Source organism: Bifidobacterium imperatoris (assembly GCF_002860405.1).
GTDB lineage: Bacteria > Actinomycetota > Actinomycetes > Actinomycetales > Bifidobacteriaceae > Bifidobacterium > Bifidobacterium imperatoris.
Genome location: NZ_NMWV01000029.1, coordinates 1 through 57,671 on the forward strand (window position 1 = coordinate 1; position 57,671 = coordinate 57,671).

Below are 57,671 nucleotides of genomic sequence, written 5' to 3' on the forward strand. Positions count from 1 at the left end.
ATCCATCATCAGCCACACCTGGACCAGCAGCTCGCGCGACTGCTCCGAATACCGCTTCGGCCGCTCCGCGGGCGACATCGACGGCCTGCCGCGCCCGGCTTCCGTGAGTCTGCGTCTCGCGGTGCTCCTGCCGATTCCCAGCACGGAGCACATCTCATCGAGGATGCGTCCCTTGTCCTTCTTCGACGCCTTCATGTATTCATCCCTGAATCTCAGGGTGACCTGCCGCTTCGTCGCCATGCTGATCCTGTCTTCCATAAGACAAGCCAAACAGGACCGATACCGTTCGCGCTCATTCCCGATGAGGCACCACCACACCCTACGCGCTCAAAAAACGTGAGGCACGTCGAATGCGCGTTTCCCCCTCCCCCCCCCCTATACTTGAAAGCTGCACTTGAAATACGTAGTGAGCATCGGAGCTTGCTGCATATTTCCGATGATGGGAGGGAGATATTTCATGATGGCTGCTCGTATTGGGAAGCGTATTATCGGCGTAATTGATGCATTGCTGATAATCGTTGTGGCGGCAGTTTTCGCTATGCCAGTCCATGCAGCTGAAGTCGTGGAAAGCGCCGCGCCGACCGGGCGTGCGCTCGCGATGACTGGATCAAACATATTGAGCGTGGTAGTGGTGGTAGTGGTGCTGCTTGTGCTCGCCGCCGTATTGTTCGCGTTCTCTAAGCGCAAACAACCCCGACAGTAGTTAGGGGGGTATGGGGGCCGCATCTGTGCGTTCCTGTATTCGTCAATATTTCTGGACATAGTCACAAATTGTTCAGAAATGACGAATAGGTTGAGCATCATGAGCATGAATGAGCAACAGCCAGGGTGGCAGCCGCGCGGACAGCAACCGCAGTCAGGATATGAGAATCAGACGCTACGGAATTCTCAGTCGCAAGAACAGTCGCAAGAATCCGAACCGCAGCCGCAGTACTACGCGACACCTCAGGTGGTGCCGATGCCACCGGTGCCGATGGCTCCAGCTCCTCAATATCCATTCCAGCAACCGCAGTATCCGCAGTATGCGGCTGTGCAGGCTCAGCCGCAATACCAGCAGGCACCGCAGTCGCCATCGTATGCTGCACCATCTCAGCTAGGTGCACCGCAGCAGATGCAGGCTCAGCCGCAGCCGTATGTGGCACCGGTACCTACACCGGCATATGTGCACGCGCCTAATCAACCGGCTGCTTGGCCACCGCAGGCGCAGTATGCTGCGCCTCAGCCTCTGAGTCAGCCGAAGATACAGCCACAGCCATATGCATACGTTCCGCCGCAGCCTCCGGCCATAGCAATCAATCCGCGCCAATTGTGGAAAACCTGGCGCAGACGTGTAGTTAATCGTGCGATGGGACTTGCTTTTATTTACGAAGGCATGATGTACGTGGGCAGTATCGTAGCTGTTATCGCGCTCGGCGTCATCATGCCCAGCTGGTCAGATTCTACGAAAGGCGACGGTATCGTCAGCCTTGCTTCGCTGGTCTTCGCTATGGGATTCCTGCTGATTATGCGCAACCGTGATATTCTGACCCGCGAATTCTGGCTTGGCGGGCCTCATCGGGATACGTATGGCGAACCGAATCAGCTAGGGCGAATCAGCCAATACGGCGGCGGACGCATGCGAGCCCAGTGGTTTCTGATTTTCATTCTGCTGGGTCTTGGCGTGCAAAGTGTGGTCACATTGGCGCAAATGGGCGTTTCCATGTTTGGCGGCGACCTGGTTTCCCCCACCTCAGAAAGCCTGAACGAATCCTCCAACACCGTGACTATGTGGCTATACATCGGTTTGTTGGGGCCGATTTGTGAGGAGGTCATGTTCCGCGGTGTGCTGATGAAGGAACTCAAGCCGCTTGGTAAGAACTTCGCTATTGTGACGTCGGCGTTCGCTTTCGGTCTATTCCATGATGACTTCGTGCAAGGCACGTTCGCCTTTCTGTTCGGCTTGATTCTCGGTTTTGTGGCGATGGAATATTCGCTGGTATGGTCGATTGCGCTGCATATTTTCAATAACGCGATTCTTTCCGGCGTGATCGATACATGGTTCGCCGGCCAGCTCAACGATTCGCAATACGCGGTGTACACGATAGCGCTCACGGCGATTGGCGTAGTCGGTGCTGTAGTGGCGCTCGCGCTCTACGGTCATGGGCTCAAGCAGTATCGCATGCAGAATCGCAGCATTCCGGATACGTATGCCGGGTGGACTTCCCCAGTGTTTATCGCGTTTGTGGTGGTGAATCTTGTCCTGGCCACATTGCTGCTGGTCGAGGCGTTGGCTTCTTGATTGGTTGTCAGGTGGTTATCGGGAGCGAACCCGTTCGTATCATGCATGCTAATTATCGGCGGTAAGCCTCGCAAACCCTTGGAATTCTTGGGATTCGCGTGCGCAAACATCCGTGGTGGAGGGTATTGTGCTCTTTTAGGAGAGTATTCAAATCGTTCTCCGGCTCGGATGCGGGGATGTGTGTACGCGTAGTGGCGGAGAAGAGGGGATTCCGCCATGACAATAACCAAGAAAATAGTGGGTGTGCTGGCCGCAGCCGCGACCGTGCTCACCTTGGGCATGACGGCGCTGACCGCCAATGCCGCTGACGGTGTCGGCTCTGATGCCAATGCCGCTGCAAATGTGAAGCAATCGCTGCAATATTTGCAGCAGCTCAATGATCTGCGTGCGCGTACCGATCGCACTCCGCTGACGCCGCAGCAGATTATCGAGGCGCAAAATGCGGATAACAAAGCCAACATGAAAGATGGTGATGTTGCAGACAACACCGCTGATGGCTCCGCTGTGCCGGCGCTGAAGGTCAACAATGACCTGATGAAATGGGCTCAGACCCGAGCCAACGAATTAGCCGCTGCGGGTAATTTGGATGGTCACGCCAATATGTACAACGGTGCTCCGAGCTGGTATGCGCATGTTGCGAACACGGATTATAACCTGACACACTCTGCTAATTACAAGGGTGGTTACTTCTTCGGTCCTGAAAACCAGGCGTTGAGCTATCCAGATCGTAGCGATGCTCATAATCCAGTGACGTTGTGGTACAGCGAGCTGAGCGCTCAGCCGGGTAGTAGTCGCCAGGGCTATGGGCATTATCTGACCGAGGTGAGTCCACTCGCTGATATTGCCGGTTTTGGCGTGGCCAAAGTGCAGAGTGGCGCCTATGCAGGCGCTACCATTGCTGTGCTCGAGATTGGTAACAGCTATCAGGGCGAATCCGTAACCGGTAAGAACCAGACCGTTGATGAAGCATTGGCGGCGCTGGGCGGCGGCCAAGAGCCTACCCAGCCGAGCGGCGACGTAGCTATCAACGAGACCAACTTCCCTGATGAGCATGTGCGCCAGACGTTGAGCTCGTACTCCTATGATCCTAATCAAGATGGTGTTCTGAGCAAGGACGAGCTGAACAACATCAACTATCTGTATCTTGATACAGTCTCCTCCCTCAAGGGCCTCGAGTTACTGCCCAAACTGAGTGCACTGAATGTGTATGACGGTTCCTTTGACTCGTTTGATTTCGCATCATTCCCAGCATTGACAAGTCTGACGCTCGTTAACACTGGAGTCACGCAATTGTCGGTGCCGGCCACGCTTCAGCAGCTGTCTGTGGGCGGCGAACAATCGATTGATTTGGACTTGACTCAGGCAACTGGACTCACCTCGTTAAGCATCAGCGGCTGGGACAAGACAACATTGCCGAACCTCCCCAACCCGCAGAAGTTGGGTGATTTGTCGGTGCGCGAGGCGAAGAACCTGCAGTCTGCTGATTTGTCAAGCTACACGGGATTGACTTCCCTGGCGTTGTCTGGAGATACCAGTCTGAAGTCTCTGAAACTGAATGACAAGGCTGATCTGGTTCGACTGCTGCTGTACGGAGTGCCGGCAGACGTGAACCAGTTGGGCCTCGGCAAGTACACCAATTTGATTATTTTGGACTTGGGCGGCACCAATGTAAATGAATCCACATTGGCTTCGGTGAAGAGCAGCAAGCTTCAGCAGCTTGGTCTGGGCGGCACCAAGATTACGAGCTTGAGCAAGTTCACTGGAACTTCGCGCCTGGTGATTCTTGGTGGCAACGGTATTGTTGATAATCAAGCGAATGGTATTGTCTCCGGTTTGACAGGAAGCAATATTTCTGGTGTTGATTTGTCAGATAACGATATTCGCAATATCACCATTCCTGAAAACACCAAGTTTGATTCACTCAGCTTGAATGGCAATAAGCTGACATCGCTCAATATCCCGAGCTCGGTAGCTCCTCGTGAGACTGGGGATTATGCCTCTAGCTACATGTCTCTGTCGGGCAACCCGTTGCTGGCGGTGAACGCCAACGGCAACAACAAGGGCCTGTCTTTGACCGCTGTTGCAGGATACCAGGCATCCACGCAGCATCCAATCGTCGAGGGCATGGGTGGCGTTGAAGAAACGCCGCAGGCCATTGAGGCTGAGCCCTACACCGGCACTTACGATGAAGCCACCGGTAGCTTCGATTTGAAGAGCGTGGTTCCTTGGATCGATGCCTCTAAGATCAGCAACGTGGCAGGTGCCAAGCTTGACGGCACCAAGCTTACCGGTCTGACCGGTGAAGCGACGGTGACGTATTACTACGACATGAACTTGAAGCCGAAGAACAGCAACACTGGTGTTATCGATCACCTGAAAGCCACGTTGAAGCTGAGTCCAAAGTCCGCTCCAAAGGACACTGTTGCTCCGGTGCTTTCCGGCGTGAAGAAGGACGTGTCTTTGACGGCAGGCGACACTTTCGACCCGAAGTCCGGTGTAACTGCTGCTGATGATGTGGATGGTAACCTGACTTCCAGCATCGCCATCGATCTTGGCGGCTTGGTGCTGAACAACGGCAAGGTTGCCAACAGCGGCGTCTTCACGGTGACTTACACGGTCGCGGATAAGGCCGGTAATACCGCCACTGCAACTACCAAGGTGACGGTTAAGACCAATACCAAGGCATTGCAAGCAGCTGTTGATGCAGCAGCCAAGCTTGACCAGTACCAGTACACCACTGATACATGGGCTGCTTTTGCCGCGGCTCTTCAGTCAGCGCAGGATACGTTGGCCAATACTGCCGCTTCCCAGTCTGACTTGGATGCAGCCCAAGCCAAGTTGGCTCAAGCACAGGGCGCGCTGACGAAGGACACCACCGCTCCAGTCATTTCCGGTGCCGATAACACTGCAGTTGACTTTGGCGCAACCTTCGATCCGAAGGCCGGTGTGACTGCCACCGATGATGTTTCCGGCGATTTGACTGATTCCATTGTGGTGACCGGTGCAGTGAACACTACTGTGGCTGGCCAATACACGCTGACCTACACGGTTTCCGACAAGGCCGGCAATAAGGCTGAAGCCGAGCGCGTAATCACTGTGAGCGAGAAGCCAGACACCACCAAGCCAGTGTTCGCTGGCGTGGAAGATGCCTCCGTCAAGGTGGGCGGCACCTTCGATCCGAAGGCTGGCGTGACCGCATCTGATGACAAGGACGGTGACCTGACCGCCTCCATCGTGGTTACTGGCACTGTGGATACCAACACAGTTGGCGACTACACGCTGACTTATGCGGTTTCCGACAAGGCCGGCAATACCGCCACTGTGGTGCGTAAGGTTTCCGTGACCGCATCTGACACTGCTGCTTTGCAGAAGGCCGTGAATGCGGCTGCCGATTTGCAGGAATCTGATTACGCTGCAGACGGTTGGGCCGAGTTCGCTGCCGCTCGCAAGAATGCGCAAGACGTGCTGGCCAACAAGAACGCCACTCAGTCCCAAGTCGACAAGGCTACTGCGCGTTTGACCGCTGCGCAGAAGGCCTTGAAGAAGCTCGACAAGACCAAGCCGGTGATTAAGGGCGCCGACGATGTGACCATCGCCGTGGGCGACACTTTTGATCCGAAGGCTGGTGTGACCGCTTCCGATGATGTGGACGGTGATTTGACCGATGCCATCGTGGTTTCTGGTTCTGTCGATGTCACTAAGGATGGTGTGTACGAGCTGACCTACACCGTGTCTGACAAGTCCGGCAACAAGACCACGGTGACTCGCAAGATCACTGTCAAGCCGAGCGCTGACGCTTTGAAGCAGGCCGTGGAAGACGCTGGCAAGCTCAACGAGAACGACTACACCGCGGATTCGTGGAAGACTTTCGCTGATGCACTTGCCAAGGCCCAGGCCGTGTTGAAGAAGTCTGACGCTACTCAGGCCGAAATCAACGATGCTCTGAAAGCGCTGAACGATGCACAATCCAAGCTGGTCAAGGACGTCACCAAGCCTGAGTTCGCCGGTGTGGAAGACACTGAGGTTGCCTTCGGTGCGGCGTTCGATGCCAAGGCCGGCGTGACCGCTAAGGATGACGTTTCTGGCGATTTGACCGCCAAGATTGTCGTCACCGGTTCGGTGGATGTGAATAAGGCTGGTGTGTATGAGGTTACTTACACGGTTTCCGACAAGGCCGGCAATACCGCCACTGCTGTGCGTAAGGTGACCGTTAAGGCCGCTGATCGCACTGGTTTGGACGCCGCTATTGCCGCCGCTCAGATGCTTGACCAGTACCAGTACACGAAGGAATCGTGGGCTGCTCTGACCAAGGCGTTGGGCGAGGCCGCCAAGGTGAACGGTAACGCTCAGGCTACGCAGGCTGCCATTGATGCCGCGTCCAAGAAGCTTGCCGACGCCCAGGCTGCACTCGCGAAGGACGAGGCTAAGCCGCTCTTCTCCGGTGTGGATGATGTCACGCTGAACTACGGTGATAGCTTCGATGCCAAGGCTGGTGTGCTGGCTTGGGATGAAGTCTCTGGCAACTTGAGTGGTGCCGTCACCGTTGCTGGTGCCGTGGACACCAAGACGGCTGGTACTTACGAGCTGACCTATACGGTTGCGGATAAGGCGGGCAATACCGCCACGGTGATTCGTAAGGTCACGGTGAAGTCTGCCAAGGACGGCTTGCAGCAGGCGGTTGATTCTGCCAACAAGCTCAACAAGGGTGATTACACGGCCGATTCGTGGAAGCAGTTCGAGCAGGCTCGCGATAATGCTAGCAAGGTGTTGAGCGACCCGAACTCCACTGAACCGGAGCGCTTCGCAGCTCAGCAGCAGCTGGATGAGGCAATGGGCAGGCTTCAGAAGAAGACACCTTCTGGCAACAACACTGACAACAAGGGTGAACTGAGCAAGGGCGATTCCAAGAAGAATCAGTCCAAGAATCCGTTGACGGACACCGGTTCGTCTGTGGTGTACATCCTGTTGGCTGTGGCTGTGCTGGTGGCTGCTGCTGTAGTGCTGCTGGTTGCTCGTCGCCATCGTGAGTAGCGAGTGAGGTATTGAGGTCGCCTGCGATTTCAGCAGCGGTTTCAATCCGAACCAGGCGATAGTTGAAAGCCCGTTCCTGTTTTGTATGCAGGAGCGGGCTTTTCGCTATGCCATGCCGGTTAAAATGGCCTCTTATTTTAGTTGACTGTAGGTTTTTGAATATTGACTGTAGGGTTTTGAACACTGACTGTCGGATTTCTAACGTATTTCGTTCAAAAACCTACAGTCAGTGTGCAAAACCCTACAGTCGGTGTTGAAAATCCGACAGTCAAATGGGTGATGGCGGGCGGTGTGGCGTTCGCGGCATGGCTTATCGTTGGAATATGAGTGATTTTGAGCCGTTTTACGATGTGAACCGCACGTATGAGGACAATTACGCCAACGGTCCGTTTGGCGTGTTTGCCGATGTGCTGAAGAAGGACGAGACCCCATCAGGCTGTGTGGCTGGTAGCTCCCCCTATGAGGGAGAGGCGGAGAAGGATGACGTTGACTCTGGTCCCAGGGTGATGGAGGAAAGCGGTACCGACTCTGATTACGGAGAACCGGGTGAACATGGCGAGTCATTCCTAGGCCAGCCGGTAAATTTGGCATTCGGTATTCCGGCAGGCCCGTTGCTCAACAGTCGTTACACCACGGCTGCTTTCCGTATGGGCTTTGATTTGGCCACCTATAAAACCGTGCGCTCGCGTGCGTGGGGCTGCAACCCGTTCCCGAACGTGCTGGCTGTGCATCCCGCCTCCGCAGACGGTTCGCTGACCCCGGGCAGTGCCGAACTGGATGAGGGCGTGCTGGCCGATACCAATTATGAGCAGCCGATTTCCATCTCCAATAGTTTTGGCGTGCCTTCTCAGGAGCCGGATGTATGGCAGCCGGATATGCGTGCAGCCATTGCTGCCGCTGGGCCCGGTCAAGTGCTGGTGCCGAGTTTCCAAGGTTCACGCGTCGAGGGCATGAGCGAAGAGGACTACATCGCCGATCACGCCACCACGGCTCGTTTGGTCAAGGAGACCGGTGCGAAGTTGATGGTGATGAATACCAGCTGCCCGAACGAGGGACACAATCGTCTTTTGTGCCATAATCCATTGCTCGTTGGCCGTATTACCGAAGCCGTGAAGAATGAGATCGGTGATACGCCGCTAATGATTAAGTTGGCATTCATCCCGAGCGATGATGATCTTGAACTGATGGTGCGTTCCACCGTGGGCCGTGGCACGGTTCAGGGCTTCAGCACGATTAACACGATTTCCGCGAAGCTTGTGGACAAGGATGGTAATCAGGCGTTGCCCGGCGCTGGCCGTGATCGCTCCGGTGTATGCGGTAGTGCAATTCGCGGAGCTGGCCTTGAGATGGTACGTCGACTGGCTGCACTGCGCGAACGTTTGGGACTTGAGTTCGCGATTAATGGTGTGGGCGGCGTGGTTTCGCCTGCTGATTATCAAGCCTATAAGGTAGCCGGCGCGGATTCGGTGATGTCTGCTACTGGAGCCATGTGGGATGCCGAATTGGCTCGTAAGATTAAGGCGAGTCTATAAGTTTCTGCGAATTTGATTGTGCGACGCGCAATTCATGGTTTGCTCCGGCTGGAAGATCACTTCAGTCGGAGCAAACTCGTTTTTCAGGGGCTTACGGCGCGGCAGTTACGCTTCGGCGGCGGCTTTCATGGCTACGGCGCCCACGTAATAAACGGGCTTGTCGAAGTTCGGCTGGAACAGGAAGTCCACATTAGCCAACTGATCGATGGTGAAGCCAGCTTGAATCGCCATTGAAATCACATTGGCGGCGCCGGAAATATCGGCCTTGGAACAGAACTGGCCGCCTTTGACCTTGCGAGTCTCCGGATCCCAGGTCAGAATCGAGGTGACTGGGGTTGTGGTGAGCATGAAGTCCGGGCGGTAATCCTCAGTGAGCTCAGTCTCACGCACGGTAAGACCGCGGCGTTCGGCGCCGGTCCTGGTGAGGCCCGAGGCGGCCAGTGACAGGTCATAGAGCTGCACGGCGGAAGTGGCCTGAGTACCCATGTACTTCACAGTTGGCTTGTCGATATTGTGGCCCACGAGCAGACCTTGACGAACCGCATTGGTAGCCAGCGGAATGTAATCATGCTTGCCGGTCGGGTTATAGAACACGGTGGCGGAATCGCCGGCGGCATACACATCCGGCACAGAGGCCTGCATGTAATCATCAACGATGATGGCACCATTCGGCAGCATATTCACCTTGCCCTTGAGCAGGTCGGTGTTCGGCAGGAAGCCCACGGCCAGAATCGCCATTTCGGCGGTGTACTCACCCTTTTCAGTGACCACGGTCACGGTGTTGTCTGGATTATCGCGGAACTCCACAACTTTCTGGCCAAGCGCCAGCGTCACACCATGTGCCTCGAATGCGTCGGCCACCTGATCGGTGATGGACTTATCGAAATTGTTGGCCAGTGGGCGGTCTAGGCCGTCCACCAGCGTGGTCTTGACATCAGTCAAGCTGAACTGCTCGGCAATCTCGGCGCCGATGTAACCGGAGCCAATCACCACCGCGGACTTGGCAGTCTTCGCCTTCTCCTTGATGACAATGGCATGATTCCAGTTCTTGCACAGCAACACGTGCGGGCTATCGATGCCGGGAATCGGCGGAATTACTGGCCGAGAGCCGGTGGTCACGACGAGCTTATCGAAGGAGAGCGTCTCCTCAGGCGCGTCGGCACCACCTTCTAGCGAACGATATGTAAGCGTCTTGCCCACGGGGTCCACAGAAGTCACATCGGTGCGCATGTGCATGGTCGCGCCTGCCTGTGCCAAAGCCTCAGGGGAGGAATAGAACATCTTCTTCGGATCGGAAACATGGTCACCAACCCACAGTGCGATGCCGCAGGAAAGGAAGGAGAGCGTGCCATTGCGCTCAAAAACGTGAACGGTCCAATCCGGATGCTCGGCGAGAATGGAAGTGGCGGCGAACGTGCCGGCGTGCGTGCAGCCGATAACGGCGACGGTGGTCATAAATGCTCCTTTGCTTGTGGCCTAGGCGTCAATTGCCCTGCCTCGAATCGTAGCGTAGAGGGCTGGAGAACGTTGCGGCTGGCAGTGTGAGGTAGATTACATTTGCGCTATCTGATTGTGACTGCCGGTGCTTTTGAATTCCAACGTTCACCAAAGTTCTGCAAAGTTTGGCTTCAGGCGCATTTCACCGAGTGCGCACATGGGTTATGGCAAACTAGACACTAGCGTTTTTTGAACCGCATGACTGAAGCAAATGCATAGGAGAGTGGCGTGGCTGAGAATACGAATGATGTGCTGCATGTTGAGGGCGGCAAGCCGCTGAACGGCACCATCAAGGTGCGTGGCGCGAAGAACTTCGTGAGCAAGGCTATGGTGGCCGCGTTGCTTGCGCCGGGCAAGTCCGTGCTGAAGAACGTGCCGGAGATTCGCGACGTGCATGTGGTGTCCGACCTGCTGCGCCTGCACGGCGTGGATGTGGACGTGGACGGCGCCAAGGGCGTGGTGACTATTGACGCTTCCCATGTGCAGTTGGCTGACGTGGCGGATGTGGACACGTTGTCCGGTTCCTCTCGTATCCCGATTTTGTTCTCCGGCCCGCTCGTGCACCGCTTGGGTGAGGCGTTTATCCCTGCGCTCGGTGGTTGCGCGATTGGTGGTCGTCCGATTGACTTCCATCTGGAAACCTTGCGCAAGCTTGGCGCCACGGTGGACAAGGAGCACAAGGACGGCATCCACATCACCGCCCCCGACGGTCTGCATGGTGCGAAGATTCACCTGCCGTACCCGTCCGTGGGCGCCACTGAGCAAACGTTGTTGGCCGCTGTGCTCGCTGAGGGTAAGACCGAACTCTCTGGTGCTGCAATCGAACCTGAAATCATGGATTTGGTGGCCGTGCTGCAAAAGATGGGTGCAATCATTTCCGTGGATGTGGACCGCACGTTCCGCATCGAAGGCGTCAAGGAGCTCAAGGGCTTCACCCACACTTCGCTGACCGACCGCATCGAAGCCGCATCTTGGGCATCCGCTGCACTCGCCACGCATGGTGACATTTTCGTTAAGGGTGCGACCCAGCCGGAGATGATGACGTTCCTCAACGTGTTCCGCAAGGTCGGTGGCGAGTTCGACGTGACCGACAAGGGCATCCGCTTCTGGCATCCGGGTGGCGATTTGCACCCAGTGGCCATCGAAACCGATGTGCACCCTGGTTTCATGACCGATTGGCAGCAGCCGCTCGTGGTGGCCCTGACCCAGGCGAACGGCCTGTCGATTGTGCACGAGACGGTGTACGAGAACCGTTTCGGCTTCACCAAGCCGCTCGTGCAAATGGGTGCCACCATTCAGCTGTATCGTGAGTGCCTCGGCTCCTTGCCGTGCCGCTTCCAGCAGCGCAACTACAAGCACTCCGCCGTGATCTTCGGACCGACCCCATTGACCGGCCGCGACATCGACGTGCCGGATCTGCGCGGCGGCTTCAGTCATCTGATCGCTGCGTTGGCTGCCAAGGGCCCGTCCAATGTGCAGGGCATCAGCCTGATCGACCGCGGTTACGCTGACTTCCGTGGCAAGCTCGAAGCTCTCGGCGCTGACTTCGATTAATATAATGAACTGATTCGCAATGGCTCTCTTTGAAAGAAGAGAGCCATTTTTTAATCTGCAAATCGATTGGCGAGCCTTACAGAAACCAGCGCGCCGAGTCCCAGCAATCCAGCCGAAATCAGCAGCACTGCAGCTACAGACATATGATCGAATGCCCAGCCGTATGCCATCTGGCCAAGTGGTTGCGCGCACATACTGATGGCTGCCACCATCGCCATCACCTTGCCGGTCATCGCATCAGGCGTATTGAGTTGAATAGTAGGCAGCGCAATCAGATTCGAGAAACAGCTGGCGATCATCGTGCCGAATGTGAAACCAACCAGCACAATCAACTTTGCCCAAGCGGATACTGGCAACAGGAACACCAAACCTTGCGGTAGCAATGATAGTGCTAGCGCAACCATAGATAGCGGGAACTTGCGCATCGTCAGTTTTGCGGCAAAGAAGCCGGCGACAAACGCGCCAATCACACCGGAAACCCCGACCAAACCATCGGCGACGCCATACACTGTGGCATCAAAGCCGAGCACTGTGCGAATTACATAGGGGAAACCGACTGCCGCATTGCCAATAATCACAAAATTCAATCCGGCTGCGAACAATAGCAGCGCGAACACATTCGGGCGATCTTTGACAAGGAATCGTATGCCGGATTTGAGGTCTTCGAACGGTGTTGGCAGCTCTTCAGTGCCTCGGTCGGGTGCAGCCAGTCGAATAAAGCATTCGAGCGTGGCGGCACCAGCAAAACTCACGATGGCGATAGTCATCATTGGCTGGATGCCAGTCAGGGAATAGAGGACGCCGCCGAGGAAGCTGGGCAGTAGTGATCCGAGTTGCTGCACCTGATTGACCACGGCCATCGCCTTGCGCAATGTGCTTTGCCCATGTTCTCGGAACATTTGGGGGAGTGCGGCCTGTACGGTCGGGGTTTCGAATGCGCCGAGCACCGCGAGCAGGACCTGCATCGTACCAATGGCCACGAGGCTGAAGCTGATGGTGGCGAAGACGAGCGCACTTACCAGTACGAGGGCGGCGGATATGGCATCGAGTGCCACCATGATGGTGCGGCGATTCATTCGGTCGGCGAGGACGCCACCGAATGGGGAGAGAATGATGGTGGGTACAACGGAAATGGCCAGAATGGAGGCGAACACGGTGGCGGAACCGGTTTCATCCAAGACCCACATGGCCATTGCGAAACGCAGCATCAAGTTGCCAAACAACGAGATACCTTGGCCGGCGACGAGGAGGATGAAGTTGCGACTTAAGAGCGGGGAGTGTGTGGATGGGTGCCGTTGAGACCTGAGGCGGGGTAAATGGGATGACATAGTGACTTCTTTAGTGGTTATTTAATGGTTGGGTTGATTGACTTTGGTGGCTATGTGGTTGGACTCGACCTGTTAGCGCAAGAAATTCGGGAGAACAGCCGCATCGTCCCGAATTTCTTGTACTGAGTGGCTGTCAGTGCAAAGAATTTGGGAAATATGCCTTAACTTCCCGAATTATTTGTACTGGGCACTTCTCAGTGCAAGAAATTTGGGGAAGGGGCGAGTCGAGGTCAGTCGTAGGCTCCTCCTACTTGGGGCTTTGCTTATCGAATTGGGTGTAAAAGTCACAGGTGAGGTTGATGAGCTCATCGTCGAAGACGGGGATGTTGATGGCGTTGAGCATTGTGGCGAGGCATTGGACGCGATGATGTAATTGCGCTCGATTTGCCGGGTAGAAGCGAGTGAGCAGCCAATAATTGGCGAGTAATGAGATGAGTTCCGAAGCTTCCTGCGGGTATTCGGTGGGGATGGATCCGTCCCGTATGCCTTCCTCGATGATGGGCAGCCAATGCTTGGGCAGCTCGGTGGCCCAGAAATTCAGGTTTGATGCGAGCGTAGTGGGATCGTCGAGGAAGGGGAGTCCTGCTTCATTGAGTTTCTGATGTTCCTCGTTGCTGATGGCGACGGTGAACAGTGCGCGCAATTTCTGCAGACTATTGAGATCGCTGCGGGCCATGATATGGTCGCGCTCGCCTTGGCTATAGTCCCAATCTGCGCTATTGAGTCGGTCGAGGATTGCCTCTTTGGACTTGAAATGATGGTAGATTGCGCCTTTGGAAAGGTTGCCGAGGCGGTCCACGATGTTTTGGATAGAGGTTTTCTCGTATCCTTTTTCCATGAACAGGTCGCGCGCGGCCTCGAGAATGCGCCGCTCGGTGACTTCTGGATGTGTGTTGCGTGCCATGTGCGGCCTCCTTATGGACTGTCGATGATCTGCGAGGTGACCTTTCTCCTCGGTCCGCTTCGCGTCCGGCTCCTCTTAGTGGAGGGTAGCCAAGTCTGTTGTGTTGTTCTGGCTCGCACTATACATACCGTCGGTCGGTATGTATAGGCGTGCGGCGAGCCTGACCGTAGGACAATGGCTTAGGAGCAGCGATAATGCAACGGTATGTATAAACAAAGGAATGATGCAGCGAACGAGGGATAGTTCAAAGACGATTTATTCACCCGACTTAGGGCTGCGGACACTGTCTGTGTTCTCGGTATCCTTAGAAGAATGAGCCCTGAAGCGTTAAGTGAACTGATTTCCAAGATTGCCCACAACCTCGTCGCAGCCGGTCAGGCCGGCACGTTGACCGACGAGCTGATTCCGCCCGTCGAAAAGCTGACTGTGATGCGCCCGAAGGACCGCGCGCACGGCGACTGGGCCTCCAACATCGCCATGCAGCTGGCCAAGAAGGCCGGTATGAAGCCGCGCGACCTGGCCGAACCGTTCGCCGCCGCACTCACCGAAGCCGACGGCATCAAGTCCGTGGAAGTGGCTGGCCCCGGTTTCATCAACATCACCCTTGATTCTGCATCCGCCGCAGCCGTGGTCGATCAGGTGCTGAACGCACCCGCCGACGAGCATGGCATCTCCACATTCGGCCGCAATAATCACTTGTCTGGCAAGACCCTGAACCTTGAGTTCGTCTCCGCTAACCCGACCGGTCCGATTCATATCGGCGGTACCCGTTGGGCGGCCACCGGCGACTCGATGGCCCGCGTGCTCGAAGCCAACGGTGCCAAGGTGGTGCGCGAATACTACTTCAACGATCACGGCGAGCAGATCAACCGCTTTGCCAAGTCGCTGGTCGCCGCTTGGGCGCACGACAACAGCCTGGGTGAGGCCGGCTACCAGACCGAAACCCCGTTCGATGGCTACAAGGGTGCTTACATCGACGAAATTGCCCGCCGCGTTGAAGCCGAAGCCAAGGCCGACGGCGTGGACTTGACCGCTCTGCAGCATGAGGATCAAGGCCTCAACGATGACGGCGAGCCGATCGGCGAGTCCGATTCCGAAGTGCGCGAAGAGTTCCGCAAGCGCGCGGTGCCGATGATGTTCGATGAGATTCGCAAGTCCATGAAGGACTTCCGCGTGCACTTCGACGTCTGGTTCCACGAGAACAGCCTGTACCAGGATGGCGAAGTCGATCGCGCCATCGAAGTGCTGCGCGAACGTGGTGACATCTACGAGAAAGATGGCGCCACCTGGTTCGAATCCACCAAGCATGGTGACGACAAGGATCGCGTGATCCTGAAGTCCAACGGCGAATTCGCCTACTTTGCTGCCGACATTGCCTACTACTGGAACAAGCGTCACCGCGCCACCGATCCGGCCGACGTGGCCATCTACATGCTCGGTGCCGACCACCACGGCTATATTGGCCGCATGATGGCCATGTGCGCAGCCTTCGGCGACAAGCCGGGCGAGAACATGCAGATCTTGATCGGCCAGCTGGTCAACGTGTTGAAGGACGGCAAGGCCGTGCGCATGTCGAAGCGCGCCGGCAACGTCGTCACCATCGACGACTTGGTCGAAGCCATCGGCGTGGACGCATCCCGCTACTCGCTGGCCCGCACCGATTACAACTCCCCGGTGGACATCGACCTGAACCTGCTCGCCTCCCACTCCAACGACAACCCGGTGTACTACGTGCAGTACGCTCACGCTCGCTCCTGCAACGTGGACCGCAATGCCGAGGCAGCCGGTATCTCCTACGAAGGTGCCGACTTGAGTTTGCTCGACACTGAGGCTGATGGCGAAGTGCTCGCCGCACTCGCCCAGTGGCCGGCACTGGTGACTCTGGCAGGTGATGCTCGCGCCCCGCACCGCGTGGCCCACTACCTCGAGGATTTGGCCGCCGCCTACCACAAGTGGTACAACGTCGAGCGCGTGGTGCCGATGGCTCTGACTGATCCGGAAACCCGCGGCGATGATGAGGCTCGCAAGGCTCTCGAAATTGCCAAGAACCCGGAGCCGGCCCGTGCCGCTGCGCGTCTGAAGCTCAACGATGCTGTGCGCAACGTTATCGCCGCAGGCCTTGACCTGCTCGGCGTTTCCGCCCCGGAGAAAATGTGATGGCCATGCCTATTACTCCAATTTGGCCGGCTGCTACGGCCATCAATGCTGACGGTGCCATTGAATTTCATGGTCGTACCGCTGAATCGCTTTTGGACGAGTTCGGCTCGCCGTTGTACCTCATCGACACCGATGAGGTGAACGAGCGCGCGCATCACTTCGTGCGTGCCGCCGCCAACGCCTTCAACAACTCCACCACACACGTGAGCTTTGCCGGCAAAGCCTTCCTGTCCAAGGAAATCATTCGGCTTGTGCTTGCGGCCGGCATGTATGTGGACACCTGCACGATGGGTGAGATGAAAATCGCCCTCGCTGCGGGCGCTCCCGGCCGCCGACTGGTGCTGCATGGCAATAACAAGTCAGATGAGGAAATCGCACTGGCTATCGAGCAGGGCTTCGCCAAAATCGTAGTCGACGAACCCGAGGAGCCTGAGCGTATCGCCGCCATTGCTCGTAAGCTTGGCAAGCGTGCGCGCGTGATGCTGCGCGTCACCGTAGGCGTGCACGCAGGTGGTCATGAATACATTTCCACAGCTCACGAGGACCAGAAGTTCGGTGTGCCGCTGCTGCCGGCAGGTGCGGATGCCGCGGTACTGGATACGGCGCTGGCAGATCTCGCAGACGTGACTCCAGCGGTCACCAATGCGCGATTTGCTGCTGCCGCGGATGTGACTGCCGATGCTGCTGAGGCAGCGGGTGCCGTTGGACACAAGGGCGAACGCAAGCTGCAGTACGACCTGAAGTACCCATATGACCTCTCCCATGAGCAGATTTCCGAGAAGGACAAGGCGCTGGCCGAAGCGATGACCGCCATCGCTGATGGTCCGGCCATCGCTGTGCTCAAGACCATTCTGGCCAATCAGGACGTGCTCGAACTGGTGGGCGCACATTCGCACATCGGCTCCAACATCCATGATGCCGACGCGTTTATTCAGGCTGGCAAGCGCATGATGCTGCTGCGCAAGACGCTGTACGCCACTGACGCGTTCACTCTGCCGGAAATCGACTTGGGCGGCGGCTACTCCGTGGCATATACGGACGGCGAGGATTCGATGGATATCGACGTGGAGCTCGCTCGTCTTGCCAATGTTGTGGCCTCCACTAACCGTGCACTTGGCATGCCGGCACCTGCTATCAGCTTCGAGCCGGGCCGTTATATCGTGGCCCCAGCCGGCGTGACCCTGTACCGCGTGGGCACCATCAAGCATGTGAACCTGAGCGATGCCAAGGATTCCGCGGGTAATCCGATCAGCGAACGCGTGTACGTGTCCGTGGATGGCGGCATGTCCGATAACATCCGTCCGGCGCTCTATGGTGCCGATTACACCGCGCGATTGGCGAATCGCAAGGGTTCTGATGAGACGATGCTGGCCCGCGTGTGCGGCATGCACTGCGAATCCGGTGACATTGTGGTGCACGAGGTGCATCTGCCTGCCGATTTGAAGCGCGGCGATATTCTCGCTGTGCCGGTGACCGGTGCATACGGTCGTACGATGGCCTCCAACTACAATCAGGCGCTGATTCCTGCCGTCGTGGGCGTTTCCGAGGCCGGTGCACATGTGATGCTGCGCCGCCAGACCATCGATGACCTGCTGGACCTTGACGTCAGTGAGTGAGATCTGAACCGAATGGACGATTTCCGGCTGCTGTAGGAATCAGTCCGTACAATGGCCGTGGGATATAGCAGCTTGTTTTTGGAAGGATTTGAAGTGGCAGAACTGAATGAAACCCCGATTCGCGTCGGCCTGCTGGGCGCCGGCACTGTCGGCTCCCAGACCGCCCGACTGATCGTTGAGCAGAAGGATGAGCTCTCCGCTCGCATCGGTCGTCCGATTGAACTGACTGGTGTGGCCTGCCTCGACCCGAAGGAAACCGAAAAGTTCCCGTGGATCGACCAGTCCATCGTCACCACCGATACGATGAGTGTGGCCACCAATTCGGATATTGTCATCGAACTGATTGGTGGCACTACCGTGGCTCGCAAGTTCGTGCTCGCCGCCATCGAATCCGGTGCTTCCGTGGTTACCGCCAACAAGGCGCTGCTGGCCAAGTATGGTCCGGAGATTTACGCTGCTGCCGAAGCCAAGGGTGTCGACATTTACTTCGAAGCTGCTGTGGGCGGTGCGATTCCGTTCCTGCGTCCGCTTCGTGAATCCCTCGTGGGCGACAAGGTGACCAGCATGCTGGGCATCGTCAACGGCACCACCAACTACATCCTCGACGAGATGACCACCAAGGGTCTCCAGTTCGATGATGTGCTGAAGGATGCTCAGGCCAAGGGATACGCCGAAGCTGATCCGACCGGCGACATCGAAGGTTATGATGCCGCGAACAAGGCTGCCATCATGGCAACCCTCGGCTTCCATACTTCTGTAACCATCGATGATGTGTCTGTGGAAGGCATCACTAAGATCACTGCCGACGATATCGCTGCAGCCACTGCCGAGCACAAGGTCATCAAGCTGCTCGCCGTGGTGGAGAACGGTGAGGCTGGCGTATCTGCTCGCGTCTACCCGGCATTGATTGATAAGTCTCATCCGCTGGCTTCTGTGCATGGCTCCTTCAACGCTGTGTTTGTTAAGGCCGAGGCTGCCGATGATCTGATGTTCTACGGCCGTGGTGCTGGCGGCGCTCCGACCGCTTCCGCGGTGGTCGGCGATGTGGTGACCGAAGCTCGCCATATTGCAGCCGGCTGCACGGGCCCGTCCATTCCGCTGTACAAGAACCTGCCCAAGGCTCCGATCAATGCTTCCAAGGCCGCATTCGCCGTGCGATTCCTGATTCATGACAAGCCGGGCGTGCTGGCCGCTATCGCCGCCGAGTTCGCTAAGAACGGTGTCTCCATCAACGGTGTGAATCAGGATCTGAAGCCCACGATGACCGATCCTGGTTACGACGGCGAGATTCAGCAGCTGCGTATCGTGACCCACCTGACTGACGAAGAGACGCTGCGCGCAACCGTAAAGGCCGTGCAGGCGCTTGACTTCGTGACCGGCGAGCCGTCCATCCTGCGCGTACTGGACTGACTGAAAGCCCAGAGAGGTTTCCATGAATCCAATTTGTACTCAGGTGCGCGTGCGCGTGCCAGCCACATCCGCTAATCTGGGCTCCGGCTTCGATACCGTGGGTTTGGCTCTCGACTATCATGACGAGCTTACGTTCACGCTGAACCCGGATCCCACCGATGGCATCGCCCATGTGTTCATTCACGGTGAGGGCGAGGATACGCTGCCACGCGACGAAACCCATCTGGTGGTCTCCACCTTCCGCCGCGCCTGCGCCACATTCGGTTTGGGGCGCGTCGGTTTCACGCTCGAAGCCACCAACAACATTCCACAGGCCCGTGGCATGGGCTCGTCCGCCGAAGCCATTGTGGCCGGTATCGCGGCCGCAGCGGCCTTTGCGCAGCCTGGTGAACTGAATCGTCCGGCCATCTTCGACATGGCCGCGCAGATCGAGGGACACCCGGATAACGTGGCTCCGGCCGTATTTGGCGGTCTCACGGTCTCCTGGGACTTCGCTACGGCCGAGGGTGTCGGCTCGGTGGCCATCCCCGGTGGTGAGCCGCTGCATGGTGGTTTCCACACCGTCAACTACCCGGTTGACCCGGCCATCACTGCGGCCGTATTCGTGCCGGATTACGAGCTTTCCACTGAAAAGGCACGTCAGGCGTTGCCTAAGGAAGTGCCGCACAAGGATGCCGTATACAACGTGTCCCGCGTTGGGCTGCTGCCGGCCGCAATGAACCCGGTGGTGCTTGCGCAGGCCGAGGCTCAGGGCGGTGCCGATGCGCTGGGCGGAAACTCTGCTGGCGCGGGTGTTTCCGGTGCCGCGGGCGCCGCTCAGGTGACACCGGCCGCCTTCGCCACTGCGGCAGCGCAGGCCAATGCGTTGCTGTTTACGGCTACGCAGGATCGACTGCATCAGCCGTACCGCACACCACTGATGCCGCCGTCCGCCGAACTGATTGAGACGTTCCGTGCCAAGGGCTATGCCGCCGCTGTCTCCGGTGCTGGTCCGTGCGTGCTCGTGCTGCACTACGGCAACGCGCGCGAAGCCATCGACCAGGTGGCTGCCACCCAGCTGGCATCTGGACACTGGCGTGTGTTGCACCTGCCCATCAACACCAAGGGCGTTGAAATCGAACGGCGCTAAAGCCTAGTGCCTCAACTAGGAGGAAGTCATGTCTATTCCGCTGATTCTTGCGTCTCAGTCCAAGCCGCGCCGCGATGTGCTGTATGCGGCAGGCATTTGCCCCACGATTCGCGTCTCTCATGTGGATGAGCCGGCAGCGCTTCAGACTGCGGCAGCCAAGGCGGGGATTACCGTTGACGACCTGACTGTGGAACAGCGAGTGATGATTCTGGCCGAGGCCAAGGCGCAGGCTGTGCATCGCGCATACCGTAACGTGGCCGATACCGCAGCGGCTGCGACCGGCAACCGAGTGATTGCTTATCCGCTGAGGGCTGCGGAAGTTGAGGCTGAGGACACTGAAAACACTGAAAACACTGGGTCTGAAGATGCTTCAGATTCTGCCATTGATTACTCTTCCGATCGCATCGCCGCCACGCGCGACTTCTCCGGTGTGAACATGCCAACCGTGACCGAGCCGATCTCTAACATCATCGCGCTGCAGCCGGGACTTACGCGCTCCACGGTCGGTCCGCTGATTATCGGCTGCGATTCGATGTTCCTGATGGATGGTGAATGCTACGGCAAACCGCACAGCGCCGAAGTCGCACGCGAACGCCTGCGCAAGATGCGCGGCAACAGCGGCGAACTGTGGACGGGACACTGCATCATCGACTTCGCCACCGGCCGTGTGGCCCGCGGTGCCAGCCGCGCCACTGTGCATTTCGGTGACTTCTCCGATAAAGACATCGAGCGCTACATTGCCACCCGTGAGCCGCTGGAAGTGGCCGGTTCGTTTACGTTGGAAGGTTTCGGCGGTGCGTTCATCGACGGCATCGAAGGTGACCCGCACGGCATTATCGGCATCAGTCTGCCGCTGTTGCGCAAGCTCGCTGCTGAACTGGATGTTGAATGGACTGATTTGTGGAATGTGCAGCGTGGTGAGATTGCGCCTGAATCCGCGGACGCTGCCGGTATTGCTATGGCGGGAAAGGATAACTTGCCACCTGTGGAAAACGTACATCAGCCCGGTGATGGTTGGGTGGATTGCGCCTGCGGTCGCAAGCATTGGGGTACGAATGGCGCTTCGGGCATTCTGCTGGCACGCCGCGATCCGGCAACTGGCAAGGTGACGCATGTGGTGATGCAGCATCGCGCCGCATGGAGTGCTGAAGGTGGTACTTGGGGCATTCCCGGTGGCGCTACGGCGGACGGTGAATCGCCAATTGAAGGTGCGTTGCGCGAAAGCTACGAAGAGGCGAACATCACGCCCGAGGATATCGAAGTGGTCGGCTCCTACCGTGAAGACCACGGCAATTGGGCATACACCACGGTGTTCGCGTTCGAAAAGCCCGGTCACACTGTTGAGCCTAAGGCCAATGACGACGAAAGCATGGAGATTTGCTGGGTGCCGATCGACGACGTACCCAACCGCAAGCTATTGACCGCCATGAAAACTGATTGGCCCCGCTTCGCTGCTCGCCTCGAGGAGTTGGCTGAGGAATCAAACTGCAGATAGTCCGAAGTCATCTGTATTGGTTGCGCAGCCGCTAGTCCTGTCGAATTTCGCTTTGTTTACGGAATTCCATGGGGGAGACGCCGTTTTTGCGTTTGAATGCGGCGCAGAACGAGCTCGTATCGGTGAAGCCGCATTCCTCGCAGAGCTGGCGTAGTGATATATCCGAATTGATGAGACGGTATTTCGCTGCATGCATGCGAGCGTCCAGCACGTAGGCGTACGGCGTGTACCCGGTCTCCTTCTTGAAGACGCGAATGAAGTGGTACTCACTCATATAGACCAACCCGGCTAGCTCGGCCACGGTCAGTGGCTCGTTCAGATGATTGGCTATGTAGGCCAGCACGCTCTCGATGGCGTGCGGGCCGCGTCGGGCTACGAGACCGGAGGCTACACCGGCGACTGAGCCCTTCGAACCACTGCGTGCGACTCCAGAGCCTGCCGCGCCAACCGGAGCGGACGCCGCATCGTCTGCTCCCAATGCAAACTCAGTGAGCACATCCGTAATGTACTTCGCCATCAATGGTTCCGAAATGCGCGCGGCCATATGGAAGGTCTCATAGATTTTGGTCAGCTGCGTGATTGCATATCCAGGCTCGCGCAAGGAAAACACTGAGCCAAGTCGCTCGTGAATCAGCTCGTAATAGGCGCGTGCAGTGGGACCGTCGAAGTGCAGCCACAATACGTCGCTGTCTTCTGAAGTGCTGTAGGAATGATGGGCATAGCAATCAACTAGCACGAAGTCCCCGGCGGAAGCATGCTGCGCATTCTCGCCGAACTGCGACACCACATCGAACGAGCCGGAGCGGATTGCCATGATCAGGAAGCTATCGAACGAGCTGCGCTCCTGCCGGTAGCCGGCCTCATAATGAAAGAACCCCGCGCGCAACGGGTGCAGAAACGTGCGCAGTGCCGTTTTGCTGGGTGTATAGATATAGAATTCCGAGCCTTCATTTCGAATGCCATGTTCCGCCGGCTTCATTGCCGCCTCCTTGTGTCGAGCTGTGTTACGTCACTGCTTTCAGTGGTAGTTATCAAATAGCAATTATTTCATATTGAAGAACAATTACTCTAGATGTCAACGATATTTTCGGCCATAGACTAAAGGCAATCAATCAAAAGATTGTGGTTCGCAAGAACCAATAGGAACTCAAAACGGTAAACACTACAACGAAGTGGAGCAATCATGGCCGTTACCATTCAGGACACAGTCATTACCATCCCGACCTACGGGATCGGCGCGGCGGACAAGAACCCGCAGTTTATCGAAAAGCGCGTCTACCAGGGCAGCTCGGGCCGTGTCTACCCATACCCGGTGATCGAAACCATCAGCGATGAGAAGCATGACAAGGACTACAAGGCTGTGATCATCGAGAACGAATACCTCGAAATCACCGTGCTGCCCGAACTCGGCGGGCGCATCCAGTATGCCAAAGACAAAACCAATAATTACGACTTCGTCTACCGCAACGATGTGATCAAGCCGGCGCTCGTGGGCCTAACCGGTCCGTGGATTTCCGGTGGTATCGAATTCAACTGGCCGCAGCACCACCGCCCGACCACCTACTCGCCGGTGGACTACGACATCAAGGATCTGCCGGACGGCGGTAAGGCTGTGTTGTGCCACGACACCGATCAGATGTACGGCACTCAGGTGGTCACTACGATTGCTCTGCATCCAGGCAAGGCCTACATCGAGATCACCGCGCAGCTGTACAACGGCACCGCATTGCCACAAACCTTCCTGTGGTGGGCGAACCCGGCCGTACCGGTCAACGAGCACACCAAAACCGTGATGCCGCCGGACGTGACCGCCGTCATGGATCACGGCAAGCGCGACGTCTCCCGCTACCCAATCGCCACCGGCACCTACTACAAGCACGACTATTCGCGCGGCGTGGATATCGGCCGCTACAAGAACGTGCCGGTACCGACCAGCTACATGGCCGCACATTCCGACTACAACTTCGTCGGTGGCTACGATTTCGGTGTAGGCGCAGGCATCCTGCATGTGGCCGACCATCATGTGAGCCCCGGCAAGAAGCAGTGGACTTGGGGCAATGGTGACTTCGGCCGCGCCTGGGACCGCAACCTGACCGATGCCAATGGTCCATATGTGGAGCTGATGACCGGTGTCTTTACCGACAACCAGCCCGACTTCACTTGGCTGAAGCCCTATGAAGGCAAGACCTTCACCCAGTACTTCATGCCGTACAAGGCTGTGGGTCAGGTCAAGAACGCGTCCATCAACGCCGCTGTGAACCTGGAAATCGGACCTGAAGACACGTTTGGTGCCGCTGGTGAGGTTGAGGGGATCGAAGCCCAAGGCTTGAAGGCCGGTCAAGGCCGCGTCACCGTATACGCCACCAGCGTGTACGAGAACGCCACCGTGACCGTGACCACCAAGAGCGGCAAGACGCTCTACGCCTACACCGGCACCATCAGCCCGAACGACACCGTGCGCGCCGAATTCGAAACCGGTGAAGTGCCGGCCACCGAAATCACCGCAACCGTAGCGGATGCCAACGGCACTGTGCTCATCGACTACACCCCTAGCCCCAAGAAGATTGACAAGCTGCCCGAACCGGCCAAGGCCGCTGACGAGCCGGAAAAGATCGCCACCAACGAGGAGCTGCTGCTCGCCGGCCTGCACCTGGAGCAGTACCGTCACGCCACCTACATGCCTGACCCGTACTATCTCGAAGGCCTGAAGCGCGATCCGGAAGACGCCCGCATCAACAACGCGTATGGCCGTCTGCAGCTGCGCCGCGGCGTGTTCAAGTGCGCCGAAGCTCACTTCCGTACCGCCATCAAGCGTTTGACCAAGCACAACACCCAGCCGTACGACTCCGAACCGCACTACAATCTCGGCCTGGTCCTGTTCCTCCAAGGCAAGTACGACGAGGCATTCGATGCTTTCTTCAAGGCCACTTGGGATGATACGCAGAAGGAGCGTGCCTTCTTCTACATGGCCGCCATCGCAGCCCGTCGAGGCGACTTCGCGGACGCACTGGAGTATGTGAACAACGCGTTGACCCGCAACACAATGAACATCAAGGCCCGCGGACTGAAGGCTTACGTGCTGCGCAAGCTCGGCCGCACGGATGAGGCTGCCGCGGCGCTCGCCGAGAACCTGAACATCGACGAGTTCGACTTCGTCTCCGGCTACGAGCGCGTGCTCGCCGGGGGAGAGCCGGCCGAACTGGAGCATCTGATGCGCGGCTTCTTCGAGAACTACCTGCAGGCCGCCCGCGATTACGCGCTGTTCGGTGCCTACGAGGAGGCGCTGGCCCTGCTCGCTGCAGCCGATCAGTCGAAGCCGATGGTCAAGTACTACGAGGGCTACTATCTTGCCGAGCTCGGCCGCGAAACCGAAGCCAAGGCCGCGTTCGAAGCCGCCGAGGCCGCGCCAAGCGACTACTGCTTCCCGAACAAGCTGGAGGATATCGCGCCGCTTGAGAAGGCCATCGCAGTGGTGGACGGAGCCAAGGCCCCGTACTACCTCGGATGCCTCTACTACGACAAAGTGCAGGCCGACAAGGCCATTGCACTGTGGGAGCAGTCGCGAGACCTTGACCCTGAATTCCCAACCGTACACCGCAATCTGGCGCTCGCCTACTACAACAAGCGCGGTGACGCGGCGGCTGCCAAGGTCGAAATCGAGCAAGCCTACGCGCTCGACGAAACCGACGCCCGTGTGTTCCTCGAAACCGACCAGCTGCACCGCAAGATCGGTTGGACCTACGCCCAGCGTCTCACCGAGTTCGAAAAGCATCTCGACGTGGTGGCCAAGCGCGACGACCTGTTCATCGAATACCTGACCGTGCTCAACCTGACCGGCAACTACGCCAAGGCCTACGAGCTGATGAGCCAGCGTCGCTTCCACCCGTGGGAGGGCGGCGAAGGCAAGATCACCGGCCAGTACCGCATCGCGCTGACCCTGCTCGCCAAGGATGCGATGGCTGCCAGCGACTGGGCTAAGGCCAAGGAACTGCTGGTCAAGACGCTTGCCTACCCCGAGAACCTGGGCGAAGGCAAGCTCGAAGGCCAGAAGGACAACGACATCCACTACTACCTCGGTGTGGTGGAGCGCGCTCTCGGCAATGAGGACGCGGCTCGCGCCGAATTCCGCCAGGCCACCATCGGCCCGGACGAGGTGAAGGGTGCCATGTACTACAACGACCAGCCCGCCGAAATGATCCTCTTCCAAGGTCTCGCCCACAAGGCTCTCGGCGAGGAAGGCCCGGCCAACGCCCGCTTCTACCGCCTGTTGGACTACGGTGAGCAGCACCTCGACGATCAGGTCAAGATTGACTACTTCGCCGTCTCGCTGCCGGACTTCCTCATCTTCGAAAACGACTACACGAAGATGAACCGCGTCCACTGCGAATACCTGATGGGCCTTGCAAACATCGGCCGCGGCGAAAGCGAGGAAGCCGAACGCTTCCTTACCGAAGCCCTGGCTGCTGACCCCAGCCACATCCAAGCCAACCTCTTCACCGATGAGGTGATGAATCGTCACATCCTGTGATTTCCTGACTACTCAGCAAACGCCGGCTCCCCACTCCTCCGGGGAAGCCGGCGCTCGCTTATGCTGCAGTCTGCAGCAATCTGCAACAATATGCCGTAATCACGGCGTGGTCCACCAGAACTTCAGCAGCCGCCTCAACGCAAACGCCAAAGCCAGCAACGTGTAATCGCTTAAATCGCGCGGATTGTAGCCGGTTGCGCGGGCGATCTTATTCAATCGATTCTGCACCGTGTTCTTATGCAGAAACAGTTCCTCGGCTGTGTGCCCGATGCTGCCGTTGTGCCTCGTGTACGCGTCGAACAGCACGGCAGCCTCGTCCTTCTCCTCCTCGGTGAGTCCGCTCAAGATACGATTCGAGAATCGTTCGGCGGTGGTGTCCTTGATTGCGCACAACGCCATGCCCAGTGCGGCATCATCATATTCAAGTGTGCGTGAGCGATTGGTGCCGGCGGTAGGTTCGATTTCGACTTGAGTCTCAGCGTTATGTTGCTGATGCAGAAATGCCAGCCAAAGTTCAGCGCTGCGGGCCTGCAGATATGCCTCTCGGTAGTCGGCGATGGCGCTCACCGGCTCGCTGATGCCGAACACCAACGGGTATCCGGTGGATTGCGACACCGCTTGCGCGATACTGCTGAGCACCTTCCGATGCGCTGAAGCACTGGGATCTGCAGCATCGCTGTTCGCGGCGAGAATCAGACGAAACTCGCCACCATACACCGAGTACAAGCTGTGCGGCTGATCTGTCATCAGCCGGTCAACCATGTCGTAGGTGCTATCGTGCGCGACATTGCTGCGCTCGGTGCCAACGCGCTGCACGGTTTCGTTGCGTAGCTTCTGCGGCACATGCAAACGCCCCACGGCCACCACGCGCGGCACGGTGAGATCCACGTTCAACGTGTCCGTCAGATAGTCGATAAGTCCGGTATCCGGCTGCGGTGCGATGAGCAGATTCGTCAGATTCGCGGCCATCATACGTTTGTCGAATCGGGAGACCTGTTCCAGGTTCTCGCGCACCAGGATTTCGGTCATTTTCTTGATGACGTTGCCGAACGGCTCCACTTCGGCGCGCTCGCCGGTGATACCGATGACGGCGATCACCGCGTCGCCCTGCATCACCGGCACGTTGATGCCATCGCGTGCGCCGGCGAACGGGTGATCGGCATCCACCGCCACGCTCTGCCCGGTGCGGGCGGCGAGGCGTGCGGCTTCATGATCGGTATCGATGCGCGCCGGGTCGGTGCTGGCGATGATGTGGCCGTTGGTATCGAAGAAGTTGATGTCATGGCTTAACGCGCCTTTGATGTTCTCCACGATGGTGGAGGCGATGCGCGGATCGATATCCATCTGCGGCTCCTTTGCCTGATTGTGCTGTATGGGTGCCTTCCTCAGTTTCGCCCTGCCAAAGGGGCTGTCGGTGCGGCTGACTGAGGGGCAGTCCTATCCACGTGTAATCAGCACTGGTAATCAGAACTGGTTGAATAGCAGTATATACATGTTACATGTACCATCCCAATCCAAGAATAAAGCGGTTTTCATGGCCTGAAGATGGTTGTGTGTACCATGCCTTCTCGGTGATACTGGTACCGTCCAACAACAAAGGATGTGCTGTGAGGGAGGTGCTCAGGTGAAGTTCGTAATCGCCCCTGATTCGTTCAAAAACTGCATGACCGCCCGCGAGGCTGCCGAAGCCATCCGCTCCGGTCTTGCCGCAGTGTTCCCGGATGCGCAATACGACATGGTGCCGATGGCGGACGGCGGCGAAGGCACGGTGCAGGCGCTGGTGGATGCCACCGGTGGCACGCTGCGCCATGCCACGGTGCTCGATCCGCTGCAACGCCCGGTATCCGCAACCTACGGATTGCTGGGTGCGGATATCGACGGCGCTGGCCAAGACGATGACTCCGCGGCAACCGCCGTCATCGAAATGGCCGCGGCTTCAGGCATCGGTTTCGTGAACGAGTCCACCGAGAATCCACTGATCGCCACCACATATGGCACCGGTCAGCTTATTCGCGCGGCTCTTGACGATGGTGCCCGCCGCATCATCATCGGCATCGGTGGTTCGGCCACCAATGATGGCGGGGCGGGCATGGCCGAAGCGTTGGGCGTCCGATTCCTGGATGGCCAAGGCAACGCCATCAAACGCGGGGGAGGTGCGCTCGGTCAACTGAGCACCATCGACACCGCCAATCTTGACCCACGCTTGCAATCCACGGCAATCCTCATTGCCTCCGATGTGGACAACCCACTCGTCGGCCCGCAAGGGGCATCTGCCGTATTCGGGCCGCAAAAAGGCGCCACGCCGGCGATGGTCAACCAGCTGGATGCGAACCTCGCGCATTACGCCGCAGTCATCAACAGCCAACTTGGCTGCGATGTGGCGCAGCATCCAGGTGCGGGCGCGGCCGGGGGGCTCGGCGCGGGACTGTTGGCGTTCACCAACGCGAAGATGCAGTCCGGCGTAGAAATCGTGGCCCAAACCGTGCGACTCGCACAACGAGCCGCCGATGCGGACTACTGCATCACCGGCGAAGGTGGCATTGACGAGCAAACCCAATACGGCAAAACGCCCATCGGCGTCGCCAAGGCCATACGCCAGCGCAATCCGGACATCGGTGTCATCGCCTTGGCCGGATACGTGGGCAGCGGCATCAGTCCGCTCTATGATCTCGGCATCGATGCGATATTCGGCATTGTTCCGGGAGCCCAATCCTTGGAGCAAGCACTTGCCGCAGGACCGTGCAACCTTGCGCGCACTGCCGAAAATGTTGCACGACTGATTGCACTCAGCCGGCAATAAAAGGCAGTGGTACTACGCTCCGCAATCATCCATAACCAATAGCAATAATTTCATATTGGCGCGCAATTTATGCCGGTAAATCAAGCAAATAGCGCAATAGTATGAAATCAATAACAACAAAGTAGCAACCAGAACGAAGCAGTTCGGCAGCCGCTTTGCAACACACCTTTAGCGTGATTTGCGCTTGAATCCCCGACCAGCAGGCTTGGCGTAAGCATGCTCTGATGAAAGGAACCATCATGAAGAAAACCTGGCAGACCATCGTCGGCGCCGGTGCCGCGATTGCCATGATCGCATCATTTGCAGGCTGCGGCTCGAGCAGCGCCTCCGGCAAGACCGAGCTTACGTTCTTTGCGAACAATACGCAGGACGTCTACCAGCCGGTAATCGACGCGTTCGAAAAGAAGAACCCGGACGTCAAGATCAAGTTCAGCACCACCAACGGTTCTCAGGCAGGCTATCAGCAAACGCTGCAGACTCGTATTTCCGGCGGTCAGCTTGCCGACGTGTACGTGGCGCCGCCTGAACAGCTCAGCGATCTGGTGAAGAACGGAGCAGCCAAGGACCTGACCAACGAATCGTTCATGAGCCGTATCGGCGACACGAACAAGGCACAAGCTAGCGTGAACGGCAAGGTATACGCCATGTCAATCACCGCATGGACCAACGCCTACGCCTACAACAAGGATCTGCTCGCCAAGGCCGGCTACGATTCCATCCCCGAAACCTGGGACGAATTCATCGACATGCTGAAAGCCCTGAAAGACGCCGGTGTGGAGAAGCCTTATCTGGAGCCCAAGGCAGGCCTCGGCGCTCTCGTGGAAGGCTGGATCGGCTATGACTCCTCCAAGCAGTCCAAGAGCATCGACCAGCAGATCGGCGACGGCGACTCCACGTTCGCCAAGAGCTACACCAAGTACTACAAGCAGTGGGCCAAGCTTTTCGACGCGGGCGTGATGGGCTCCGAAGTCACCGGTCTCGCAGACGATCAGGTCCGCTCCGAATTCGCAGCAGGCCGCCTAGCCGTCATGCCGTCCGGATACTGGGATGTGAACACGTTCAAGGACGCGGGCATCAACTTCGCGTTCGGCAGGATGCCGATGCTGCACAAGGGGGACACGCCATACGCCCCGGGTGCCGCTGACTCCGGTTACGCCATCAACGGCAAGATCGATGGAGCCAAGCTCAAGGCAGCCGAATCCTTCCTCGACTTCCTCTCCTCCAAGGAAGGCCTGAAGCTCATCCAAGACAACATCGGCCTGATCCCGTCCACCAAGAACTACACGCCGGACATCGACGAAACCTTCAAAGAGCCTTACGACCTGTACCTGAAGACCGGCAACGTGTACCTGAACACGCTCGGCTGGCCTGCCAGCGGCCGAAGCGCCCTGCGCGCCGAAACCTTCGCCCAGCTGCAGCAAGTGGCGCTCGGCTCCATCACTCCGGCTCAGGCCACCGCCAACCTGGACACCAAGCTCAAGACACTGTCCTGAAGGTGAAGTGCCATGACACAAGCAACCACCATCGACGCTACGCCTGCCCTCGCTGAGGCGGGCGTGGCCCCGGCCCGGACGGAAACCCGCTCGGTCCAGGATTTTGAAGCCTCCCACACCCGCGATCGCAAGCGCCGCAATCTCATGGAGAATCTCACCTCTGTGCGATTCCTGCTGCCGCTGCTCGCCGTCTACATCATCATCGTACTGATTCCATTCCTTCAGAGCATCGTCTTCAGCCTGACCGACTACGACGGCTACGATTTCGCCAACGCCAAGTTCGTCGGAATCGCCAACTATCAAGCAATCTTCCAAGATCAGACCTTGCTCGCTGGCCTCGGCTTCACCCTGCTCTACACCGTGGCCACCACCGTGCTCATCACCGCCATCGCACTGCCGCTGGCCGTGACCCTCAATCGGAAGTTCTTCGGCCGCAACTTTGCGCGCTCCCTGTTCTTCTTCTTCTCGGTCCCTTCGATGGCAGTGCTCGGCTTGGTGTGGCAGTACATCTTCTCGCCACTCGGTACCGGTGCGGTCAACACATTCCTCGGCAAGTTCGGCGTGAGTCCGGTGCCGTGGCTCTCCGATCCGACGCTCGCCAAATTCTGTGTGATCTTCATCGCCGTCTGGGCTCAGGTCGGTTGGCATGCCACCCTGTACCTGGCCTACCTGCAAGCCATTCCGGCAGACCTCTACGAGCAAGCCTCAGTGGATGGTGCCACCCGCGGCCAGCAGTTTGTGCACATCACACTGCCGCAGATGGTTCCCGCGATGGGCGTCTCCATCTTCATGCTCCTGACCGGCGGCCTCAAGGTCTACGATCTGCCGTTCACCTTGACCACCGGCGGCCCCGGCAACGCCACCTACACCGTCACCCAGTCCATCATCGTCACCGGTATCGGTTCCGGACGCTACGGCATCGGTTCCGCACTCGGCGTGATGTTCTTCCTGTGCTGCGTGATTCTCGTGGCACTGCAGCAAATCGTCACTTCGCTGATTGAAAAGAGGCTGTCATGACAACGCAGCACACTTCTTCTGCCGCGGCATCGGTTGCCGCAGCCACGCCCGCTGCCCGTGGATTGTCCTTGAGCCAGCGCGAACGTATCCGCTCCGCCATCCGCTCGGTTGTAGTCATCGCCATCGCTCTGATCTGTGCAGTGCCGCTCTATGTGGTGGTAATCAACACTTTCAAAAACTCCGGTGACATGGCTGCCGACCCGTTCGGTCTGCCCACGCACTTCACGCTGGAGAACTACACCTACGCGATGGAGAATCTGCCCATAGTGCAGGCCACGATCAATACGCTGATTGTGACTGTAGTGGGCGTGTTCTTCATGGTGATTATCGGTGCGCTCGCCGCTTATGGCATGGTACAGAAGCGCAGCAAGCTTACGGCTGGCATTGGTGCCTTCCTGATGCTTTCGTTCGTGATTCCTGGCCAGACGCTGCTGATTCCGCAGTACAAGATGGAAGCGCAGTTCGGTTTGGTGGATAGCTTGCTTGGTCTGATCGTGCTCTACCTGGGCGGTGCCACATTCTGCTACTTCCTGATCGTGCAGTACATGCGCGGGCTTCCCGGTGAGCTGTTCGAAGCCGCGCGTCTGGATGGCGCGGGCCCGTTCCGCATCTTCTGGCAGATTGTGCTGCCGTTGATTCGGCCGATCTTGATTACTGTGGTGGTGTTCGAAACCATGTGGACATGGAACGACTTCATGACCCCGAACATCTACATCTCCTCGACGGAAAAGCAGACGTTGGTGCTGCAGGTGTTCAACGCTATGGGCCAGTTCAGCACCAATTGGCCGCTGTTCATGACCATCACCACCATCGCCCTGATCCCCGTATTCCTCTTCTTCATCTTCTGCCAAAAGTGGATCGTCGCCGGCTTGGTGGCTGGATCCGTTAAAGGCTGAGCCGTGAATCTCACCTTTGCCGGGCGTCTGGTACTTCGTCACTTGCCAAGCACCCGGCCTTCATCTTCTTCATCCCATACCTCATGCTTTTTGAAAGGTAATTCCCATGAACCACACGCTTGACCTGACCGGTTTCAAACCGAAGGCTATTACACCGTTCTCCATCACCCGCAATGATTGGGGCGTGGCACCGGACGGCACCGCAGTGGACTTCACCAACTACTACATGACCTTCGACGGCAAGCCGTTCTACGGTGTCTGCGGCGAATTCCACTACTCGCGCATGAACCCCTCGCGCTGGGATGAGCAGCTCGCCAAAATGGCGGCCGGCGGCGTGAACGTCATCGCTACCTACGTGTTCTGGAATCATCATGAAGAGCATGAGAACCAGTGGAACTTCAGCGGCCGTCGCAATATTCGCCGATTCATCAAGCTGTGCGCCAAGCACGGGCTTAAGGTCATCGTGCGCCTCGGACCGTTCGACCACGGCGAAGTGCGCAACGGTGGCATCCCGGATTGGATGTATGGCAAACCCTATGAAGTGCGTTCCGTTGACCCCGGCTTCCTTGACAAGGTACGCGACCTCTACGCACATGTCGCCGCTCAGCTCGACGGTCTGTATTTCAAGGATGGCGGACCGATCGTCGCCGCCCAGCTCGACAACGAATACATGCACTCCTCCTCCCCGTGGGAGATGACCACCGGCATCACCAACGAATGGGTGCCTGGCGGCCACGACGGTTTCGCCTACGTGCATGCGCTGCGCCGCATCGCCGAAGAAGAAGGCATTTCGGTGCCGTTCTACACCAACACCGGTTGGGGCGGCTCCCCGGTGCCGGATGACGTGCTGCCATTGTGGGGCGGCTACGCCTACCGTCCGTGGCTGTTCTACGCTGGCCCCGGCGAGCACCCGGTCACCGACGAATACGTGTATCGCAACTTCCACTCCAACGACTGCCCGCGAGGTGAGGAATTCGCACCCACCTATGAGCCGGAAACCAAGCCATACGCCTGTTGCGAGATGGGCGGCGGCATGTTCAGCTCCTACAACTACCGCTTCGTGCTGCCGATGAAGTCGGTGGATGCCATGTCCAATATCAAGATGGCATCCGGCTGCAATTTCCTCGGCTACTACATGTTCCAGGGCGGCTCCAACCCGATCGGTGACGGCATTTACCTGAACGAAAGCCAGCTGCCGAAGATCTCCTATGATTTCCAGGCTGCACTTGGCGAATTCGGCCAGACGCGCGAATCCTACCGTCGTATGAAGGCCGTGCACTACTTCGCCCTGGCATTCGCCGACCGCCTGTGTCCGCTTGGCGTGGCCGTGCCGGAAGGCCAGGAGTCGATTGCGCCGACCGACCTGGAGCCGCTGCGCTGGTGCGTGCGTACCGATGGTGAGCGCGGCTTCGTGTTCCTCAACAATTTCCAGGATCATGCCAGCATGCCGGCCAAGCATGGCGAATCGGTGTCGGTTACCTTGGCGTCCGGTGAAACCGTGACGTTCGACGGCATTGGCCTGGCCTCCGACGAGAACTGCATTCTGCCGTTCAACATGGATCTCGACGGCGTGACGCTTACTGCTGCCACCGCGCAGCCGGTTACCGTGATCGCCCCAGCCGGTGCCGATCATCGCACCTTCGTCTTTTTGAAGCCCGACGGCATGGATGATTGCTGGTTCCGTTTCGCGGACGGTACCGTGCATCATGTGCCGGCGGAGGCAGAAATGGAAACCTTCCTGGTCTCGGACGGCAATGGCCACACCGTGGATATCGTCTGCGTAAGCCGTGCTAAGGCCGATTCGATGACCGTGGTTGCCAACGGCACCGCCTTGGTCTTCGCCGGCGATGCAGTCTCCCAGGATGCTGCCCAGCCGAGCATCACCAATCATGGCTCTGCCGTCTACGAACTCGATGGCCGCATTATTGTGGAATCCACCGAAGCCGCAGTTCCTGTGACCTCATACCCAGCTGAATTCCTTGCCGAGCAGAGCGTACAGTACAAGCCGGTTGCCGTGGAGCCGAGTGTGCAGAAGCTCTCCGACACCCGCTATGTCATCGACCTGCCCGACGATCTGCTCGCTGCCGACGGTGTGACTGATATGCGTCTGCGCGTGCGCTACTCGGGTGATATCGGCTGGCTGTGGTGCGGCAGCGCGCTAGTGGACGACAACTTCTGCAACGGCGACGTATGGGAGATCGGTCTCAAGGAATACGTGCAGCTGCTCGAAGACCATCGCAACCAACTGGTGCTGACCATCACGCCGATCAAGGAAGGCGCCAACGTGAACGTGGAATCCGCAATGGCGGCACGCATGGAGAACGTCGACGGGCAGCAGGCCGGTCTGGAATCCGTTGAGTTGCAGCCGGTGTATCAGACCGTGTTGCGCGCAGCGTGATTGCTGGATAATCGCGCGATGATGGGATGGCTTTACGGTGTATGCCGGGGCCATCCCATATGTGTTATTACGGAAATTGCTGCGGCGGCTTCACTGATGGGCGAGGTGCAGCAATCAAGCAGAGGGGGAGCGGCGCTTCCATGAATCATGATGTTGACATATTCCGTAAGTCCAAAGCGGTGCTGTGGGACTTGGACGGCACGTTAATCGACTCCGACCCATACTGGGTGACTGCCGAGCGCGCGTTGTTGGAGTCTCACGGTGGCGCTTGGGATAATGCACTCGCCGAGGCGATGCAGGGCGCTTCGCTGCCAGTATTGACGCGACTGTTGCGCGAGCGCGGGGTTGCGCTGCCGTCCGATGAGATAGTGAAGCTGCTCACCGACGAAGTCATGCGTATGGAATCGGAACATCTGCCGTGGGTGGAAGGTGCGCGAGAACTGCTTACTCGGCTTGCGTCTGCAGGGATTCCGTCCGTGCTGGTGACCGGCTCACCTCGCACTATTGCGGATAATGTTCTGCGGCAGGCGCCGGCTGGTGCGTTCGTCGATGCAATCAGCGGCAGTGATGGATTGCCGCCAAAGCCTAGCCCCGAGCCTTACGTGCAGGCTGCGCGAATGGCTGGTGTTGCCCCGCGCGACTGCGTCATTTTTGAGGATTCCTTGCCTGGGCTTGCCGCTGCGCGTGCCTCCGGTGCGGTTGTTGTTGCCGTCACTGGCCATGCGCGCGTGGATGTGCGCGGTTGCGGACTGTATGACCTTGCTATCCGCGATTATCGCGAAGTGTGCAAGAACTAGCTCAGCAGGAATGCGATAAAGGCGATAAACACTGGGCTGGTCATCGTGCTGAACAGAATGCCGTCGCGCGCAAAAGTAAGACCGACGTTGTAGCGGGCAGCGTAATTGTAGACATTCTGACCGGTCGGCAGTGCGGCCAAAACTACGCAAGCGTACAGCTCGGGGCCGCGGAAGCCCATCATGAAGTAGGCGAGCAGGAACGCGATAATCGGCATCACGATGTTCTTCAGCGCTGCCACGGTGAAGATGGCTGGAATATCGCCCTTCTTCTGTAGCGGTTTGGTGCCGTGCAGTGACATGCCAAATGCCATCAAAATCATTGGCACTGCAGATTCACCAATCATATTGATTGGGTCATAGATGAAGTTCGGTACCGGAAACCAGCCGAGCTTGGCATTCAGGGCAGAGACCACAATGCCCAGCAGCGAGCCAATCAACAGCGGTTGATGCAGCGGTTGCTTGGCGATTTCCTTAACCGACACCTTGCCCTTGGTGGTCACATCCAGCACGGTCAAACCAATCGGTGTGAACAGTGCCTGTTGCATCACCAGAATCGGGGCAACCAGTGCGCCGTTGCCCAGAATGTAAGTGGCGACAGGCAGACCAATGTTGTTGGAGTTCAAATACAGCGAGTTGAGTGCGCCGATGGTGGCGTCCGGGGCCTTCAGATGGAAGAACATCTGATTGAGTACGAGGAACACAATGCCCACCAACATGGCGGAAAGGAATGCCACGATAATCGAGGGGTGGAAGATGTCGAAGATTGGCTCCTTGGAAAGGATTGCGAACATCAGGCACGGGCTTGAGACGAAGAAGGAGAAGCGGTTCAGTACCATTTGTGCGGATGGGCCGCCAATGCGCATGCGGGCCGCCACGTATCCCACGAAAATCACGATGCCGATCACGCAGAAGCCCTGCATGGCGCTAATCAAACCGGTCATATTGTTGCTGATGCCTCCCTCTACCGCACCTAGTGTGGCACATGGAGCTGTATATGGTGCTCAAATCTCACGGTACGGGCCATATAGCGGACACGATGGCTTGTGATGTGCTCCATAGGAGTTTCGTAAAGAACTTCGTACCCATTCTGTTGTTGCCGCGGCATACCGAGCGCTAGGCTTTCGGGAAATCCGTGGCTTCGCCCCGAATTTCTTGCACTGACGTTCACTCAGCGCAAGAAATTCCGGAAAATAGCCTTATGCTCCCGAAATTCTGTCACTGACTGTGACTCAGTGCAAGAAATTCGGGACGAAGCTGCTGATTTCCGGAATTTCTTGCGCTAACCGAGACTGACTGCGTCGCTTGCCGCCGCGCACGGTACGCTGGTGGGTATGATGCTTGAATTGAATCGCAATATCTCCAAAAACGAGCAGCTCACCAGTTTGTTGACTCAAATTATGGAGAACTTCTCCGTTTCCGATAGTGAAGGACCTCTCGCCGATGAGATTGAAGCCTTCCTGAAGACCCAAGAGCACCTGACCGTCCGCCGCCACGGTGATACCGTGGTGACCTCCACCGACTTCGATAAGCCCAGCCGTGTGATTCTCGCCGGTCATATCGATACCGTGCCGGTGATCGACAACTTCCCACCTCGCTGGCTTGAGCCCGGTGACCCGCTGATTCGCCAGGATATCGCTGAAGCCCACCCGAACGAGCGCGTGCTATGGGGACGCGGCGCCACGGATATGAAGGCATCCGACGCAGTCATGCTCTACCTCGCCGCCACGCTCGATGGCCGCACGGTGGAAAGCGACCCCAAAGTCGACCTCACCTATGTGTTCTACGATCACGAGGAAGTCGCCGCCGAAAAGAATGGTCTGCGCAAGGTGGTCGAATCGCACCCCGACTGGATTCAAGGCGATTTCGCCATCATCGGCGAACCCACCAGCTGCGGCATTGAAGGCGGTTGCAACGGCACGATTCGTTTTGACGTCATCACCCACGGCGTCGCCGCGCATTCAGCCCGCGCATGGATGGGGGAGAACGCCATCCATAAGGCGGCCGATATTTTGAACAGGCTCAACGCCTATGAGCCGGCTACCGTGAACGTGGATGGTCTCGATTATCGTGAAGGACTCAATGCCACGCTGATTTCTGGAGGCAAAGGCACCAACGTCATCCCCGATGAATGCCGCGTGCATGTGAACTACCGTTTTGCCCCGGATAAGTCGCTCGAAGAAGCCAAAGCGCTGATGATGGGCGTTGATGCAGGTGCTGAGCTCGGCAACGGCGAGCATACCGCCACTGGCGGTGTATTCGAGGGCTACGGCATTGAAATGAAGGACGAATCGCCTTCAGCTCGCCCAGGCCTTACCGCACCTCTCGCACAGGATTTGGTACGACTGGTCAAAGAGCGCACTGGCCGCGATCCGTTGGCCAAGCTCGGTTGGACCGATGTGGCACGCTTTGCGATTCTCGGCATTCCAGCTGTGAACTTGGGCGCAGGAGATCCACTACTCGCGCACAAGCATGATGAGCAGGTTCCTGAGTCTGATTTGATTGCGCTCGCCGATTTGCTGTTGGCTTGGCTGGTCTGATTCACGCATGATTTGCATCCGACTTCACTGTCTCGACTGCGCTATGCCTCTACCGTGCACGTCGCCGTCCAAAAGTGTGGCATACTGAAAGACGGTGGTTCTGCATGACCATCAGCGTGTGAAATGGCGTCGATCCCCTTGCGGCTCTCGAGAAAGAGACAACGCAAGCGCCGGTGTCCGCCGTTCGCAGGACAGACTTTAGACGAAGTTGCCTCTACGCAGAGCGTGTTTTCGCGCGGCCACGGTGAGAGCGTGGTGTGAGTGAAGCGTATAGGCCTGGATGGCGTCGCGATGCAGCGCGCCGCAAGGAGCATTGTGCCCACTGAAAACCCTGAAGGTTTCGTCAGCGGCGAAACCGATAACTCAACCGTATCCAATGCCGGTTCCCAGAGCTCGGCAAGCAATGCTGTGCCCGCTGCGGCGTCTGCTGCTCCGGTGACTCGCCGCCGTCGTGGCGGTCGCCGTGTGGTCCGCGGAGCTGGTGCTGCGGGCGCATCTTTGGAGCTGCAGGTGCAGGATCATTCTGCGCCGCTGTTTGAGGCTCCAGTGCTGCCAGCTGCATCTCAGCCTGCTGTTGAGGCTTCTGCGGCAAAGACTGACAATGTTGCTGCATCTGCACCTGCTGCTTTTGACGATGAGGATGATCGCCCGGTTCGTCGCCGTTCCCGCGTCCGTCATTTTGACGATGACGCTGATATTGAGGAGCGTCCGGTTCGTCGCCGTCGCCATGCCGATGATTTTTCTGATGAGGGCGATCGCCGTGGTTCTCGTTCGGAACGCACTGATCGCGCCCATCGTGTTGTGCATGAGGACGATCAGGAAGAGCGTCTGCTCGACGCTGTTGATTCTCTGCCGGAAGGCCATGACTCCGTACGCCGCGGTAAGCCGATGACCTCGCTGCTGTTCCAAGAGCCTGTTCTGCCGTCAACGCGCTACAACAATCATCGGGATGATGACGAAGAAGAGGATGAAGACGAGCCGCGTTCCCGCCGCCGTCCGCATTCCCGTCGTTTCGATGATGATGCCGATGCCGAAGAGCGCACTACGACTCGTTCTCGCCGCCGCTCGCGCGATGATCGTGCGGATCGCGATGATCGTGACGATGATCGCGATGCTCGCCGCCGTAACGACAGCGAGAGCGCCAGCAGCAATGGTGATGCCGATGCTGATTCCACTGAGGATACCCGCCGTTCGCGCCGTTCCCGCCGCCTGAATGCGCAGGAGCGCCGAGCTGCAGCTGAGGTCGAGCAGATTGAGGAAGACCTCGAGCTGGACGATATTGCATACGCGCCCATCACCGAGGAAGAGAACGATGGTGAGGAGGAGTCCGCTGATTCCACCCGTACCCGTTCTCGCCGTCGCCGTCGTCGCGGATCCCGTGGCGAATCCGCCGCTGTTGACTCCGATACCGCTGAGAGCAGTGAGGAAGAAGCCCGCGACGAGCATGAAAGCCAGGAAGATGATGGTGAGCAGACCATTACTCGTCGTCGTCGCCGTCGCCGCGGCAGCAAGAACGCTGAAGTTGCCGAGGAATCGCAGGCTGAAGAGCAGCCGACCATCCGTCGCTCTCGCAAGCAGCAGTACATCGACGAAATCACTGATGTTGAAGGTTCGACTCGACTCGAAGCCAAGAAGCAACGTCGCCGTGACAACCGTCGCGAACGCAGCCGTCAAAGCCAGCTGATGGAGCAGGATTTCCTTGCCCGTCGCGAGAACGTGGACCGTTTGATGGTGGTGCGCGAACGCGAACATCACACTCAGATTTCCGTGGTCGAAGACAACGTGCTCGTGGAGCATTACGTTTCCGATATCCAGGAAGTGCAGACTGTTGGCAACATCTACCTCGGCCGCGTGCAGAACGTGCTGCCGAGCATGGAAGCCGCCTTCGTGGATATTGGTCAGGCGCGCAATGGCGTGCTGTACGCCGGTGAGGTCAACTGGGATGCCGCTCGACTCGAAGGTCAGCCTCGCCGCATCGAGCTGGCGTTCAAGTCCGGCGATCCTGTGCTGGTGCAGGTTACCAAGGATCCGATTGGTCACAAGGGTGCGCGACTGACCTCTCAAGTCACGCTTGCCGGCCGCTTCCTGGTGCTCGTGCCGTCCGGTGGTATGACTGGTGTGAGCCGCAAGCTGAGTGAACGCGAACGTAGCCGCCTGAAGAACATCGTCTCCAAGATTGCGCCGAAGGATATGGGCATCATCATCCGCACGGCTGCTGAAGGTGCCTCCGAAGAGGCCATCGTCAAGGATCTGGAATCTTTGGTCCGTCAGTGGGAGCGTATCAACGCTAAGCGTGAGGAATTCTGGCACGGCAAGCGCCCGAAGCTGCTGCAAGGCGAGCCCGACGTGGCTATTCGCGTGGTGCGTGATATCTTCAACGACGACTTCAACAAGCTCATCGTCGAAGGCGATAAGGTTTACGACCGTATCGAGGAATACCTCGACACAATGGCCCCTGACCTGAAAGACAAGCTGGAGAAGTGGGATCCGGCCGAGCATGAGGGCAAGGATGTGTTCGACAAGTGGCAGATCGACTCCCAGCTACGCAAGGGCATGGAACGCCAGGTCTACCTGCCGTCCGGTGGCTCGATTGTCATCGACCGTACCGAAGCCATGACCACTATCGATGTGAACACCGGTCGCTTCATCGGCCGCGGCAAATCCCTTGAGGAGACCGTGACCCGATGCAACCTCGAAGCATCCGAGGAAATCGCTCGTCAGCTGCGCCTGCGCGATATCGGCGGCATGGTCATGATCGATTACGTCGATATGGTGATGCCCGCCAACCGTGATTTGGTGCTGCGCCGCTTGGTGGAATGCTTGGCGCGCGACCGCACCAAGCATCAGGTGGCTGAAGTGACTTCGCTGGGTCTGGTGCAGATGACGCGTAAGCGCATCGGTCAAGGCTTGGTGGAGGCCTTCTCCGAGGAATGTCCGACCTGTAAGGGCCGTGGCTTCATCCTGCATGATCAGCCGACCGTCTCGGCCGATTACGATGACCCGTACGCGCTTCGCGGTGGCGACCCGTTCGTCAAAACCAACAAGCACGGCCGCGGCACCACCCCAGCTCCGGAACCGGCAGGGTCCAGTGCTGATGTCAAGGCCAAGCTGGCTCAGATTGCGGCCGCTGCGGTGGCTGCGAACAACGCCGGCGAGGAGTGACAAGCGCCGTTTGACGAACGGCTTTATAGCACAGTGCGAGACTGCAATCCCCGATGTGGCGCTTTTCCGCGCCGCTTCGGGTGTGTCGTGCTTGACACGCGGGTATAAATCAGTTGATTTAGTCCGCGTGTAGGTGTAGATTCGAAACTCGGTGTCTGACCGCAGGCTCGGTGCGCGTTGGGCAAGGAAGCTTTCCAAAACATAAAAGGAATTACTATGTACGCGATTGTGAAGGCCGGTGGCCATCAGGAAAAGGTCGAGGTTGGCGATACCATCCTCGTGAACCGTCTCGACGCTAAGAAGGGCGACACCGTGGAGTTCCCGGTTGCTCTTCTGGTTGACGGCACCAAGGTTACCCTCGGCGCTAAGGATCTGGCTGCTGTCTCCGTCAAGGCTGAAGTCGTTGACGACGAGGCCAAGGGTCCGAAGATCAACATCCAGAAGTACAAGAACAAGACCGGTGTTGCTCGTCGTAAGGGCCACCGCCAGAAGCTGACCGCCGTCAAGGTCACGGCGATCGCCTGAGTCATAGAAAGGACCATGAATCATGGCACATAAGAAGGGTGCGTCCAGCTCTCGTAACGGTCGCGATTCGTCGCCTCAGTACCTCGGCGTGAAGAAGTTCGGCGGTGAAGCTGTCGTGGCCGGCAACATCATCGTTCGCCAGCGTGGCACCAACTTCCACCCGGGCCAGAACGTCGGCATGGGCAAGGATCACACGCTGTTCGCCCTCGCTGACGGCTCCGTGAAGTTCGCTGTCCGTCGCGACCGCAAGGTCGTCGACGTGATTGCTGCCTGAGCGATCGCTAGACTTCTAGCAGACTTACATAAAACCGCACTGTGCGCTTACTCAAGCGCCAGTGCGGTTTTTCATTGTTGTATCCGATCTTGCTCGAGGGAATGGTGCACTGTGCTCTGAGGAGCGCTGCTGAGTAAGCTACGCCCCAAGCAGACCGGCCATCACCCCCAATCGGTAGAGTGGAATGTTATGAGTGATTTTGTGGATAGAGTGACCGTCCATGTCAAGGGCGGAGACGGCGGCAATGGCTCGGCAGGCATCCGCCGTGAAAAGTACAAGCCGTTGGCCGGCCCGAACGGTGGCAATGGCGGCGACGGTGGTTCCGTAATCTTCGAGGCAACCCGTAACGCAACCAGTTTGTTGGATTACCGTTTCATCCCGCATCGCACCGCAGGCAGCGGCACGATGGGTTTGGGAGACAACAAAGACGGCTCCAAGGGCGCTGACCTGATTCTGCCGGTGCCATGCGGCACGGTGATTTTCGAGGCCCGCGGTGCGCAGGGCAAGCCGAAGCACCCCGGTGAGCAGCTCGCCGATCTACGCCATGAAGGTGACCGTTTCGTTGCTGCAGAAGGCGGCAACGGTGGCCTCGGCAACATCGCACTGGCCAACAAGACCCGTCGCGCCCCCGGTTTCGCCCTGCTTGGCGAGCCCGGCGAGGAACGCGATGTGATTCTTGAGCTGAAGTCTATCGCAGACGTGGCTCTGGTGGGCTTCCCGTCCGCTGGCAAATCCAGCCTGATTGCCGCGATGAGCTCGGCCAAGCCGAAGATTGCCGACTACCCGTTCACCACGCTGGTGCCGAACCTCGGTGTGGTTATCGCAGGCGATTCCCGTTACACCATCGCCGACGTGCCTGGCCTGATTCCGGGCGCTTCCGAAGGCAAGGGCCTGGGCCTGGAATTCCTGCGCCATATCGAGCGCACGGAAATCATCGCCCATGTGATTGATTGCGCCACGCTTGAGCCCAACCGCGATCCGATGTCCGACTACGAGGCACTCGAGAAGGAGCTCGCCCTGTATGCGGACAAGCTGGAGCTGCCGCTTGGCGCGATTCCGATCCCTGAGCGCCCGCGCATCATCATCTTGAACAAGATCGATGTGCCTGAAGCCAAGGAACTGGCCGATTTCATTAAGCCGGAATTCGAGAAGCTCGGCCTGAAAGTCTACGAGATTTCCACCGCCTCCCATGCCGGTTTGAAGGAACTAAACTTCGCATTGTCTGGTCTGGTCAAGGAGATGCGTGAGGAAGTTGCCAACCGCGAACAGGCTGAAGAAGAGGCCCGCGTGGTCATCAACCCGCTCGAGACCGGCCGCCGCCAGCGCCGCAACGCTGCTGGCAAGAACGGTACTCAGCTGGACTTCACCGTGGAGCGCCGCGAACTTGGCGACGGCGAAGTGTTCTACGAGGTGCTCGGCACCAAGCCGGAACGTTGGGTGATGCAGACCAACTTCGACAACGATGAGGCTGTGGGCTACCTGGCCGATCGTTTGGCCAAACTGGGCGTGGAAGACGAACTGCGCCGCAAGGGCGCCCACCCGGGCGACGAAATTCGCATTGGCCGCGGTGCCCGAATGGTTGAATTCGATTGGGATCCGACCATCTCCGCAGGTGCTGAAAACCTCGATGGCTCCAATTTGGGTGCTCGCGGTAAGGATTTGCGACTTGAAGAGCAGGATCCGCGCGCACGCCGCCGCTCCAACGCGGAACGCCGTGCCCAGTACCACGAGATGATGGATGCCCGCGCCGCTGTACGTGAAGCCATGATGGCCGAACGTGCAGCCGGACACTGGGCCGATCCGTCCATCGACGATGATCGCCACGACGAGACCAGCCTCTTTGGTCACGGCGAAGACGCAGAAGAAGAGTAATCATGAGCACACCGAGCCAAGCCGAGGTCCGCAGAAGCATTGCTGCAGCCGGCACCATCGTGGTCAAAGTAGGTTCCAGTTCGCTGACTCAGCCGAGTGGCCATCTTGACCCTGCCAAGCTGGATGCGCTGGCCGCGGCCTTGGCTCAGGTGCGACTGATGGGCGGCCGCGTGGTGCTGGTCTCTTCCGGTGCTATTGCGGCTGGCTTTGGCCCGCTCGGATTTGATTCACGCCCCGCTGATGTTGCGACTCAGCAGGCCACGGCGGCAGTCGGCCAGGGCCTGCTGATGGCTCGATATGAGACTGCTTTCGGCCGTTTTGGTATCCGCGTGGGCCAAATTCTGATTACTGCAGAGGATACGATTCGCGCCACGCAATACCGCAATGTGCAGCGCACGCTGGACCGTTTGCTTGACCTTGGCGTGGTGCCGATTATCAACGAAAATGATTCGTTGGCCTCCAATGAGATTCGATTCGGTGATAATGATCGACTCTCCGCACTGATTGCCAACCTTGTGCGTGCGGAAGCGCTGGTGCTGCTCACTGATGTGGATGCGCTCTACACTGCGCCGCCTTCCCAGCCTGGTTCGCATCGAGTGGAATATGTGCCCAATGTGATTGATGCATTGGGTGATATCACTGTTTCCGGTTCCGGTTCCAAAGTTGGTACGGGCGGCATGGTCACCAAGTTGGAGGCCGCTCGTGTGGCAGCTGTCTCTGGTATTCCGACTGTGTTGACCTGTGCGGCAAATGCTGGCCCGGCCATGATGGGCGACCCCGTGGGCACAGTATTCGCGCCTGTGAAAGCACGCGGTTCCGCGCGACGGCTGTGGATTGGATTTGCCGCCGAGCCACGCGGCAGCATTATGGTTGATGCTGGAGCCGCCAAGGCCATACGCGGTGGCCGTGCCTCGCTGCTGGCGGCCGGTGCGCTTGAAGCGCGTGGTGATTTTTCCGCTGGAGACCCGGTATGGATTGATGATGAAGCCGGCACGCATCTGGCTCGTGGTCTCGCCGGTTTCGATTCTGAGGAGATTCCACAAATGCTCGGACGCAATACCGCCCAGCTCAAGCGATTCCTTGGCCCCGAGTATGCGCACCCGCTGGTGCACCGCGACAATCTTGTGCTGGTGTGACATTTCCTCCACGGTGTGGCAAATCGCTCATAATGCAATCTCAAAAAATGGCGTTATTCCGCCAATGTGAATAATGAGGGTTACCACACGGTGGAGTATTTACAACACCGTGGGAGGGTGACTGGCTATGACGGCACTCACCCTTGGCAACATCGTGCGTTCGGGCTATCGTGTGAACCATGACTATGGCTGAATGGCAAACACTTTCCGACCGTATTAACACCGTGGCCCCAAGTGCCACCCTTGCTGTTGATTCCAAGGCTAAGGCAATGAAGGCTGCTGGCCTCGATGTCATTGGTTTTGGCGCTGGCGAGCCGAACTTCCCGACTCCTGCCAACGTAGTCGAGGCAGCCGCTGACGCTTGCCTCGACCCGAAGAACTACAAGTACACGCCGACCCCGGGCCTGCCGGAGCTGCGCGAGGCGATTGCCGCCAAGGTACTGCGTGATTCCGGCTATGAAGTCACCGCTGATCAGGTGGTGGTAACTAACGGCGGTAAGCAGGCCGTGTATGAATCCTTCCAGATCTTGCTGAACCCCGGTGATGAGGTCATTATTCCGACGCCGTACTGGACCAGCTATCCGGAGGCCGTGAAGCTGGCCGGTGGCGTGCCGGTTGAAGTGTTCGCCGGTGCTGATGTGAACTTTGAGCCGTCTCTTGAGGCTCTGGAAGCCGCTCGTACCGAGCACACCAAGGCCATCATCGTGAATTCTCCAAACAATCCGACTGGTGCCGTGTGGAAGCCGGAAACCGTGGAAGCCATCGGCCGCTGGGCTGTGGAACATCACATCTGGATTATTTCCGATGAGATTTACGAGCACCTGAACTATGACGACGCGCACACCACGTATGTTGGCGCTGCAGTGCCTGAATGCCGTAATCAACTACTGGTGCTCAACGGTGTGGCGAAAACCTATGCCATGCCGGGCTGGCGCGTGGGCTGGATGGTCGCTCCGGTTGAAGTGGCCAAGGCTGCCACCAAGCTCCAGGGCCATATGACCTCGAACGTGGCCAACATTTCTCAGCGTGCCGCCCTGGCCGCCGTGGCAGGCCCGCTGGACGAGGTGTACAAGATGCGTGAGGCCTTTGATGTGCGCCGCAAGGCCATCGTGGCAGCGCTGAACGATATCGAAGGCGTGCATTGCCCGACGCCGACCGGCGCGTTCTACGCATTCGCAGACATCACTGCTCTGCTCGGTAAGCCGCTTGGCCCGAACGGTACGGTGTGCACCACTTCCGCTGATTTTGCCGCTGCTCTGCTCGACGAAGCACATGTGGCTGCTGTGCCCGGCGAAGCATTCGGTGCCCCCGGCTACCTGCGCTTCTCCTATGCCTTGGCTGATGCCGATCTGGCCGAAGGTATGAAGCGCTTCCAAGAGTGGGCCAAATAAGCGCGACACGCGATTTGCTTTAATCCACCTCAGCCGTTACTATATCGACTTGGCGGTTTTCGCCGTGGCGGAGCGTTCTCTATAGAACATCAGCCGAGGTGGATAACACCTAGGGAAGTGGCGCAATTGGTAGCGCAACGGTCTCCAAAACCGTAGGTTGTGGGTTCGAGTCCCGCCTTCCCTGCCAAGTTTTCTAATAATCAAGCAGCTGACGCGAGGTACAGAATGGCTAAGACGAGCAAGAATGAAAAGGCAGTCAAGCCGAATGTCTTCATGCGTATTGGTCTGTTTATCAAGCAGATCGTCGACGAGCTTCGCAAGGTCGTTACTCCTACTGCCAAGGAACTCTTCTTCTGGTCTCTGGCTGTGTTCATCTTCGTGCTGCTGCTGATGGCCCTGGTCACTGGCATGGACTTCGGTCTGGGCAAGGCGACTCTGTGGCTGTTTGGCTGATTCCAACAACCTAAGGTGAAACACACTCATGAGTGACGAACTGAATCTCGAGAACCTCGACGCTGTTCTGCCGAACGAGGGAACTGAAGCTGAGGCTCCGGCTGAGGTTGAAGCTCCTGAGGCCACTGCTGAGGTTCCGGCTACTGAACCGACTCCTGTTGCATCCACCGAAACCGGCGATGCATCTGTGGCGTTGGATGAAGAAGACGAGACCGAGGTCAACGAGTCTGAAGAAGCTGAAGGCACCGATGCTGGTCAGCAGGCCGTTGAAGAGTTCTCCAAGTCCCTGCGTTCCCTTGACGGTAAGTGGTATGTGCTCCACACCTACTCTGGTTATGAGAAGCGTGTGAAGACCAACATTGAATCTCGCGTGGCTTCCTTCGGCATGGAAGATCAGATTTTCCAGGTTGAAGTTCCGATGGAAGAAGTCGAGAAGCACACCGAAAAGGGCAAGAAGGTCATCACCCGCGTTCGTGTCCCCGGTTATGTGCTGATTCGTATGTGGCCGGATGAGAACGCTCGCCGCATTGTTCGCGAAACCGAAGGTGTTACTGGCTTCGTTGGCCCAACCAAGGATCCGGCTCCGCTTTCCCGCAAGGAAGTCGTTCAGATGATGGCTCCGATGATTGCTTCCGAAGCTCTCAAGGCCGCTGGCGACAAGCCTGCCGCAGCCAAGAAGCGCAAGGTTGAAGTCTCCTACGCCGTTGGCGATCAGGTCACCGTCACCGATGGTCCTTTCGCCACTATGGAAGCTGTCGTCTCCGAAGTCGAGCCCACCACTCAGAAGCTCACCGTGCTCGTGTCCATCTTCGGCCGCGATACGCCGGTGGAGCTGGGCTTCCACCAGGTGAAGAAGCTAGATTAAGGTCTTTGAAAGAGCTCGACTTCGGTCGGGCTCTTTTTTATCTATACCTGTTCACATTTTCATCTATGCCTCTGCCCACAGCGTCCAGAATTTGGGTAAAGAGGCTTATCACCCCGAATTTCGTACACTGAGCAACCGCAATCGATTACTGCGAAGCGGCGTGTTGTCCAATCGGCCTCGCATAATAGGAAAGCTTGTGTCTGGAGGGAAGACCCGCTAGCACAGCACAGCAATTATAAGTTGCGGGAGGAGACCGGTCTCGGACCAGCAGCCTCAATCACACGCGGATAAAAAATGAGTCAAGACTGTGTGTGAATGGACGCTGAGAACAGATACGGCCACCATTTGAACCGCGTTATAGAAAGAAGAACCATATTATGGCTCCCAAGAAGAAAGTCTCAGCGCTGATCAAGCTGCAGATTCAGGCAGGCAAGGCCAACCCGGCCCCGCCGCTGGGTCCGGCTCTGGGTTCCCACGGCGTGAACATCATGGACTTCTGCAAGGCATACAATGCCCAGACGCAGGACAAGATGGGTCAGGTCATCCCTGTCGAGATCACCGTTTACGAGGATCGCTCCTTCACCTTCGTTCTCAAGACCCCGCCGGCAGCAGCTCTGCTGAAGAAGGCCGCTGGCATCGAGAAGGGCACCGAGAACCCGCTGACCCACAAGGTCGGCTCTGTCACCAAGGCGCAGGTCCGCGAAATCGCTGAGATCAAGATGGAAGATCTGTCTGCTCGCGACATCGAGGCCGGCATGAAGATCATCGAGGGCACTGCTCGCTCGATGGGCATCACGGTTACGGACTGATAAGGAGATAGACAGATGGTAAAGCGTTCCAAGAAGTACCGCGAAGCCGCTGAGCGCGTCGATCGCAACAACCTCTACACCGCCAACGAGGCCATCGCTCTCCTGAAGAGCATGCCCTCCTACAACTTCGACCAGACCGTCGAAGCTGTGTTCCGTCTGAACGTTGACCCGCGCAAGGCTGACCAGCTCGTGCGTGGTACCGTCAACCTGCCTCACGGCACTGGTAAGACCGCTAAGGTTCTCGTGTTCGCTCGTGGCCCGAAGGCCACCGAAGCTACCGAGGCTGGCGCTGATATCGTCGGTGATGACGACCTGATCGCAAAGGTTCAGGGCGGCTTCCTCGACTTCGACGCCGTGGTCGCTACCCCGGACATGATGGGCAAGGTCGGCCGTCTGGGCCGTGTGCTCGGTCCGCGTGGCCTCATGCCGAACCCGAAGACCGGCACCGTGACTATGGATGTCACCAAGGCTGTCAAGGACATCAAGGGCGGCAAGATTGAGTTCCGTGTCGACAAGAACGGCAACCTGAGCTTCCTCATCGGCAAGCTGAGCTTCGATGAGTCCGCTCTGGACGAGAACTTCAAGGCTGTGGCCGACGAAGTCAAGCGTCTGAAGCCGACCACCGTGAAGGGCCGTTACCTGACCAAGGCAACCATCACCTCCACGATGAACCCGGGCGTTCCGGTTGACCCGAACACCCTGGCCTGAGTGAGGCTAGCTGAATAAGCTGTTCCAAAGGAACCGCACCCCGATTGTTGGATTGAAGTAATTCAGATTCGATGATTGGAGGTGCGGTTTCTCATACCCGGGGGAATGCGGACGTCATTACAATGACAAGTTCAAGAGGGCTGCAATGACATTGAGCCGTCAAAGGCATCAGAGAGGACCTTGTCTAGGCGGGGTTGCGTGCCACGGCAGACCACGGAAAAACAGGTGTTGTTGTACCGCAATGATGGGGACGAACGCGTACATAGTCCACTGGGATACCAAACGACGACTTAGAAGCGATTGGAGCGGCACACCTCGGAGGAATTCCGGAACATGTCTCTCAGCTTTAATAAAACACGTCCAATAATCGAGGTGCACGCCACCCTGTGAGTGCTGATAAAGCAATATTTGGTCTAACAGGCCCAAGAAGCTGCTTACTCGAGCGCATCGAGCAAAGATCGGTAGGTGTGTGCGAATAACGCTTCGTCGTCAGTGTAGTCAGTATTCGTGCGGAATACGTTCGCGACGAGATTGCGGAAGTACTTAGAATTCCGGTTCTCCAGTAAGCGTAGTAATTCAAGATCCTCGGTACCGCGGCGTTCAGCTTCGAGTCGCATGCTGAGCCAAGGACCATCGTCCCCTGGATAGACTAGAAATGCGTCGCCACAGGGAAAGTTAGTGCCCAATCCGGTCGGGTTGAAGCAACTTGTTGCAGCGAACGGATTCATCCCATCAGGGAATTGGTTGAACCCCCAATGCAGGAATCCTCCAATATGATTGCATGCGAATCCCCAAAACAGCAGTCGCGAATGAATCACCTTCTGGTCAAGGAATCGGTTCAGCCATCGGCCTTCTGGTTCGCAGCACACATAATTCCATACTTCATCGCCGAGTTTGCGCATATGGTCGAACGTATCGTGAGCGGCCTCATATCCACTGGTGGTCGGCACCCACACATCAATGCCTCCACGGAAGTTGTCCGTTTTTACGGCTTCCACTACGCGAGCCTGAGGAAGATATTTCTTTAGCATGGCAACCGCCATGTAATATTGTCGCCGCCGCGATTCCAGGGCCGCATCATCCGCGTAATGGACATCCGGCTCATCATGCACATGAACTAGTACGGATGAATCCCAACTGTTCTCTTCCAAGAATAAAGCTAGCGCTTGCAGATATGCGGTGGTTATATCAAGGCCTTCGGGAGATTCGAAATCTATTTCAGGAGCCATCGCGCAAGTGAAAGTGTCTGTAAGCATGTCGGGCGTGCCATCTGCCCTAAATCCGCGTGACAGCAGTGGTCCTATTTCCAGCGTGGTCATGCCTCCGGCAAAGAATCGCTCAATGACGGGCTTTATATATTCAAACGAGAAAGCGTACGGCTTGCGCGCGGTCACACAGCGGTCATCAAGTTCGATGTAGAACACGTTTTGCCGTGTTCGACGCATGGCTGCAATGTACTGATCCAACATTCCAAGAAACGCGGGAGACCCGTAGTCGACGTCATGGCAACGGGTGACGGCATCAAGCGAAAACCAATTCGTAACTTTGAAATGTTCGTCGGGAATACGAACATTCGCCGTATGAACGGCGATGGTAATCTCCTGCGAACCCTCCTGCGCGTCAGCGGTGATTGTCAGATTGCGGTCGCCGGGTGCGAGCTCATCGTCGGGAATAAGGCAGCAATATGCAGCTGCGCGCCCATTTACCGCCGGTATGGTTATGGTTCCGTTCCTCTCAGTATTTTCGGACACTGGTTTCAGGCAGTCATACACTTTAAACGGTGCTTTACGGACGGCATACCCGGGTTTTTCATCAGGCAAGATAACCATATCGCCGCCTTGGGCGGCACCATCGCCGGTGTTGTATTCAACCGGTACCGCGATCATTTGATACCACTGCGCTTTATAGCCGTTGCCATGTAAAGAGGCGGTGACCGAATCACCCTCGGTATCAATGATGATTTGCAGTCCAGGACGTCCATTGAGCGGGGTGTCAAGATGCAGCTCGAAGGGCAGATTGGTGGAGGGCGAATCAGGGAAAAGGAACTGTTCATATACGGTGGCGATACCGGTGAGCGCTGTTGGCTGTGTTGTCATGGGCGTGAACCTCATTGTCTGTTAGATATGTTCAGGGGAGATGTGGGTGCGATTGGGCTGCTATGCCCGCTCATCGCTTGTTTATACGCATCAACTATACTATTTATACGTATAATTGTCGATATCGATAAAGGAAAGGGCGCGGAACATGGTGACTTCAAAAGATGTGGCGGCGTTGGCCGGCGTTTCGCAGGCGACGGTGTCATATGTGATGAATGGCACCCGCCCTATTTCCGAAAAAACTAAGAAGAAGGTTCGCGCCGCGATCAAGCAGTTGGGGTATTACCCCAACGCCAATGCCCGCGCGCTGGCAGGGCAGCACGCGGGCGTGATCGCGGCTGTGGTGCGTATGAACGAAAGCACCCAGTTCGAAGAGCTTCTTCCTCATATCAGCTCTATGACGCGTGAAGTGCGCAAGCGTGGAGCCAGCTTGATGCTGGTCCCCGCCGAGGAGGGCATGAAGGCCGTGCGACAGCTGGTGGGGGAGTCCGTGGTTGACGCGGTTGCCTTGTTTGATATCGGGCATAACGACAGGCGCTTACCTGAGCTGGCCGAGCTGGATGTGCCAGCAGTGCTAGTGGGCACCCCTGGTGATTCGCACGGCCTGATCAGCGTGGACGTGGACTATCCCGCTGTAATTGATTTGGCTGCTGCCGAGCTGGCGAAGTCTGGCGTAAAGAAAGCGGTCCTCGTGAGTGAGCCGCTGGCTGACGAAGAGGGCAGATACACATGGGCGATCGGGAACACGGAATCGCTATGGCGTGAGGCCGCGCGATCTCATGGCTTGGAACTTGAAATATTCAATCCGGCGTCCGACGCTTTTTCTGGTGTGCAACCATTGGGCAACCGAATGCGTGAGTGGCGTGGAAATGAGCGCATCGGTCTGGTGGTGCGTCGTCCTCGCACTACGGAGTGGGTGCTGCAATTGATGTTGCGCGAGGGGTTGGCGCCCGGGCGTGATGTGGCTCTGGTCAGCGTGTGCGAGGACTCGTTTGCGGCGTCCTGCGGTATTCCCGTTACCAATGTGTCACCTGAGGCGGAGCAGGTATCCGCCAAGGCCATTGAGCGTCTCTTCGATCTGATGGACGGCAAGCCGTCCGGCGCTCTACACCAGCTGGTGATGCCGAAATCGACGGTGCGCTCCACCACTCCAGCGATTCCTTCCTGATCATCGGTTTTGCTGAATCGACGGCAGTGTCTCGACACCTGCTGCTGGTCTGCTTCGCTTAATGCGGCAATTGTGCGGTCGCTGGCCGGGAAAAACGGGCATAATTCTTTCCCGTTGTGAATTGACGACGCGGTTCCCTTTGATGTACTGTGTTTATACGTATCACTGTTGATGCGTATAAACACAGGTAATTACTCACAGCCATCAAAACAACCGCCACCAATTCATCGTGATCTTACGAGTAGGAGCAATGCATGAGGCGAAAAATATTCCGGCTCTCCATAGCCAGCATGGCCGCATTGGCCATGTTCATTCCTTCGGCCGCGTGGGGCGACTCTATCGGCGCCGAACTCTCATCCGAGCCCGATGCGCCAACGGCGCAATATATCGACGCATCTGCTTCCGGAGACGTCAATCAAACGGATGCGACTGCGCAGGACGGCACCACGCGGGGTGGCGCTTCGCATGTCATGCCGGCACAACGTAAAGCCGCGGAACTGCAGAACGACTACAGCGCGTACACTAATCTCGCATTGAACGCCAGTGCAACTATGAATGTGCCTTCCGGAACAGATTGGTATTCATACCCCTCCAGTGCGGTTGATGGCAATGCCGGAACCTATGCCCAAGCTGCGGACGGTCGCCCATTCACGCTCACTCTGGACCTTGGCAGGCAGGTTTCCTTCGATACGCTGACCATTCGCGGCGTTGACAAGCAGCTCTACTCCTACCGCATCGGCATTTCCGATAACGGCACCGATTGGACGACAATCATCGAGCGAGAAACCACCGAAGACCAGCGCAAGGCATTCTTCACATGGGATGAGCTGGATTCTCCGAGGAGTGCGCGATACGTCAAGGTCGATATTCTTGACGGCGAGGAATGGATTGGAATCAGCGAATTCTCCATGTACTATACGCGTAAGCTGCGTCCGGTCAGGGCCGATGTCGCGGCTGGCATGGTGATGGCCGGAACCGAAGTCATGCTCTCGAGCGACGATTCGGATGCCATTATTCACTACACCACCGATGGCACTGTCCCCAACGCCGATTCGCTGCAATACAAGAAGCCTATCGTCATCGACCGGGATATGACAATCAATGCCGTCGCCATGCAATCGGGCAAGGAAAACTCCGATTTGCTGACGTTGGAATACCGTGTTCTCGACGTCGATATTCAGCCGGATACCACATACTATGTGGACTCCACTGCCGGCGAGCCGGGAGACGGCAGCAAGCAGCGTCCGTTCAACTCGTTGGAAGCGGTGAATGCGGCCAACTTCCTGCCGGGAGACAAGGTCTTGTTCAAAGCGGGAACCGAATATCACGGCACGTTGATCATCGGTGACGGCACTCAGGCGCAGGCGCAGGACGGTTCAGGCGCAAGCAAGGCCGGTCTCGACTCCGGCAAGCCGGATAATCCCGTAGTGTTCTCGGCATACGGCAAGGGTGAAATGCCAAAAATCATCGCCGATACGGACCATATCAAAGGCCGTGAGGCCGTGCTGATCTCTGATGCTCATGATGTGACCGTCAAAGGCTTGGAAATCATCAACAAAGATGCTGATGAATCCGATTATCAGCAGTACATTCGCCGCGGAATTGCGGTCATGAACCATAACAACGGCAAACTCGCAAACATCACCATTGCGGACAATTACATTCACGATGTCACGGGCCAGATGGATGAAGGCGGTATCCAAGGCGGTGCGGCAGGCATCATCACCGAAGTATATTCATTCACCAAACTCGTGGTTACGAACGGCGAATGGGCCCGCGACTCGAGCGCCAATCCCACGGATGAAATGAAGAAGCCTTCATGGTTCGACAACATGCGCATTACCGGCAATCGAATCGAAAACGTCTCCAGGTCCGGCATCAATGCAGCTTCCGATTACAAATGCCGTGAGGCGGTCGATTGGAATTACGGCAGTGGATGCAACGCTCTGCAGCGGGATAATGCGCCTTGGGTGCCGTCCACCAACACACTGGTGGAAAACAATCAGCTTGACCACATCGGTGGCGATGGCATCGTCGTGCAGGAAACTAAGGGAGCCGTGGTGCAGCACAATTGCGTCTATGATGCCGCGAACAGTCCATCCAAGGGCAGTAACGCTGGCGTATGGGTTTGGAATGCCGATGATACATTGTTCCAATACAACGAAGTCGGCTACACCAACAAACGCGCGGACAACAACGACGGTACCGCCTGGGATTTCGATTACGGTTCGCGCAACACGATTTACCAGTACAACTACTCGCACGATAATGCCGGCGGCGCGCTACTGACCTGCGCCTGCGCGGGACGCATGAGCCAGGCGGTCGGATCCGTGTTCCGCTACAACCTGTCCGTGAACGATGGCGTGAACGCTAAAGGCTGTGACGGGAACGTCAACACCAATCGTGTGATGTTCCTTGCCGGCATCAAGGATATGTCGTTCTACAACAACACCATTGTGGCTCCGGATGTGGAGGGCGAGTATGAGGTCATCGATCCGAGTGGCTCGGCGAACAGTGCGTTCTTCGCAAACAACCTGTTCGTGCTGCCTGGCTCGGTGGCCGCCGAGTCCGTCAACGTTCCGGATAACTATGACGCCACGCTGCGCTGGGGCAACAATCTGTTCGTTGCCGACGGCGAACGCCCATCCGATGATGAGTGGCCGATCTTGTCCGCTCAGAACAACCAGTACGTGACCTTGAGCGAATATGTTGCCGCCACGGGCGTAGACCTTGCCGCCGTACGTTCCGGTGACCTCGCGACACTTCGAGTCGGCTCACGGTGGACTGACAAGGCGGGCCGCGCGATGGCTCCGGAAGGCACCAAAGATTATGATGGTAACGCGGTACCAACATGGTCGGTGCCTGATATTGGTGCGTTCCAAACCAGCAAGTTCGCTGATGATTCCGGCAAGGTCGGCGCCCTGCAGGCAGGTAAATCAACGATCGTCGACGTGCCGGGCAACGCCGTTATCGCTGTGACCGCAATCCCGGATAAACGGGCCACGCTGAATGTGACGATCGACAATAATCGCGGATTCACACAAACCATCACACGTGATTCCCGAGCGACCTATGTGCGTACTGCGTCTGACTCATCTCGCCTGGTGCTGGAATGCGCCGGCGTCGGGCAATGTAAGGATATCGAGATGAAAACCACTTCGGATGCCTTGTGGGACGGTTCATTCGAATCCGCTAATTGGGGGACGAGCAGCCTGTCCCCATGGACGTATGGCACTGCTGGCAACGTACAGAACTATGACACCGGATACCGTGTGAATGACGAGCTGCGTAGCGGCGTCGACGAAGCCGACAAGCTGGCATCATCCGGTTCCTTGGCCGCAAAACTCGGCATCAAGAGCGAAGGCGATTCCGTGACGGATGAGACCGTGCAGCTGAATCAGCGTGCATTGTTGGCCGAGCCAGGGAAGACGTATGCGTTGTCGTTCTGGGCAACCGTGGGTGAGAACAATGACGGCACACATACCATCAGTGCCGAGGTCAGATACCGCAGGAGCAAAGACGGATGGATTGCCGAGCACGGCGGTGTATTCAGCCATTACATTGATGTGATCAAAGACGCATCAGTGACCTGCTCAGCGGATCGGAGAGCGGATTACCGGGTCTACTGCACCTCGACGTTCACAGTACCTGAGGATGCCGATCCCTCGGGTGCATTGTGGCTGGCGATTGCGCAGCCCGATCTCAAGAACGAGGTCGGAGTGGCGACTTATGTGGATAGCGTGGCGATGGCCAAGACTGTTCCAGTGCCGCAGCTGCCCGATACCTCCACCGAACCGGATGAGCCTGGTGAAGAGGAGAACGGTCCGGATGCGAGCGGCAACGAGACGGGTGACGGCTCTGGCGGCGGCAAGCATACGGCCGGTACTCTGGAGAATACCGGTAGCGCCGTGCTACTTGTGGCCATGCTGGCAGTGGTGTGCGCCTTTGCCGGTCTGGCTGGATTAGGATTGCGCCGCAAGTAAGGCGCATGCCTCCAAGCTGACGGATTAGGATAGGGCTGCGGTCATGTGCGTTCTATGAGACTCACATGACCGCAGCCTTTTCAAACTCCAATTGTTTATACGCATAAATTATTTTGTGAATTGCGGCGTGTCGCTTTAGTTGCGCGATATTCTATTTATACGCATCAATGTTGATACGCATAAACATTCTGGGAAAAGGAACTGCAATGAAGCTCACAACAAAGAAGTGTCTGGCCGCCACCGTAGCCATCGCCGCCCTGGTCAGCCCGCTTGCCGCCTGCGGTGGCGGCAACGCATCCTCCGGAGGCAAGACCACCATCTCCTTCTACTCCTACTTCAAGGAAAACCAGATTGGCGATGTCATCAAGGGCTTCGAAAAAGCCAACCCGGACATCAAGGTCGATGCCCAGTACGGCCAGGACGCCGCCCAGTACGTGCAAACCCTGCAGACCCGCCTTGCCGGTGGCGCCCCGCCCACCGTCTTTAACCTGACCATGGATAACCGCACTGACGTGATGGGATCCGGCGCCGCACTCGACATCACTGGCGAAGACTTCCTCGACGGCATTGATGAATCCAATTTCACACTCTTCAAGCAAGACGACAAGGTATACGGCATGCCGGTTTCGGTCTGGGTGGGCACGATGTTCTACAACAAGGACATTCTCTCCGAAGCCGGTTACGACGAGTTCCCTACTTCCTGGGATGACTTCATTGCACTGGGCAAGAAGGTCAACGCCACCGGCAAGAACGCTTATCTGGAAGAGCTGAACAGCCCCGCCTCCAGCTTCATCGGCTTGCTCGCCAGCAAATATGCCGCCGAAGGCAACAA

37 protein-coding genes, 1 tRNA gene and 3 pseudogenes (1 of these 41 running past the window's edge) are annotated in these 57,671 nt (G+C 57.6%); 33 read left to right on the forward strand and 8 right to left on the reverse strand.

The genetic code is table 11. The annotated features are described in order from the left end of the window. A pseudogene (locus tag Tam1G_RS09645) lies at positions 1–258 on the reverse strand (integrase catalytic domain-containing protein); the annotation flags it as partial. A 199-nt stretch (positions 259–457) separates the two neighbouring features. Between Tam1G_RS09645 and Tam1G_RS09650 the strand changes: the two are divergent. The 4 genes from Tam1G_RS09650 (at position 458) to Tam1G_RS09665 (ending at position 8,841) form a co-directional block, all read left to right on the forward strand. Beyond that, positions 458–703, forward strand: coding sequence for a hypothetical protein (locus tag Tam1G_RS09650; RefSeq protein ID WP_101626356.1), 246 nt, complete (start codon positions 458–460; stop codon positions 701–703). A 99-nt stretch (positions 704–802) separates the two neighbouring features. Further along, positions 803–2,278, forward strand: coding sequence for a CPBP family glutamic-type intramembrane protease (locus Tam1G_RS11970; RefSeq protein ID WP_242689680.1), 1,476 nt, complete (start codon positions 803–805; stop codon positions 2,276–2,278). 216 nt (positions 2,279–2,494) lie between these two features. Continuing rightward, positions 2,495–7,309, forward strand: coding sequence for an immunoglobulin-like domain-containing protein (locus Tam1G_RS11975; protein ID WP_101626357.1), 4,815 nt, complete (start codon positions 2,495–2,497; stop codon positions 7,307–7,309). 323 nt (positions 7,310–7,632) lie between these two features. Then, the gene (locus tag Tam1G_RS09665) at positions 7,633–8,841 is read left to right on the forward strand and encodes a beta/alpha barrel domain-containing protein (RefSeq protein WP_101626382.1); all 1,209 of its coding nucleotides are present in this window, start codon (positions 7,633–7,635) and stop codon (positions 8,839–8,841) included. Positions 8,842–8,946: 105 nt separating this feature from the next. Here Tam1G_RS09665 and Tam1G_RS09670 read toward each other — a convergent pair whose 3' ends face one another. After that, positions 8,947–10,296, reverse strand: coding sequence for an NAD(P)/FAD-dependent oxidoreductase (locus tag Tam1G_RS09670; protein WP_101626358.1), 1,350 nt, complete (start codon positions 10,294–10,296; stop codon positions 8,947–8,949). A 270-nt stretch (positions 10,297–10,566) separates the two neighbouring features. Here Tam1G_RS09670 and murA point away from each other — a divergent pair, with 270 nt between their 5' ends. Beyond that, entirely contained in the window at positions 10,567–11,892 is a 1,326-nt protein-coding gene (gene murA / locus Tam1G_RS09675) for a UDP-N-acetylglucosamine 1-carboxyvinyltransferase (protein WP_033891240.1), read from the forward strand. 50 nt (positions 11,893–11,942) lie between these two features. Here murA and Tam1G_RS09680 read toward each other — a convergent pair whose 3' ends face one another. Next, positions 11,943–13,220: an MFS transporter gene (locus Tam1G_RS09680; RefSeq protein ID WP_101626359.1), complete on the reverse strand. Its 1,278-nt coding sequence runs from the start codon at positions 13,218–13,220 to the stop codon at positions 11,943–11,945. A gap of 247 nt (positions 13,221–13,467) precedes the next feature. Next, complete coding sequence (locus tag Tam1G_RS09685) at positions 13,468–14,124, reverse strand: TetR/AcrR family transcriptional regulator (protein ID WP_101626360.1); 657 nt, start codon at positions 14,122–14,124, stop codon at positions 13,468–13,470. Between the two features lie 312 nt (positions 14,125–14,436). Between Tam1G_RS09685 and argS the strand changes: the two genes are divergently transcribed. The 6 genes and pseudogenes from argS (at position 14,437) to Tam1G_RS09710 (ending at position 21,931) form a co-directional block, all read left to right on the forward strand. Continuing rightward, complete coding sequence (gene argS, locus Tam1G_RS09690) at positions 14,437–16,281, forward strand: arginine--tRNA ligase (RefSeq protein ID WP_101626361.1); 1,845 nt, start codon at positions 14,437–14,439, stop codon at positions 16,279–16,281. Between the two features lie 5 nt (positions 16,282–16,286). Beyond that, a complete protein-coding gene (locus tag Tam1G_RS09695; RefSeq protein WP_101626383.1) occupies positions 16,287–17,897 on the forward strand; it encodes a diaminopimelate decarboxylase family protein in 1,611 nt (536 codons plus the stop codon). A gap of 93 nt (positions 17,898–17,990) precedes the next feature. Next, a complete protein-coding gene (locus tag Tam1G_RS09700; RefSeq protein ID WP_101626384.1) occupies positions 17,991–19,307 on the forward strand; it encodes a homoserine dehydrogenase in 1,317 nt (438 codons plus the stop codon). Positions 19,308–19,329: 22 nt separating this feature from the next. Beyond that, positions 19,330–20,062: pseudogene (locus Tam1G_RS09705) on the forward strand (homoserine kinase); the annotation flags it as partial. Positions 20,063–20,145: 83 nt separating this feature from the next. Continuing rightward, a pseudogene (locus Tam1G_RS12135) lies at positions 20,146–20,436 on the forward strand (homoserine kinase); the annotation flags it as partial. 28 nt (positions 20,437–20,464) lie between these two features. Beyond that, the gene (locus Tam1G_RS09710) at positions 20,465–21,931 is read left to right on the forward strand and encodes a Maf family protein (RefSeq protein ID WP_101626363.1); all 1,467 of its coding nucleotides are present in this window, start codon (positions 20,465–20,467) and stop codon (positions 21,929–21,931) included. A gap of 31 nt (positions 21,932–21,962) precedes the next feature. Here Tam1G_RS09710 and Tam1G_RS09715 read toward each other — a convergent pair whose 3' ends face one another. Then, positions 21,963–22,910 carry an AraC family transcriptional regulator gene (locus tag Tam1G_RS09715; protein WP_101626364.1) on the reverse strand — a complete coding sequence of 316 codons (948 nt, stop codon included), beginning with the start codon at positions 22,908–22,910 and terminating at the stop codon, positions 21,963–21,965. A 204-nt stretch (positions 22,911–23,114) separates the two neighbouring features. Here Tam1G_RS09715 and Tam1G_RS09720 point away from each other — a divergent pair, with 204 nt between their 5' ends. Beyond that, positions 23,115–26,459 (forward strand): DUF5107 domain-containing protein, encoded by a 3,345-nt coding sequence (locus tag Tam1G_RS09720; protein ID WP_101626365.1) that lies wholly within the window; start codon positions 23,115–23,117, stop codon positions 26,457–26,459. 99 nt (positions 26,460–26,558) lie between these two features. On the opposite strand, the gene Tam1G_RS09725 is transcribed toward Tam1G_RS09720, so the two are convergent. Continuing rightward, positions 26,559–27,803 carry a CdaR family transcriptional regulator gene (locus Tam1G_RS09725; RefSeq protein WP_101626366.1) on the reverse strand — a complete coding sequence of 415 codons (1,245 nt, stop codon included), beginning with the start codon at positions 27,801–27,803 and terminating at the stop codon, positions 26,559–26,561. A gap of 280 nt (positions 27,804–28,083) precedes the next feature. Here Tam1G_RS09725 and Tam1G_RS09730 point away from each other — a divergent pair, with 280 nt between their 5' ends. The 6 genes from Tam1G_RS09730 (at position 28,084) to Tam1G_RS09755 (ending at position 35,860) form a co-directional block, all read left to right on the forward strand. Beyond that, complete coding sequence (locus Tam1G_RS09730) at positions 28,084–29,259, forward strand: glycerate kinase (protein WP_101626367.1); 1,176 nt, start codon at positions 28,084–28,086, stop codon at positions 29,257–29,259. 239 nt (positions 29,260–29,498) lie between these two features. Continuing rightward, positions 29,499–30,752 (forward strand): ABC transporter substrate-binding protein, encoded by a 1,254-nt coding sequence (locus Tam1G_RS09735; protein WP_033891253.1) that lies wholly within the window; start codon positions 29,499–29,501, stop codon positions 30,750–30,752. A 12-nt stretch (positions 30,753–30,764) separates the two neighbouring features. Beyond that, the gene (locus Tam1G_RS09740; protein ID WP_237746117.1) at positions 30,765–31,769 is read left to right on the forward strand and encodes a carbohydrate ABC transporter permease; all 1,005 of its coding nucleotides are present in this window, start codon (positions 30,765–30,767) and stop codon (positions 31,767–31,769) included. Between the two features lie 62 nt (positions 31,770–31,831). Further along, positions 31,832–32,665, forward strand: coding sequence for a carbohydrate ABC transporter permease (locus tag Tam1G_RS09745; RefSeq protein WP_034535127.1), 834 nt, complete (start codon positions 31,832–31,834; stop codon positions 32,663–32,665). A 106-nt stretch (positions 32,666–32,771) separates the two neighbouring features. Further along, complete coding sequence (locus Tam1G_RS09750; protein ID WP_033891255.1) at positions 32,772–35,063, forward strand: beta-galactosidase; 2,292 nt, start codon at positions 32,772–32,774, stop codon at positions 35,061–35,063. Positions 35,064–35,203: 140 nt separating this feature from the next. After that, a complete protein-coding gene (locus tag Tam1G_RS09755; RefSeq protein WP_033891256.1) occupies positions 35,204–35,860 on the forward strand; it encodes an HAD family hydrolase in 657 nt (218 codons plus the stop codon). Here the strand turns inward: Tam1G_RS09755 and Tam1G_RS09760 are convergent. Beyond that, positions 35,857–36,801, reverse strand: a complete 945-nt coding sequence (locus Tam1G_RS09760; RefSeq protein WP_033891257.1) for an AEC family transporter — start codon at positions 36,799–36,801, stop codon at positions 35,857–35,859. The two genes, Tam1G_RS09755 and Tam1G_RS09760, sit on opposite strands and share 4 nt — an antisense overlap. Positions 36,802–37,191: 390 nt before the next feature. Between Tam1G_RS09760 and dapE the strand changes: the two genes are divergently transcribed. The 12 genes from dapE (at position 37,192) to rplA (ending at position 49,592) form a co-directional block, all read left to right on the forward strand. After that, the gene (gene dapE / locus Tam1G_RS09765; RefSeq protein ID WP_033891258.1) at positions 37,192–38,397 is read left to right on the forward strand and encodes a succinyl-diaminopimelate desuccinylase; all 1,206 of its coding nucleotides are present in this window, start codon (positions 37,192–37,194) and stop codon (positions 38,395–38,397) included. Positions 38,398–38,712: 315 nt separating this feature from the next. Beyond that, positions 38,713–41,559 (forward strand): Rne/Rng family ribonuclease, encoded by a 2,847-nt coding sequence (locus tag Tam1G_RS09770; RefSeq protein WP_423220493.1) that lies wholly within the window; start codon positions 38,713–38,715, stop codon positions 41,557–41,559. Positions 41,560–41,775: 216 nt separating this feature from the next. Then, a complete protein-coding gene (gene rplU / locus Tam1G_RS09775; RefSeq protein ID WP_033891261.1) occupies positions 41,776–42,084 on the forward strand; it encodes a 50S ribosomal protein L21 in 309 nt (102 codons plus the stop codon). Positions 42,085–42,106: 22 nt separating this feature from the next. After that, on the forward strand, positions 42,107–42,358 hold the full coding sequence (gene rpmA, locus Tam1G_RS09780; RefSeq protein WP_033891262.1) for a 50S ribosomal protein L27: 252 nt from the start codon (positions 42,107–42,109) through the stop codon (positions 42,356–42,358). 189 nt (positions 42,359–42,547) lie between these two features. Beyond that, a complete protein-coding gene (gene obgE, locus Tam1G_RS09785) occupies positions 42,548–44,230 on the forward strand; it encodes a GTPase ObgE (protein WP_101626369.1) in 1,683 nt (560 codons plus the stop codon). Between the two features lie 2 nt (positions 44,231–44,232). Then, the gene (proB, locus tag Tam1G_RS09790) at positions 44,233–45,366 is read left to right on the forward strand and encodes a glutamate 5-kinase (protein WP_101626370.1); all 1,134 of its coding nucleotides are present in this window, start codon (positions 44,233–44,235) and stop codon (positions 45,364–45,366) included. 185 nt (positions 45,367–45,551) lie between these two features. Continuing rightward, positions 45,552–46,757: a pyridoxal phosphate-dependent aminotransferase gene (locus Tam1G_RS09795; RefSeq protein WP_101626371.1), complete on the forward strand. Its 1,206-nt coding sequence runs from the start codon at positions 45,552–45,554 to the stop codon at positions 46,755–46,757. Between the two features lie 111 nt (positions 46,758–46,868). Next, positions 46,869–46,944 (forward strand) — tRNA-Trp (locus tag Tam1G_RS09800). Positions 46,945–46,982: 38 nt separating this feature from the next. Then, positions 46,983–47,210 carry a preprotein translocase subunit SecE gene (gene secE, locus Tam1G_RS09805; RefSeq protein WP_033891266.1) on the forward strand — a complete coding sequence of 76 codons (228 nt, stop codon included), beginning with the start codon at positions 46,983–46,985 and terminating at the stop codon, positions 47,208–47,210. Positions 47,211–47,238: 28 nt separating this feature from the next. Then, on the forward strand, positions 47,239–48,075 hold the full coding sequence (gene nusG, locus Tam1G_RS09810; RefSeq protein ID WP_101626372.1) for a transcription termination/antitermination protein NusG: 837 nt from the start codon (positions 47,239–47,241) through the stop codon (positions 48,073–48,075). A gap of 377 nt (positions 48,076–48,452) precedes the next feature. Beyond that, positions 48,453–48,884, forward strand: a complete 432-nt coding sequence (gene rplK, locus Tam1G_RS09820; RefSeq protein ID WP_025222166.1) for a 50S ribosomal protein L11 — start codon at positions 48,453–48,455, stop codon at positions 48,882–48,884. Between the two features lie 15 nt (positions 48,885–48,899). Further along, entirely contained in the window at positions 48,900–49,592 is a 693-nt protein-coding gene (gene rplA, locus Tam1G_RS09825) for a 50S ribosomal protein L1 (protein WP_101626373.1), read from the forward strand. A 434-nt stretch (positions 49,593–50,026) separates the two neighbouring features. On the opposite strand, the gene Tam1G_RS09830 is transcribed toward rplA, so the two are convergent. Beyond that, the gene (locus tag Tam1G_RS09830) at positions 50,027–51,688 is read right to left on the reverse strand and encodes a DUF4091 domain-containing protein (protein WP_101626374.1); all 1,662 of its coding nucleotides are present in this window, start codon (positions 51,686–51,688) and stop codon (positions 50,027–50,029) included. A 148-nt stretch (positions 51,689–51,836) separates the two neighbouring features. Here Tam1G_RS09830 and Tam1G_RS09835 point away from each other — a divergent pair, with 148 nt between their 5' ends. From Tam1G_RS09835 to Tam1G_RS09845, 3 genes are all read left to right on the forward strand, one after another. Next, positions 51,837–52,856, forward strand: a complete 1,020-nt coding sequence (locus Tam1G_RS09835) for a LacI family DNA-binding transcriptional regulator (RefSeq protein ID WP_101626375.1) — start codon at positions 51,837–51,839, stop codon at positions 52,854–52,856. Positions 52,857–53,110: 254 nt separating this feature from the next. Then, positions 53,111–56,839: a chitobiase/beta-hexosaminidase C-terminal domain-containing protein gene (locus tag Tam1G_RS09840; RefSeq protein ID WP_101626376.1), complete on the forward strand. Its 3,729-nt coding sequence runs from the start codon at positions 53,111–53,113 to the stop codon at positions 56,837–56,839. Positions 56,840–57,045: 206 nt separating this feature from the next. Continuing rightward, positions 57,046–57,671, forward strand: partial view of an ABC transporter substrate-binding protein gene (locus Tam1G_RS09845; protein ID WP_101626377.1) — the 5' portion only. The gene runs 625 nt beyond the window's last position; the window shows 626 of its 1,251 coding nt (coding positions 1–626); the start codon lies at positions 57,046–57,048; its stop codon lies beyond the right edge, outside the window.

Bases quoted from the DNA above. Each gene is read 5' to 3' on its own strand.
- Tam1G_RS09725 (WP_101626366.1), bottom strand. From the start codon at position 27,803: ATGGATATCGATCCGCGCATCGCCTCCACCATCGTGGAGAACATCAAA.
- Tam1G_RS09760 (WP_033891257.1), bottom strand. From the start codon at position 36,801: ATGACCGGTTTGATTAGCGCCATGCAGGGCTTCTGCGTGATCGGCATC.
- argS (WP_101626361.1), top strand. From the start codon at position 14,437: ATGAGCCCTGAAGCGTTAAGTGAACTGATTTCCAAGATTGCCCACAAC.
- Tam1G_RS09720 (WP_101626365.1), top strand. From the start codon at position 23,115: ATGGCCGTTACCATTCAGGACACAGTCATTACCATCCCGACCTACGGG.
- rpmA (WP_033891262.1), top strand. From the start codon at position 42,107: ATGGCACATAAGAAGGGTGCGTCCAGCTCTCGTAACGGTCGCGATTCG.
- rplK (WP_025222166.1), top strand. From the start codon at position 48,453: ATGGCTCCCAAGAAGAAAGTCTCAGCGCTGATCAAGCTGCAGATTCAG.
- Tam1G_RS09755 (WP_033891256.1), top strand. From the start codon at position 35,204: ATGAATCATGATGTTGACATATTCCGTAAGTCCAAAGCGGTGCTGTGG.
- Tam1G_RS09715 (WP_101626364.1), bottom strand. From the start codon at position 22,910: ATGAAGCCGGCGGAACATGGCATTCGAAATGAAGGCTCGGAATTCTAT.
- Tam1G_RS11970 (WP_242689680.1), top strand. From the start codon at position 803: ATGAGCATGAATGAGCAACAGCCAGGGTGGCAGCCGCGCGGACAGCAA.
- Tam1G_RS09795 (WP_101626371.1), top strand. From the start codon at position 45,552: ATGGCTGAATGGCAAACACTTTCCGACCGTATTAACACCGTGGCCCCA.
- Tam1G_RS09670 (WP_101626358.1), bottom strand. From the start codon at position 10,296: ATGACCACCGTCGCCGTTATCGGCTGCACGCACGCCGGCACGTTCGCC.
- nusG (WP_101626372.1), top strand. From the start codon at position 47,239: ATGAGTGACGAACTGAATCTCGAGAACCTCGACGCTGTTCTGCCGAAC.
- Tam1G_RS09835 (WP_101626375.1), top strand. From the start codon at position 51,837: ATGGTGACTTCAAAAGATGTGGCGGCGTTGGCCGGCGTTTCGCAGGCG.
- Tam1G_RS09695 (WP_101626383.1), top strand. From the start codon at position 16,287: ATGCCTATTACTCCAATTTGGCCGGCTGCTACGGCCATCAATGCTGAC.
- obgE (WP_101626369.1), top strand. From the start codon at position 42,548: ATGAGTGATTTTGTGGATAGAGTGACCGTCCATGTCAAGGGCGGAGAC.
- secE (WP_033891266.1), top strand. From the start codon at position 46,983: ATGGCTAAGACGAGCAAGAATGAAAAGGCAGTCAAGCCGAATGTCTTC.
- Tam1G_RS09680 (WP_101626359.1), bottom strand. From the start codon at position 13,220: ATGTCATCCCATTTACCCCGCCTCAGGTCTCAACGGCACCCATCCACA.
- rplA (WP_101626373.1), top strand. From the start codon at position 48,900: ATGGTAAAGCGTTCCAAGAAGTACCGCGAAGCCGCTGAGCGCGTCGAT.
- proB (WP_101626370.1), top strand. From the start codon at position 44,233: ATGAGCACACCGAGCCAAGCCGAGGTCCGCAGAAGCATTGCTGCAGCC.
- dapE (WP_033891258.1), top strand. From the start codon at position 37,192: ATGATGCTTGAATTGAATCGCAATATCTCCAAAAACGAGCAGCTCACC.
- Tam1G_RS09735 (WP_033891253.1), top strand. From the start codon at position 29,499: ATGAAGAAAACCTGGCAGACCATCGTCGGCGCCGGTGCCGCGATTGCC.
- Tam1G_RS09740 (WP_237746117.1), top strand. From the start codon at position 30,765: ATGACACAAGCAACCACCATCGACGCTACGCCTGCCCTCGCTGAGGCG.
- Tam1G_RS09665 (WP_101626382.1), top strand. From the start codon at position 7,633: ATGAGTGATTTTGAGCCGTTTTACGATGTGAACCGCACGTATGAGGAC.
- Tam1G_RS09750 (WP_033891255.1), top strand. From the start codon at position 32,772: ATGAACCACACGCTTGACCTGACCGGTTTCAAACCGAAGGCTATTACA.
- rplU (WP_033891261.1), top strand. From the start codon at position 41,776: ATGTACGCGATTGTGAAGGCCGGTGGCCATCAGGAAAAGGTCGAGGTT.
- Tam1G_RS09830 (WP_101626374.1), bottom strand. From the start codon at position 51,688: ATGACAACACAGCCAACAGCGCTCACCGGTATCGCCACCGTATATGAA.
- Tam1G_RS09840 (WP_101626376.1), top strand. From the start codon at position 53,111: ATGAGGCGAAAAATATTCCGGCTCTCCATAGCCAGCATGGCCGCATTG.
- Tam1G_RS09685 (WP_101626360.1), bottom strand. From the start codon at position 14,124: ATGGCACGCAACACACATCCAGAAGTCACCGAGCGGCGCATTCTCGAG.
- Tam1G_RS09650 (WP_101626356.1), top strand. From the start codon at position 458: ATGATGGCTGCTCGTATTGGGAAGCGTATTATCGGCGTAATTGATGCA.
- Tam1G_RS09710 (WP_101626363.1), top strand. From the start codon at position 20,465: ATGTCTATTCCGCTGATTCTTGCGTCTCAGTCCAAGCCGCGCCGCGAT.
- Tam1G_RS11975 (WP_101626357.1), top strand. From the start codon at position 2,495: ATGACAATAACCAAGAAAATAGTGGGTGTGCTGGCCGCAGCCGCGACC.